Raw genomic sequence first — 56,111 nt, forward strand, 5'->3', positions numbered from 1 at the left:
AGTGAGATTATGCAGTGTTTCGCTTAACTCGTCAACTCCATCTTTTTCTTCAGCGCCAGCGGTGTTATCAAAACACCTAGCCCAACTACTTGATTTCGTTCAGCTTTTCCTGCGCTGCAGAAGCAGGACGCGCACTATAGCAAACGGCACCGGGGCGCGCAAGCCCGTTCGCGACACACCTCAAGTAAAAGCTTGAGCAGAGAACATTGCCCCGGACCACTCTACTGTATTGATGCTCATCAGCAGACAGCAAGATCCGCCGAACTTCCTCCGATTGCGCTCTTAAGCTGGGTTCGCAGCACTTTTTGACGGCGTCCATCCCGGCATCGATGCCTGCCGCCGGGCCAATCGACGAGACCCATTCGGAGGCAATATGAAATTCCTCGCGCATACCTGCGTGCCCGTTCTTGCGCTCTTGCTTTTCGGCGCAGCACCGAGCCAGGCGCAAGACAACAAGCAAGACAACAGGCAAGGCAGCAAGCTGGCCAACAATATGGTGAGCCTGACCAACCCGGACGCCAGGGCGATCGCTGCCTACTGGACGCCGGCGCGCCTCAAGGCGGCCCGTCCTCTTCCCCTGCCGCTGGCTTCATCCAAGGTCATCCGCAGGCAGGCGGAGCCGCGCACCGATGAGCAGGTCCAGGGCGCCGACGGCCGCGCCCCGGCCATGCAGACGCCGCCCTCCGTGATAAAACAGCTGTTCAAACCGGACACCACGCAGAAGCGCAACACGGGCGTAGTGTCCCCGGGAGCCGTCGGCATCTTCGGCGCGCATTACACCAGCAGCCGCGTATTCCCCATGTTCACCGGTGCGTCCGCCCCCTTCTCCGCGGACCGCGCCTATCCGTATATAACGGCGGGCACGCTCTTCTTCTCGATCGACGGCCAGCCCTACCTCTGCTCGGCGTCGGTGATCCAGCACCGCATCGTCGCCACGGCCGGCCATTGCGTGCACAGCGGGACCTCGAGCGGCTTCCATAGCAACTGGCTGTTCGTGCCGGCATTTCGCGACGGCACCGCTCCCCTGCTGACCTGGAACTGGAGCGTCGTGATCGTGACCGGTGACTGGGCCTTCGGCGGCGGCGAGGTGCCGAATGCCGCGGATTACGCGATGATCGTCTTCGACGACCAGCCGGTGGGCGGCCGCACGCGTGCCCTGGGCGACCTGACCGGATGGCTCGGCTGGCAGACCCTGAGCCTGGCGGACAACCACACCTCCAAGCTCGGCTATCCCTGCAATCTCGACGGCTGCGAGAAGATGCAGATCATCACCAGCGCGGCCTTCCAGGTCGTCGAGCCGAACAATGTCGAGTACGGCTCGGACGCCGAGGGCGGCTCCAGTGGCGGACCGTGGATCCAGAACTTCCAGCAGTTGCAGGACGGCGGTGCTAGCGGCAAGAACAATGGATCGAACCGGGTGGTCGGCGTGACGTCCTACGGCTACGTCCCGCGCGACCCCAAGGTCCAGGGCGCGTCGATTCCCGATGGCCGCTGGATCAATCTCCTCAGCGCCCTGTGCGGCTGGGCACCGGGGAATTGCCTCTGATGTAAACCAGAGGCAGGCAGGATCACAGGCCTTCGAAGTTCGGCTTGCGTTTCTCCAGGAAGGCCTTCATGCCCTCCTTCTGCGCCGGCGTACCGAAGCCGGCGTGGAAGTAGCGGCGCTCGTAGCGCACGCCTTCGGTCAAGGTGGTCTCGAAGGCGCGGTTGACCGAGTCCTTGATCTGCATGGCGACCGACACCGGCATCGCGGCGATGGTGTTCGCCACCGCCAGCGCTTCTTCCATCACGGTATCGGCCGGGAACACGCGCGACACCAGGCCGGTGCGCTCGGCTTCGGCGGCGTCGATCATGCGGCAGGTCAGCAGCATGTCCATGGCTTTCGACTTGCCGATGGCGCGCGGCAGGCGCTGGGTGCCGCCGGCGCCCGGAGTCACGCCGACCTTGATTTCCGGCTGGCCGAACTTGGCGCTGTCGCCGGCGATCAGGAAGTCGCACATCATCGCCAGCTCGCAGCCGCCGCCCAGCGCATAGCCGGAGACGACGCCGATCACCGGCTTGCGCACGTTCAGGATGTGCTCCCAGTTGCGGCCGATGTAGTTGCCGGGATAGGTGTCGGCATAGGTGTAGTCGGCCATGGCGGCGATGTCGGCGCCCGCCGCGAAGACTTTCTCGCTGCCGGTCAGGACGATGACGTTGATTGCCGGGTCGGCGTCGAACTTGGTCAGCGCGTCACCCAGCTCGTTCATCATATTGTCGTTCAGCGCATTCATCGCCTTCGGACGGTTCAGGCGGATCACGACAACCTTGCCGTGATTCTCGATCAGCAGGTCAGAATATTCCATGGGAGATCCTTTAATAAGATAACCCTTCGATTGTAGCGCCTTGGGTGGCATAAATGGCAAGGGCGCTTTGTTATCATTGCGCTGTGTCTCCAATTACTTTCCTCCGCAAACTGAACGGCGATCCGCAGCTGCGCAATCCCGATTTCCGCCGCTTCTGGTTCAGCAGCATCCTCAGCAATTTCGGCGCCCAGATCACGCTGCTGGCCCTGCCCATCTGCGCGGCCCTGCTGCTGCACGCCACCCCGGCCCAGATGGGCACCCTGGCGGCGCTCGGCTCCCTGCCCTTCCTGGTCTTCGGCCTGCCCGTCGGGGTCCTGCTCGACCGCAGCCGGCGCCTGCCCGTCATGCTGTGCAGCGACGCGATGGTGGCACTGAGCCTGGCCAGCGTGCCCTTCGCCTGGTGGCAGGGCTGGCTCAGCATCCACTGGATGTACGCGGTCGAGTTCGTCCTCGGCACCGGCCTGGTGGTAGGCGGCGGCGCCGAGCAGATCTTCATGACCTTCCTGGTCGGGCGCGACGGCCTGATCGATGCGCAATCGAAGTTCGCTGCCACCGAATCGGCCTCGCGCCTGCTGGGTCCCGGCCTGGCCGGCGTGCTGGTGCAGGCGCTGGGCGCGCCCTTCGCCATCCTCTTCAATGTGGCGGGCTTCACGGTCTCGATCTGGAACCTGCGGCGCGTCAAGGCGCGCGAGCCGCAGCCGGTGCCGCCGGAATCGCATGTTCTGCGCGACATACTGGACGGCCTCGCCTTCGTCTGGCGCCAGCCGGTGCTGCGCCTGCTGGCCTGGACCTCGGCCTGCTGGCACCTGCTGTTCTACGGCTACATGGCGCTCTACGTGCTGTTCGCCACCCGCGAGCTCGGGATGTCGCCGGGGATGATGGGCTCGGCCCAGATGCTGGGCGGAGTCGGCGTGCTGGCCAGTTCGGTGCTGCTGAAGCCCCTGACGGCGCGCTTCGGCGCCGGCGGCACGGTCGCGATCGGGCTGTGTGCATCAAGCATCGGCTTCGTGCTGATGCCGGTCATTCCACGCGACCTGTTCGGCAGCAGTACGGCCAGCGCGGCCGCCTATGCGCTGGTGGTGTTCTGGCTGGATTGCGGCGCCACCCTGTTCTTCCTGCCCTACCTGGCCCTGCGCCAGCGCGTGACGCCGGACGCCTTCCTGGGCCGGATGACCTCGACCATGCGCTTCATGACGGTGGCGATGGCGCCGGTGGGCGCGGCCGGCGCCGGGCTGCTGGCGGAAAGGATCGGCGTGCGCGCCGGCCTGGGCGTGGTGGCGGCCGGCGCCCTGCTGCTGACCCTGGGCACCCTGTTCGGCACCCGGCTGCACAAGATTCGCGCCTGAAAGCGCCTGCCTGAACGGCCGGGCAAGTAGCGTCAGCGTGAAGCCTGCACGGTCGCCGGCCGGGGCAGCAGCACCCACAGCTGGCCGCGCTGCTTCATGCGCCCGGCATTGTCGGCCGCCTGGTCGCCGAAGCCGAAGAAAAAGTCGGCGCGCACGGCGCCGCGGATGGCGCCGCCGGTATCCTGGCCCATCACCAGGCGCTGCACCGGCACCTCGCTGGCCGGTTCGGTGGTCGACAGGAAGATCGGCGCGCCCAGCGGCAGGAAGGACGGGTCGATCGCCACCGAGCGGCTCGGGCTCAAGGGCACGCCCAGCGCGCCTTTCGGGCCGACGCCGGGATCGGGCAGGCGCTCCTCGCGGAAGAAGATATAGCTCGGATTGACGTTGAGGAGTTCCTGGCGGCGCTCCGGATGGGCGGCGATCCAGGCCTTGATGCCCTGGGCCGAGGCCTGGCCGGCCGTCAGTTCGCCCTGTTCGACCAGCCAGCGCCCGATCGCCTTGTAGGGATGGCCGTTCTGGTCGGCATAGGCGATGCGCACAGTCTCGCCGGAATCGTCGAGCTCCACCCGTCCCGAACCCTGGACTTCGAGGAAGAAAGCTTCAACCGGATCGTCGACCCAGACCAGTTCCTTGCCCGGCAGCCGCGCGCGCTCGATCTCGGCGCGGGTGCCGTAGGGCACCACGGTCTTGCCGACCAGGCGGCCGCGCAGGCGCATGCCCTTCAGGCYCGGATAGACGCTGGCCAGGTCGACGGTGACGAGGTCGTCCGGCACCTTGTAGAGCGGCGTCTGGTAGGCGCCGCCGCGCTTGCGCGAGCCATGCAGCATCGGTTCGTAGTAGCCGGTAATCAGGCCGGTGTCCGCGCCATCCGCGGCGCGCACCAGGTTGGGCACGAAATACGTTTCGAAATACTGGCGGATCGCCACGCCGTCGCCGGTATCGACCAGCTTGGCGGCCGCGCAGGGCGTCTTCCAGTCCGCCTTGTTCCCCAGCGCGCGGCAGGACGACAGATAGGCCGGCCAGGCCTGGCGCAGGTCGTCCTCCTGCCAGCCCGGCAGCGCCTCGAAGCCGACGGGGGTGAACAGCGGCGCGGCGGGCGGCTGCTGCCCCGGTTCGGACGGCACCGGCGCCACCGGCGGCGGGATTTTAATGGGTGGCTGGGGTTGAGGCTTCGGCTGGGGCGAAGGCACAGGCCGGGGTTTCGGCGTGGGTTTCGGTGGCGCCGTGGTACAGGCGGCCAGCAAGGCGGCAATGGAAACCAACCCGGCGAGGCCGCGGGCGGGTACACTTCGGCGTGTCGAAAACATAAGGAACCGTTATGTGGATACTGGTATTGGAAGCGGGAGCGGCCCTGTGCCTGCTGATCTTCATCGTCTGGTGGACGATGTTCTCCGGGCGCAAGTAAGGCCCGGGGCGCGCAGGCTCAGTGCAGGGCGCGCGGCAGCGACAGCACGAATTCCGGGATCGTGACTTCGAAACGGTGGCCGTCTTCGGCCACGAAGAAGTATTCGCCGGTCATCGAGCCCTGGGCCGTTTCCAGCTGGGTGCCGCTGGTGTATTCGAATTCTTCGCCCGGCTTGAGCAGCGGCTGGTGGCCGACCACGCCCAGGCCGCGCACTTCCTGGGTCTTGCCGCTGGCATCGGTGATCACCCAGTGGCGCGAGATCAGCTGGGCCGGCACATCGCCRGTATTCTTGATCGTGATCGTGTAGGTGAACACATGCAGTGTCCGGTCCGGTTTGGATTGTTCCGGCAGGTACTGGGTCCTGACATTGATCGCGAAATCGTAGACGGCCATGGCTTTCCTTTTTTCTAAGGCGCCATCATACAACGGTGGCGGAAAGCGCGGCGTCGTACAATAGCGGTCTTTCTGAATTGCAGACTTCCAGACCGCCATGACCACCTACCGCATCGCTCCCAGCATCCTGTCCGCCGACTTTGCCCGCCTGGGCGAGGAAGTCAGGAATGTCGTTGCCGCCGGCGCCGACATCATCCACTTCGACGTGATGGACAACCACTATGTCCCGAACCTGACCATCGGCCCGATGGTGTGCCAGGCCATCCGTCCGCACGTGCAGGTGCCGATCGACGTCCACCTGATGGTCAAGCCGGTCGACCGCATCATCCCCGACTTCGCGAAAGCCGGCGCCGACATCATCACCTTCCACCCGGAAGCCTCCGAGCACGTCGACCGCACGCTGCAGCTGATCCGCGATAACGGCTGCAAGGCCGGCCTGGTGTTCAATCCGGGCACCCCGCTGCACCACCTCGACCACGTGATGGACAAGATCGACATCATCCTGATCATGTCGGTGAACCCCGGCTTCGGCGGCCAGTCCTTCATTCCGGAAGCGCTGAAAAAGGTCGCCCAGGCGCGCCGCCTGATCGACGAATCCGGCCGCGACATCATGCTGGAGGTCGACGGCGGCATCAAGGCCGACAACATCGCCGCCGTGGCTGCCGCCGGCGCCGACACCTTCGTGGCCGGTTCCGCCATCTTCGGCAAGCCCGACTACAAGGCCGTGATCGACGCCATGCGCGCCGAACTGGCTTCGGTAAAGGCGAAGTAATGAGGGCCGGCGCTGCGGCAATCCAGGCCGCCATCATCGACCTCGACGGCACCATGCTGCACACGGTGCCGGATTTCGAACTGGCGCTGAACGGCATGCGCGCGGAGTTCGGCCTTGCGCCGATCGACCAGGCCACCATCGAACCGATGGTCGGCAAGGGCTCGGAAAAGCTGATCCGCGACGTGCTGGCCCTGGACTACGACAGCGCCCGCATCGACGCCGTATTCGATGACGCCATGGCCGCCTACCAGCGGCACTACCTGGCGATCAACGGCGAACGCGCCACCCTGTTCCCGGACGTGATCGAGGGACTGAAGGCCCTGAAGGTGCAAGGCCTGCGCCTGGCCTGCGTGACCAACAAGCCTGTCGCTTTCACTTTACCCCTGCTGGAGCGGAAAGGCCTGGCGCCCTGGTTCGAGCTGGTCTACGGCGGCGACTCGCTGCCGAAAAAGAAGCCCGATCCCCTGCCCTTGCAGCAGGTCTGCCGCGACTTCGGCCTCCTGCCTTCAGCCGTGGTGGCGATCGGCGATTCGAGCAACGACGCCGAGGCGGCGCGGGCCGCCGGTTGCTTTGTGCTCACTGTGCCATATGGTTATAACCACGGAATGCCTGTGCAAACTATTAATTCCGATGGTATAGTTGATTCGCTGCTCGATGCAGCGAAGCTGATATCTGCTCACAACAGTACGTCAAACTAACTTATCTATACATGTTTTTCACCAAAAAACACACCGTCAACCAAACCGGCGCCCTCGAGGCCTGGCTGTGGCGACGCTGGCAATCCTGGGCTAACTAAACCCCGTTGATTGCTGCCGGTGCACGCCCTGCGTGTAAAACCAACCGGCAGGTTTTTTGAAGAAAACGCCGGCCGCTCTCCCTCCTCGCGGCCGGTCCGGAGAAAAGCATGACCGAACTCGAATTCAAATCGCTCGCCACGCAAGGCTATAACCGTATCCCCCTGATCGCGGAAGCCTTCGCCGATCTCGAAACCCCGCTCACGCTCTACCTGAAGCTGGCCCAGAGCCAGGACGCCGGCAAGAACACCTTCCTGCTCGAGTCCGTGGTCGGCGGCGAGCGCTTCGGGCGCTACTCCTTCATCGGCCTGCCGGCGAAGACCCTCCTGCGCACCAGCGGTGACGTGACCACGGTCGAACGGAACGGCGAAGTCATCGAGACGCACGAAGGCAATCCGCTCGACTTCATCGAGGCTTACCAGCAGCGCTTCAAGGTCGCCCTGCGTCCGGGACTGCCGCGCTTCTGCGGCGGCCTGGCCGGCTACTTCGGCTACGACACCGTACGCCACATCGAGAAGAAGCTGGCGGGCAAGGCGCCGCAGGACGAGCTGGGACTGCCGGACATCCAGCTGATGCAGACCGAAGAGCTGGCCGTGATCGACAACCTGTCGGGCAAGCTCTACCTGATCGTCTACGCCGATCCCGCCCAGCCGGAAGCCTATGCGCGGGCGCGCCAGCGCCTGAAGGACTTGCGCGTGATGCTGCGCCGTAGCGTCGATGCGCCTGTCACTTCGAGCTCGGTACGTACCGAAGCGGTGCGCGACTTCAGCAAGGAGGATTACCTGAAGGCGGTGGCGGTGGCCAAGGAATACGTGATGGCCGGCGACCTGATGCAGGTGCAGATCGGCCAGCGCATCCGCAAGCCTTACGTGGATTCGCCGCTGTCGCTGTACCGCGCGCTGCGTTCGCTGAACCCCTCGCCCTACATGTACTACTACAACTTCGGCGACATGCAGATCGTCGGCTCCTCGCCGGAGATCCTGGTCCGCAACGAGCAGCAGCCGGAGGGCGGCCGCAAGGTGACCCTGCGTCCGATCGCCGGCACCCGCCCGCGCGGCTCGACGCCGGAACGCGACACCGAGCTGGCCCACGAGCTGCTGAACGATCCGAAGGAGGTCGCCGAGCACGTGATGCTGATCGACCTGGCGCGCAACGACATCGGCCGCATCGCCAAGACCGGCACGGTGAAGGTGACGGACCAGATGGTCATCGAAAAATACTCGCACGTGCAGCACATCGTCTCCAACGTGGAAGGCGAACTCAAGGACGGCATGTCCAACCTGGACGTGCTGCGCGCCACCTTCCCGGCCGGCACCCTGACYGGCGCGCCGAAAGTACGGGCGATGGAAGTGATCGACGAGCTCGAGCCGGTCAAGCGCGGCATCTACGGCGGCGCCTGCGGTTATCTCTCCTTCGGCGGCGAGATGGACGTGGCGATCGCGATCCGCACCGGCGTGATCAAGGACGGCAACCTGTACGTGCAGGCGGCTGCGGGCATCGTGGCCGATTCCATCCCCGAGATGGAATGGCTGGAAACGGAAAACAAGGCACGCGCCGTGCTGCGCGCGGCCGAGCAAGTGCAAGACGGACTGGATGGGGAGATCTGACATGCTGCTCATGATCGACAACTACGACTCGTTCACCTACAACATCGTGCAGTACTTCGGTGAGCTGGGCGAGGATGTGCGCACGGTTCGCAACGACGAGATCACGCTCGAACAGATCGCGGACATGAACCCGGACCGCATCTGCATCTCGCCGGGCCCGAAAAGCCCGAAGGATGCCGGCGTCTCGGTCGACGTGCTGAAGGAATTCAAGGGCAGGAAGCCGATCCTGGGCGTGTGCCTCGGCCACCAGGCGATCGGCGAAGCTTTTGGGGGCAAGATCATCCGCGCCAAGCAGGTCATGCACGGCAAGACCTCGAAGATCGCCCACACGGGACTCGGCGTGTTCAAGGGCCTGCCGAGCCCCTTCACCGTGATCCGCTACCACTCGCTGGCGATCGAGCGCGCCTCGCTGCCGGCCTGCCTGGAAGTGACGGCATGGACCGACGACGGCGAAATCATGGGCGTGCGCCACAAGGAATTCGACATCGAGGGCGTGCAGTTCCATCCCGAATCCATCCTGTCCGAGCACGGACACGCCATGCTGAAGAACTTCCTGGAGCGCTGACATGATCACCCCGCAAGAAGCGCTCCTGCGCTGCATCGAACACCGCGAAATCTTCCACGACGAGATGCTGCACCTGTTCCGGCAGATCATGTCGGGCCAGATGTCGCCGACCATGGTCGCGGCCATCACCATGGGCCTGCGCGTGAAGAAGGAAACCATCGGCGAGATCACCGCCGCGGCCCAGGTCATGCGCGAGTTCTCGACCAAGGTGCCGATGGCCGACACCACCAGGCTGCTCGACATCGTCGGCACCGGCGGCGACGGCGCCCACACCTTCAATATCTCGACCGCCTCGATGTTCGTGGCGGCAGCCGCCGGCGCGCGCGTGGCCAAGCATGGCGGGCGCAGCGTGTCTTCGTCCAGCGGCAGCGCCGACCTGATCGAAGCCCTGGGCGCCGAGATCGACCTCAAGCCCGAGCAGATCGCGCAATCGATCGCCCAGACCGGCATCGGCTTCATGTTCGCGCCCAACCACCATGCGGCGATGAAGAATGTGGCGCCGGTACGCCGCGAACTCGGCGTGCGCAGCATCTTCAACATCCTGGGACCGCTGACCAATCCGGCCGGCGCACCGAACATCCTGATGGGCGTGTTCCACCCCGACCTGGTCGGCATCCAGGTGCGCGTGCTGCAGCGCCTCGGCGCCGAACACGCGGTGGTGGTGTGGGGCCGCGACAATATGGACGAAGTCTCGCTGGGCGCCGGCACCATGGTCGGTGAGCTCATCAACGGCGAAATCCGCGAATACGAGATCCACCCGGAAGACTTTGGCCTGGCCATGATCTCCAGCCGCAACCTGAAGGTCGCGAACGCCGCCGAATCGCAGACGCGCGTGCTGGAAGCCCTGCGCGGCGAACCGGGTCCGGYGCACGACATCGTGGCGCTGAATGCCGGCACCGCGCTGTACGCGGCCGGCGTCGCCGCCTCGATCGAAGAGGGTCTGCAGAAGGCGCGCGCGGCCATCGCCTCGGGCGCCGCGCTGGCCAAGCTCGACCAGTTCGTCAGCGTGACGCGCCAGCTCGGCGCCGCGAACTGAGCAGAAAGAAATCATGTCCGACATCCTGAACAAGATCCTGGCGGTGAAAGCCGACGAAGTCGCCGCCGCCAAAAAATACCGCGACCTGTACAGCCTGCGCGCCGAAGTCGAGGGCGACGGCGAACTGCGCGGCAATCTGCGCGGCTTCGAGGCCAGCCTGCGCCGCAACATCGCAGGCGGACGCGCCGGCGTGATCGCCGAAGTCAAAAAGGCCTCGCCGTCGAAGGGCGTGCTGCGCGCCGACTTCCAGCCGGCCGCCATCGCCGAGAGTTATGCCAGGGGCGGCGCCGCCTGCCTGTCGGTGCTAACCGACGCCCAGTTCTTCCAGGGGTCGAGCGAGTACCTGAAACAGGCGCGCGCCGCCTGCGAACTGCCGGTGATCCGCAAGGATTTCATGGTCGACCTGTACCAGGTCTACGAAGCGCGCGCGATGGGCGCCGATGCTATCCTCTTGATCGTGGCTGCCCTGGATCATGGCCTGATGGCGGAACTGGAAGCCTGTGCCCAGGAACTCGGCATGGATGTGCTGGTCGAAGTGCATGACGGCGACGAGTTGAACGCTGCGCTGCGCCTCAAGACGAGGCTGCTGGGCATCAACAACCGCAACCTGCGCACCTTCGAGGTCACGCTCGACACCACCATCGGCCTGCTGCCGAATATCCCGGCGGAGCGCCTGGTGGTGACCGAGTCCGGGATCCTGGCGCCGGCCGACGTCAAGCGCATGCGCGACGCCAGCGTGCATGCCTTCCTGGTGGGCGAGGCCTTCATGCGCGCGCCCGATCCCGGCACGGAGTTGCAACGTTTATTCGACTAGAAGTAATATTGAAGGGACGTTGCGAGCGGCAGCAGGTTTTGGGAGGTTCCGGTCATGAAGACGATCGTCCGTACTTGCCTGGCACTCATGTTCTTGATCGCTGGCTTGAGCGGATGCTCGAGCGTGATCACGGCCACGACGGCCGTCGCCTCCTCGGTCGGCCATGTCGCCAGCGCAGTCGTCCGCCCCTTCACCTCTTCGCCGGCCTCGAAGCCCGCTCCCGCGGGCCTGGACGACTACAAGATCCAGGTCGCCCAGCATGTCCTGCGGCACAATCCCGAGCGTCACTTCAACGGCAAGCTGCCGGACATGCTGCCGGCCATCGTGGTGCTGAAGATCACGGTCGACCGCGACGGCCGCCTGGCCGAGGTCGTGGTGCAGCGCTCGCGCGATCCGGACGCCTCGCAAATCGCCCTCGACTCGATGCGCCGCAGTACCCCGCTGCCGCCTCCGCAGCAGCTGGCGCAGGCGAGCGGCAAGCTGACCTTCTCGGAAACCTTCCTGTTCGCGGACGCAAACCGCTACCAGTTGCGCAGCCTGGCCGGGCCGCAGACGCCCTGAATGGCCGGCCTTATGCCGCCTGCGGGCAGCCGCCCTGCTTCACTACCCGCTCGGTAGATGCAGGATTGTTCGCGAGCTTTTCCAGCGGCCTTCTGGGGCGTGCGACCATCTCGCCCCCGCAGTTCGGACAGCTGTTTTTCAGGACCTTCGTGGCGCAATCCGTACAGAAGGTGCACTCGAAGGAACAGATCCTTGCCTCGGCCGATTCCGGTGGCAGGTCCTTGTCGCAGCATTCGCAGTTGGGACGCATCTGAAGCATAGGTTTCTCCTGTTTTGTAGACGCACTCAATCGATCCGCGGCGCCTTGATCTGCTCGCCGTTCTGGTGCAGGACCAGATAGCCGGCACGGTCCGGGTCACGCTCGTCGAACACCAGCTGCGCATCGACGGCCTTGAAAAAATAGCGGTTCGCAGCTTCCGGGTAGATTTGCAGCTGCCTTTGTCCGGACAGTTGGGCGAACAGCTGCCCATCCTTGCTGGTCACGCTGAACATCATGTCCGGCGCCAGCCGGTAGCGGCCGACGAGGCGGGAAAAGACAGCGGGATCGACCCTGGCCTCGCGATGCGCCGGCGGCAGCCCCAGCGCCAGGCGCGCGAGCTCGTCGGCGATCCGTCCGACCGTCGCCTGCTCGCCGTGATTGCCCAGCACGATCACGGTAAGCTGTTCAAAGGGATAATACGCGAGCAAGGATTCGTAGCCGTTCCAGGAGCCGCCATGCTCATGGACCGTGCGCGAAAGCCGGTTCTCGATGTACCAGCCCAGGCCGTAATGGTGTCCGCCATCGGTGAACACCGCGGCGCTACTGTCCGGACCGAGGACCTTGCCGTTCACCAGCATCTGCTGCCAGGCCAGCAGGTCGTCGACATTGCTGACCATGGCGCCGGCAGCGTAGGCATTGCTGATGTCGGCCGGTCCGGCCCGATTGATGCCGTCGGGGCCATCGGTATAGGGCTGGGCGATCCTCTCGAGTATCCTGCGCCCGTCGTCATAGCCGGAATGCCTCAAGCCCAGCGGCCCCAGCAGTTTCTGTTCGAGGTAGTCCCGGTAAGGCATGCCGCTGACCGCCTCGATGACGCACCCCAGCAGGATGTAGCCGGTATTGTCGTACTCGAACTTCGTTCCCGGCTCGAATTCGAGCGGCAGGTCTTTCACCAGATCGATGAGCTGGCGTGGCGTGTGCCTGATGCGGACGAGCCTATCGTCGAAGCCGTCGAGCATCGTGTAGCGGGGAATGCCCGAGGTATGCTGGAGCAACTGGCGTATGCTCACCTTCTGCCAGGCTGGCGGCAGATCGCGGACATGCTTGCCGACCGCATCGTCGAGCAGCAGCTTGTGCTCATCCACGAGGCGCATGATCGCGGCGGCCGTGAATTGCTTGCTCACCGATCCGATCCGGAACCGGGTGTCCGGCGTGTTCGCAATCCCCCATTCGCGGTTGGCGGCGCCGAAGCCCTTTCGAAACAGCGGCTTGCCGTCCCTGGCGACCAGCACGGCGCCGCTGAACAACTCATTGCGCACGTAATCCTGTACCAGGGCGTCCGCCTGGGCGGCATAGCCCGTTCGAGGCATGTCCGTGGCCGCGCCCGCGCCGGCAAACGGGAATGACAGGCCGGCCAGCAACAGGGCGGCGTGCGCCACCCATCCTTTCAAGGTCCAGTTCATTGCTTCCTTCCCCTATGCAAACAAACCACAGCGTAAGGGAAAGCAAGTTTGGCAACAATGACATTTACCCCAAGATTTATGCCAAACTGCCGGCGCTCCGGAAGCGGTCGCGGAATTCGCTCGGTGAGGTATGCAGGTGGCGCTGGAAGCCGATACGCATCGCCTCGGCCGAATGAAAGCCGCAGCGCGCCGCAACCTGCGCCACCGGCAGGTCGCCTTCCGTCAGCAGGCGGCGCGCCTCGTCGATGCGCAGCATCTGCACGTACTTGCCGGGCGTGACCCGCATGGCGGCGGTAAAGCGGCGCACGAAGTTCCGCGGGCTCATGGCAAGGCGCGCGGCCAGGGCCTCGATCGACAGGTCCTCGCTCACGTGCTCGGCCATCCAGTGCGCCAGCGCGTCGAAACGTTCGCGCTGGTCGCCCGTCGCGGCGTGCATCAGGCGGGTGCTGAACTGCGATTGCCCGCCCGGACGCTTCATGAAGACCACCAGCTCGCGCGCCACCGCGCGTGCCAGCTCGCTGCCGAGGTCATGCTCGACGAGCGACAGGGAAAAATCGATGCCGGCCGTGATGCCGGCCGAGGTATGGAATTTGCCGGCGCCGACGAACAGGGCGTCGCGGTCGATGTCCACCGCCGGGAAGCGTGCGGAAAACTCGTCGAAATGCGCCCAGTGCGTGGTGGCCCGGCGGCCGTCAAGCACGCCGGTCGCCGCCAGCGGAAATGCGCCGGTGCAGATGGAAGCGACCCGCTGCGCGCGCTCGCACAGGCCGGCCAGCGCCGCGACCAGGCGCGCATCCTCGGCAGCCACGCGGGCGCCGCGGCCGCCGGCGACGAGCACGGTGCCGGCGGCCAGCGCCGCATCGAAGATGCTGTATTCCGCCTGCAAGGCGATGCCGGAAGTGGTCGCGAGAATGCCGGCGTCCGGGCCGGCCAGGCCGACCTCGTAGGGGGCCGGGCGGCCCRCCGCCATGCTCAGCTCATTCGCAGCCGTGAACACATCCAGCGGGCCGGTGATGTCGAGCATCTGGGCCGGCGGCAGGCCGACGATCAGGATGCGATGAGGGCCGGCCGCCGGCAAGGGCAAGCCGCTCAGCTGGCGCTGGGCCGCGCGATCGTCGCCCGGCGCGTACCCGGCGCCACCCCGATGGTGATGGCCGGCGCCACGCAGCCCTGCAGCACCACGTCGAAGCTCATCAGCTCGTCGCGGCGGAAGGCGTGCACGGTGACGGTATCGCCGACGCGGTAGCGGGACAGCAGCTGGTCCAGGTTCGACGGATTGCCGTTCACGCGCAGGCCATCGACGGCGATCACGATGTCGCCTGCCGACAGTCCGGCCTGGTGGGCCGCGCCGCCTTCGTGTACCTGGCTCAGCTTGGTGCCCAGCGGGTCGCGGCCGGCGCCGATGTTCAGCGAAGGCTTGCTGCTCTTGCGCTCATCCGTCACCTTGATGCCGAAGGGCGCATACAGCTTGGTCAGCGGGATGTCCTCGGTGCCGCGCACATGGCGGTCGAAGAGGGATTTCAGGCGCAGGCCGCTGACTTCGTCGAACAGCGCTTCGACCTCCTTCTCCGTGACGCCACGGCCGGCGCCTGGTGCGCCGGCGTAGAAGTCGCGGCCATAGCGTTCCCACAGCGCACGCATCAGGTCGTCCAGCGATTTCGCGCCGCCGGTCTTGGCGCGGATGCTCAGGTCGAAGGCCAGGCCGACCAGCGAGCCCTTGGTGTAGTAGCTGATGATGGCGTTCGGCGCGTTCTCGTCCTGGCGGTAGTACTTGGTCCAGGCGTCGAAGCTGGATTCCGCGATGCTCTGCTTGGTGCGGCCGCTGCCGCGCCAGACGTTGCTGACGGTCTTGCCGAGCAACTTGAAATAAGTCGCCTCGCTGATGATGCCGCTGCGGACCAGCATCAGGTCGTCGTAATAGCTGGTGAAGCCTTCGAACAGCCACAGCAGCGGCGTGTAGTTCTCGACCTGCAGGTCGTAGGGCGCGAACACGGCCGGCTTGATGCGCTTGACGTTCCAGGTGTGGAAGTACTCATGGCTGCACAGGCCGAGGAAGGTCACGTAGCCCTCGCTGCGCTCGGCGGTCTTCGGCGCGGCGGTGGTCGGCAGGTCGGCGCGCGAGCAGATCAGGGCCGTCGAGGCGCGGTGTTCCAGGCCGCCGTAGCCGTCGCCGACCGCCATGGTCAGGAAGACGTAGCGGTCCATCGGCGCCTTCCTGGTCTTCGGCTCGAAGAAGGCGATCTGGGTTTCGCAGATGGCTTTCAGGTCCTGCTGCAGGCGCTCCATGTCCAGGTTGGGCACGCGGCCGGTGACCACGATGTCGTGCGGGATGCCGTGGGCCTTGAAGGAGGCGAGCGCGAAATCGCCCATCTCCACCGGATGGTCGATCAGGTCGTCGTAGTCGGCGGCGATATAGGTGCCGAAGCCGTAGCGCCTGGCGCCCAGCTCGGGCAGCGAAGTCGCCACGCGCCAGTCGGCGGCGGCCGGGTCGCTTGGGCGCTGGATGTCGACCTGGTGCGGCGCCGCTTCCTGCCCCTGCACGCGCAGGAACACGCTGGTGCCGTTGAAGAAACCGTGGGTCTGGTCCAGGTGGGCGGCGCGCACCGACAGGTCCCAGGCATAGACTTCGTAGTGCAGGGTCAGCGGACCGGCCACCGGCGCCGCGCGCCAGGTGTGCTTGTCGAGCTTGACCAGGTCGACCGGCTGGCCCCCCGATTCGGCGCGGATGCGCACGATATTGCGCGCGAATTCGCGGATCATGTAGCTGCCCGGGATCCAGGCCGGGAGCACGAACACCTGCCCTTGCGGGTCGGGCGTGGCGACGGTGACGGTGACGTTGAACAGGTGGCCCGCGAGGTCCTTCGGCACGATGGTGTACTGCACCCCGGCCGTCTTCTTCTGACTCGTTTTTTTCATGGTATTGAACAATCTCTCTCTTATCCGCCGTAGTGTAATCGGATTCTTCGGCCGAAGGGAGTTCAAACCGTACAGTATCTAGATGTCGGCGGGAGTGTCAATATCGCGGAAGATGCCGGGATCCGCGACCGCGATCTCGGTGACGGGAAAAGATTGCAGCATGCGGCGCGCGCCCTGGTCGCCCCGCAGCGCCAGCAATGCGTCGAGGTGGAAGCGGCCAAAGCCGACCGGATTGCCGCGCCGGCCATCCAGCACGGGGGCGGCGATCGGCGCCCCGGCAGCCAGCGCATCGGACAGCAGGCGCAGCGTGGCCGGCGCCACATGCGGCATGTCGCCCAGCGCCACCAGCCAGGATGCGGGTTCTCTTGGCAAGGAAGCACGAATCGCGTGCACCAGCGAGGCGCCCATGCCGGTATCGGCCTCGGGGCAGACGGTGACGTCGCAGCCGATCGAGGACAGGAGCGCGCCCACGCCGCCATCGTCGGGCGGCACCACGGCAATCACGCTGGAGACGACGGCCAGCAGCTTGCGCGCGCTGGCGACGACCACCGGCTCGCCGCCGGGGCCGGGCAGGATCTGGAGCAGCTTGTTACGCTGCCCCAGCGGATCGAAGCGGCGCCCCCTGCCCGCGGCCAGCAAAATGCCGACGACCGGGAGCGCGCTCATGGCCGGTTCAGCCTCGGCTCGATGCGAGGTCGAACGGCAGCTTGCGCAGCCGCTTGCCGGTCAGCCTGAACAGAGCGTTGGCGAAGGCCGGCGCCAGCGGCGGCAGGCCCGGTTCGCCCAGGCCGGTCGGCGGATCCTCGGACGGCACGATGTGCACGTCGACTTGCGGCATGTCGTTCATGCGCGCCACCGTGTAGTCGCCGAAGTTCTGCTGCTCGACCACGCCATCCTTCAGCGTGATGCGGGCGCCCGGCAGCGTGGTGCCCAGCGCCATCAGGGCGGCGCCCTCGACCTGGGCCGCGATCGACAGCGGATTCACCGCCAGGTTGCAGTGCACGCCGGCGACCGCCTTGTGCAGCTTCGGCGTGCCGTCCTTGCCGATCGACGCTTCGACCACGTAGGCGACCACGGTGTTGAAGGATTCGTGCACCGCCACGCCCCAGGCATGGCCTTTCGGCAGGGTCTTCCTGCCATAGCCGGACTTGGCCACCGCCAGGTCCAGCGCCGCATGGTGGCGCGCGTGCTTCTTGTCGATCAGCTTCTTGCGGTAGGCGACCGGATCTTCCTTGGCGGCGTGGGCTGCCTCGTCGATCAGGGTTTCCATCACGAAGGCGGTGTGGGTCGAGCCCACCGAACGCCACCACAGCACCGGCACGTTGGCCTTGGCAATGTGGGCCGACAGGTTCATCGGCACGTCATAGGGTTCGCCCATGCCCTCGACCATGGTGCTGTCCACGCCATTCTTGATCATGAAGTTCTCGAACGGGGTGCCGGCGGCGATCGACTGGCCGACGATGACGTGGTCCCAGGCGACGATCCTGCCCTGGGCGTCCAGCTTGAGTTCGGCGCGGTGCACGTGCGACGGACGGTAGTAGCCGCCGCGGATGTCGTCCTCGCGGCTACAGATCATCTTCACCGGGCCGCTGCGGCCGGCCGCCTTGTAGGCCTTGGCGATGTTGACCGCCTCGACCACGAAGTCCGAGGTCGGCACCGCGCGCCGGCCGAAGCCGCCGCCCGCCATCATCGTGTGCAGGGTCACCTGCTCCGGTTTCAGGCCGGCGGTTTTCGCCGCCGCGGCCTGGTCGCCGGTCTGGAATTGCGAGCCGACCCACAGGGTGCAGCTATCAATCTTCAGGTCGACCGTGCAGTTGAGCGGTTCCATCGGCGCGTGCGCCAGATAGGGGAATTCATACACCRCCGAGATGGTCCTGGCGGCGTTGCCGGCCGCGGTATCGGCCTTGCGGGCGACCGCGCCCTGGGTCTTCGACAGCTCGGTGAACTCGGCCAGCTGGGCGGCGGAATCGAGCTTGCCGACGGCGCCGGTATCCCATTCGATCTCGAGGGCGTCGCGGCCCTGCTTGGCCGGCCAGTAGCCTTCGGCGATCACGGCGACGCCGCGTCCGCCACGGTCGACCGGGATCTCCACCACTTCGAGCACGCCGCGGATCGCCCTGGCTTTCGCAGCGTCGAACTTCGCCACCCTGGCGCCGAAGACCGGCGGATGGGCGACCACGGCGACGGCCAGCTTGCCGCCTTCCGGCTTGAAGTCGAGGCCGAACTGCTGGCGGCCGCTGGATTTGGCGCGCGCGTCCAGGCGCTTGGTCGGCTTGCCGATGTAGCGGAACTGCTTCGCTTGCTTGAGGGTGACGGCGTCCGGCACCGGCTGCTTCATCGCGGCGTCCGCCAGGGAGCCGTAGGTGGCCTTCTGGCCCGCCGGGCCGTAGACCACGCCCTTGGCGGTGCGGCACTGGGCCGGCTGGACTTTCCACTGCTCGGCGGCGGCCGCCATCAGCATCGCGCGGGCGCGGGCGCCGACTTCGCGGTACTGGGTGAAGGAGTGGGCGATGGTGCCCGAGCCGCCGGTGATCTGCATGCCGAAGGCCGGGTCCTTGTACACGTCGGCGGCCGGCGCCAGCTCGGCGCGCACCTGCGCCCAGTCGGCATCGAGTTCGTCGGCGATCACCATCGGCAGCGAGGTGTGCACGCCCTGGCCGAATTCGAGGCGGTTGACGATCACGGTAACGGTATTGTCCGGCGCCACGCGCAGGAAGGCGTTCGGCGCATAGACGACGGGTTTCGCATCGGCGGCGCGCGCCAGCCGTCCGCCGGACGGCAGCATGAAGCCCAGCACCAGTCCGCCGGTAGCGACGGTTCCGGCCTTCAGGAAACCGCGGCGCGAGGTTTTGGCGAATGCGCTGCCCTGCGCGGCGCCCGGCAGGCCCGCGTTGTTGAACCATTGTGGTCGCATGTCGGCTCCTTACGCGATGGCGATGGTTTTAGCGGCATCCTTGATGGCCGCGCGGATCCGTTGATAGGTACCGCAGCGGCAGATATTGCCGCTCATGGCGTTGTCGATGTCGGCATCGCTCGGCGCCTTGTTCACGCGCAGCAGCGCGGTGGCGCTCATCACCTGGCCGCTCTGGCAGTAGCCGCACTGCGGCACGTCGTGCCTGACCCAGGCGTCCTGCACGGCCTTGCCGACCTTGTCCGTCTCCATCGCTTCGATGGTGGTGATCTTCTGGCCGGCGGCGGCGGAGATCGGCGTGACGCAGGAGCGGATCGCCTCGCCGTTCAGGTGCACGGTGCAGGCGCCGCACAGGGCAGCGCCGCAGCCGAACTTGGTGCCGGTCATGTTGAGGTTGTCGCGCAGCGCCCAGAGGATGGGCGTGGAGGGATCGGCGTCGACCTGCTGGTCGCGCCCGTTGATGTTCAGAGTGACCAAGTTCTACTCCTCGTTTTGGACGGTGTTGCTGTTTTTATCTACGAACGTCACAGGGGCCCCGGAAAACCGTAGCGAGCGGCTGCAGGTGTGGCCGAGGCCCCATCCCCTTACTGCTTGATCGATTCCAGTTTTTTCTCGAGCGTCGGCAGGTCGACCGCGCCCGGAATGCGCGAGCCGTCGGTGAAGAAGATCGCCGGCGTGCCCTGGATCTTCAGCTTCTGGCCCAGCGCCAGGATCTTGTCGTTCGGGGTCTCGCAGCTGGCCGGGGCCGCCGCGGCCGCCTTGCCGCCGATCATCCAGTCATCCCAGGCCTTGCCGCGGTCCGGCGCGCACCAGATGTTCTTCGACTTCACGAAGGAGTCGTCGGACAGGATGTTGTACATGAAGGTGTAGATGGTGACGTTGTTCAGGTCCTTCAGCGTGGTCTGGCGCAGGCGCTTGCAGTAGCCGCAGTTCGGGTCTTCGAACACGGCGATCACGCGCTTGCCGTCGCCATGGACCTGCTTGATGGCGTCGTTGAACGGCAGGTCCGAGAACTTGATCTTGTTGATGTCGTCGATGCGCTCGCGGGTCAGGTCGCGCGTGGTCTTGGCATCGTAGACGTGGCCGATGATCAGGTATTCACCCTTCTTGTCGGTGTACAGGATGTCGCCGGCGACGCGCAGTTCGTACAGGCCGCTGTAGGGCGTTTCCTTGATCGATTCGATTTTTGCCCCGCCCAGGCGCGGCTCGATATTCTTCTTGATGGTCGCCTCGACCGAGTTCTGCGCGCCGACGCAGGATGTGACGAGGCCGGCCGCCAGCAGGACGGCGAGTTTGGTCTTACCCATGAACTTATTCCTTAAAGATTATTTACCCACTTACTTACCAAGGGCGTGGGAGATCAGCCTGCGCTTTACCAAGGGCAACTTATCCAGCAAGTTTAATCCCAAATTGCGCACCATGCGCACTGGCTCGAGATTGGCGCCGAACAAGCGTTCGAGCCCATCGGTTGCCAGCTGCATGAGGAGGACGTCTTCCTTGCGTGCACGGGCATAGCGCGCCAGCACGCGTTCGTCGCCGATGCCGTGATGGGTTTCGCGCGCATTCACGATGCGCAGCAGGTCGACGATGTCGCCGAAGCCGAGGTTCATGCCATGGCCGGCCAGCGGATGCACGGCGTGGGCGGCGTCGCCGATCAGGGCCACGTGCGGCGCCGTGATCGCATGCGGGCGCACCAGGGCCAGCGGGATCGCCTTGACCGATTCCGGCTGCAGGGGCTTGAGCAGGCCGAGCTGCGTTTCCGAGTATTCGCCGAGGCGGATCGCCAGCTCGCCCAGCGACTCGTTCATGATGGTGTCGGCCAGGGTTTCCGGCGCCGACCACACCAGCGAGACCTTGTTGCCCGGCAGCGGCAGCAAGGCGATGATGCCGTCCTTGCAAGTGAACCACTGGTGGGCGACGTTGTGGTGCGGCTTTTCGCAGGAAAAATTGGCGACGATGGCGTGCTGGTGGTAGGAGCGGTAATCGATGCCGATGTCGCACTGGCCGCGCACCCAGGATTCGCGGCCGTCGGCACCCAGCAGCAGCTGGGCTTCGATCGGTGCGCCGTCTTCCAGTTCGACCTTGGCGCCGAGCGGGCTGCAGCTCAGCCGGCAGGCGCGGCCGGTGACGATGTCGACGTTCTGGGCGAAGCGCAGGGCGGCGTCCAGCGCGGTGTTCAGGTTGCTGTCCTCGACGATCCAGGCCAGGGTGCCGGTGTGGGCGCCGAAGGCGTCGAAGCCCAGGTGGCCGCCCTGCTCGCCGTCGCCCTTGATGTCCATGGCGTCGACCGGCGCAACGCGCGTCATGTCGAGAGCACCCCAGACCTTCAGCGAAGACAGCAGCTTCTGCGCCGTATGGTTGAGCGCGTAGACGCGCACGTCCCAGGGCTTCTCGCCGCCCGCGGAGGCGCCGGCCGTCTCTTCCGCGCCCGGACGCGCGGGCGGCACCAGCAGGGTAACGCTGTGCCCGGCCTGGGAAAAGCCCAGGGCGGCGGTCTTGGCGATCGCGCCGTTGCCGACGATGCAGACGTCGCTCTGGCGGCGGCCGTCGGCACGATATTGTGCGGAGGAAGAGGTCTGTGTAGTCATGCAGGCATTATAGCCCTTTGCCCTGAGGCGGCTTCGCCCGCCTGCCGCGGGGCGCTTCCGCGGGCCCGTGAAAAAATTGCCGCTCAGGACTTGCGACCTTGGAAGTCACTGGCTATAATCATGCCTCTCTTGGCCTGGTAGCTCAGTTGGTAGAGCAGAGGATTGAAAATCCTTGTGTCGGTGGTTCGATTCCGCCCCGGGCCACCAAGATTCAAAGAAAACGCCACCTCCGGGTGGCGTTTTCTTTTCCGCCTTGCCAAGCACCGATAATGCCCATGACGACCTTACCTCCCTGCCCCGCCTGCAGCTCCGTGCTCACCTATGAAGACGGCTCCGGCAACTACGTCTGCCCCGAATGCGCGCATGAATGGCCGATCGCGGCCGAAGCCGCCCCGGAAGAAGCGGCGCGCGTATGGCGCGACGCGGCCGGCAATGTATTGCAGGATGGCGACTCCGTCACCGTCATCAAGGACCTCAAGCTCAAGGGCGGTGGCGGCGTCATCAAGCAGGGCACCAAGGTCAAGAGCATCCGCCTGGTCGAGGGCGACCACGACATCGATTGCAAGATCGACGGTTTTGGCGCGATGAGCCTGAAGTCGGAGTTCGTCCGCAAGAACTGAAGCACGGCCGGCCCCGGCTATTGCTGCAGTATCCTCCCCGCTACCAGCGCCCCGCCGGCAACACCGGGGCGCGTGCCCTGGCTGTCGTAATCCACCACCTCCTTGTGCGTCACGGGATCGAGATGCCAGACCTTCAGGCTGAAACGGCCCCGCTCGCCCGGGCTTGCGGCCGCGCCCGTTATCGTGCTCAGGATAAATTTATAACCGCCTGAGCCATCGATCGTACCGCTGCCTTCGAACTGCGCCCCCGCTCCCTTCACCGCCACCGGCCGCAGGCTGGCGCTGCGGAAGCTCATGCCGGGAAGGTCGACCTGCAGTTGGGCCCCGGCGCCGGCCAGGAAGCTGAAGGACGCCCTGGCGGAACGGCCCGGCGCCTTCCTGAGCGCACCTTGCGGCGACACGAAGCTGCCGCTGCCCGCCACCACGCCGCCGGACGGCTCGTAGACGATGAGCTTGCGGCTGACCGCGGCGCTACGGCCGGCAGCGTCGACGATCGTGGCCCGCACCGAATAGATGCCCGGCGCGGCGTAACTGTGGCTGGCGCTGGCGCTGCCGGCGGCGCCGCTCACGCTCAACTTGCCGGCCTGGGCTGCACTGCCGTCACCCCATGACCAGGTGAGGCTGCGCATCCCGGCCAGGCTCTCTCCCCTGAAGMCGACCGATGCCTCCAGCGGAGCGCCCCGCTTCACCACATCTGCCGCCTCGAGCGGGCCGAGCGCGCAAGCCACCGGTTTGCCATCGTCCGGCTTCAGCAGCACCAGCCCGGCGTTCGAACTCGCCACGATCATTCCGCTGTCGTTGATCGCCAAGGCGTCGTCCAGCTTGAGACCGGCGGGGGCATCGCGCAGACGCATGTTCAGGTCGATCATGCCCTGGTTCGCGGCCCACAGGAAGGCCCGTGAATCGCCGCTCGCGTTGTCTGCCGAACCGACGATCTGTCCCTTGCCGTTGATGCCGATGGCGCGCGATTGCAGCCCGCCGAGCGTGCCGAGATCGACCATGCCACCGGCACGCGTCCACGACATCGCGTGCTGCCTGTCGGTGCCGAAATCGATGACGCCGGCCGCATGCAACTTGGGGTTCATTGCCAGCACAAACGATTCGGTGCCCCCGGCCGTACCGAGATCGAGCATGCCGCTGGCGCGGGTCCAGAAGAAGGCGTGGTAAAGATAAGCGTTGGCGGGTCCGATGAAAGCGCCGGCGACCTGGTCCTTGGGGCCGATCGCGTAGGGATAAGCGTCGCCGCTGCCAGGGGCCGAGATATCGATCATGCCGCTTTTACGCGTCCACACGAATCCATCGCGGCTCATGGCGGCCGTATCCGAATTCCCCGCAATCAGCCCCGCATCGTTGATCAACGTCGCGCTGGAAAAGCTGGTGTTCCCGGTCGTGAACGCGCCCAGGTCCTGCATTCCGTCGGTGGCGCTCCAGCGGAACGCATGCGGCGGCGTCGACGGCACACCTTCGGAAGTGCCCACCACGACACCGCGGTTGTTGATCGCCGACGCCGCCGAATTCGCCGCGCCCGGGAGGACGCCAAGATCGATCATGCCTCTGCCGCTGCGCCACACGAAGGCGTGCTCGAGGCCGGACGGAAGCGTGGAACGGCCGGTCACCTGTCCCGCGTCGTTCACGTCGACCGCATTGGTGCCCGGGCCGCCCAGGGTGCCGATATCGGTCGTTACCGTTCCGTCATAGAAGTATCCGCGGGAGCCGGCCCCCGACTGCATCGAGAACGACACCTGGCCTTTGCTGTTGACGACCGGTAGTTCGCTGAGGTCTCCGGTGCCCAGGTTGATCACGCGATAGCCGGTGGGCGCGGCCGCGGCCTGCGGTTCGGCCGGCCCGGCACCCTGTGCCGTCGCCAGGCCGGCGAGCAGGCACGGCAACAACCAGCGGGAGGCGCTTCCCGGTCCACCTGTTCCACGTATGGATCGCATTTTTATCCCCAGTTAAAAAGTGAGCTGGCACTTTGAGCTGTAAATATAGTACGAGTTTTGCCCGAGACTTTCGCCCATGAGGCCTGTCAACGCAAAGGAACGATGCGAAAGCGCCACATGCGGGCAGCGCCGTGACACGCTTACTTAAGCTAACGGGAAATTAAGAATAAATGTCTGGAAAGTTCTGACTGGTCCAGCGACCGTTCCGCGATCATCGCGGCCGGAAAGGCTGATCTGCCAAGCAAGTTCCCTCGCTGGGCAGGAAAACGCCAACCTCGTTGGGTTGGCGTTTTTTTCACGCTGATTAATGGAAGAACAGATAGATCAGCACAAGAACAATGGCCGGCACGCCCAGAATCCACGCCAGGAAATATTTGCCCATGATCGTGCTCCTTTATATTTGCGATGAGTACGGATCCATGGTGCCTTGAGAGGATGCCATTGTCCGTACGCTAATACACAAAGTGCGCGGCAGGCTTCCGCACAGGACTACAATGGCCCGGCAGTTCACAACCGATTCGCGATCCGAAGCATTCACAGGAGACTTCCATGAACATGAAATCAGTCAGCCTTGGTTCTGCAATCCTGCTTACCGTATTCTCCCTGTCCGCGCACGCGGCCGACCTGCCGGTCAAGAAGGTCAACGGCATGCTGGTCGATTCGAAGGGCATGACCGTCTACACCTTCGACAAGGACAGCGCCGGCAGCGGCAAGAGCACCTGCACCGGCGCCTGCGCGCAAAACTGGATGCCGGTGATGGCGGGCGACGCCACGCTTTCCTCGCCCTACTCCACCGTCATGCGCGACGACGGCAGCAAACAGCTCGCCTATCACGGCAAGCCGCTGTACACCTTCGTCAAGGACAAGAAGCCGGGCGACAAGGCCGGCGACAAGATGAAGGACATGTGGCATACCGTCACCGATTGAGCAAAGCGGGTGGCGGCGTCATACGCCGGTAACGATCACGCTTGTATGATGAACGAACTGCAGCAAGGGAAACCGGGCGCCAGGCACTCATGTACAAAAGCGACAAACGGCTGTTGATCCTCGACGCGGACGGCACGACCATCGACGCGTTTTCCGCCATCGAAGCGGCGTTTGCGCGGCATGGACTGGCGATCGGCGACGAGACCAGTTTCCGCAAGCGCCGCCACCTGCTGAAATACCTGGGAGGATTGAAGGAGTTCCCTTCGATCATCAAGAACAATCTGCGCAAGGGCAGCCGCGCGCGGCTGGTCGACAGCCTCACCGAGGTCTACCGGCAGGAAGCCAGGCTCTACGAGGGCATCCCCGAACTGGTCCGGACCCTGATCGCGGCGCCCGACATCGCCGTCGGCATGGTCACGCGCAATATCACCAACGAACCGCTGGAGACGCTGCGCCAGCTGTTCGCACGCTACGAGATCGACATCAGCGAGCTCGATTTCTTCGTCCACATCCCGCTCGGCGAAAAGAAGACCAGCCAGTTCCGCGCGATCCGCGAGCAGTTCGGCATCAACCCGGCGCGCGCCTATGTGTGCGGGGACGAGCACAAGGATTTCGCGGCCGCGATCGGCAGCGGCATGCATCCCTTCATGGTCTCCTACGGCTTCGAAGACTACGGCCGGCTGACGGAAAAATTCGACATTCCGCACGAGCTGATCTCGCGCACCTCGGCCGAGCTGTGCCTGCGGGTGCGGCACGCCCTCGGCCTCGGCCCCGGGTCCGCTCAATAGCTGACCGCGAACAGCAGGATGCAGGCGGCGCCGAAGATCCAGTAGTCGACCGGCGCGCCCCAGAGCCAGTGCTTGTGCCAGGGCACGTGCTCGCGCCGGAAACGGCGCCAGCCGAAGGCGGGGTTGACGACGAACCAGAGGAAATCCTCGGCCACCCAGAACAGCATCACGCAGGCCAGCACCCGGCCTTCCAGCCGCAGCGACCACTCGCCCATGAAGCACAGCGGGAAGTGGAAGATGATGCCGATGAAGGAAAACATCCAGGCGTGGTAGCCCGTCATCGGGCGGCCGCCCCAGAACAGGTCGAGCAGGCGATGGTTCTCGATCCGCCAGGTGGGCAGGTTGGCGGCCCAGCCGCCTTCTCCTTCGATCTCGACTTCGACGCGCGCGAGGAAATAGGCGGCGACCAGGACGCCGGCCAGCGTGAACTCAATGGTGTGCATCGTGGCTTTCGACTTGCTGCAGGAGCGCCGCCAGCACCTGCATGGCGGCGCGCGGACGCCCCAGTTCCCTGGCGCGGGCGCGCATCGCCTTCAGCCGGATCGGACAGGCCAGCAGCGAACGGACGCGGTATTCCAGGGCCGGCAGGTCGGCGGCCTTGAGCGCCACACCGTGCTCGAGCAGGAAGTTGGCGTTGCATTCCTCCTGCCCCGGGATCGCGGAATTGACGATCATGGGCAGGCCCATCGCCAGGCACTCGGCCGTGGTCGAGCCACCCGGCTTGGTGATCGCCATGTCGGCGCAGGCCATCAGGCGCTCGACCTTGCCGGTATAGCCCTGCGGCGCCAGCCGGCCGGGAAAGTCGGCCGCCAGTTGCCGCAGCGCGACCAGCTGCGCCGCATTCCTCCCCGCCAGGACGATCATCTGCAGGCCGCTGTCCGCCTCCAGCAGGCGCCGGGCCACGCCGCTCAAATCCCCGAGACCGGCCCCGCCGCCCATCAGCAGCACCGTGCTCACCCAGGGGTCGAGGCCGAGCGCATGCGCGCATTCGATGCGGCCGGGACGCTCCGCAAAGCCCGGCATGACGGGAATCCCGGTGACGTGGATCGCCTGTTCGGGCACGCCGTGGCGGCGCAGCTGGAAGGCCACTTCCTCGCTGGCGGCAAAGTAGCCGGCGACGTGGGGATGGACCCACATGCGGTGCAGGTCGAAGTCCGTGACCTGTACCCACACCCGGCAGCGCAGGCGGCCGCTGCCGGCTTCGCGCGCCAGGATCTCGGCCGGGAGGAAGTGGGTGCAGACGACGATGTCCGGATCGCGCCTGGCGACTTCCTCGACCAGGGGTCGGCTGTCGCGCGCTTCGATGCGGCGGCGCAGGCGGTCGATCCAGCCGTCCGCACGCTCGCGGTTGGTCCAGCGGTAGATGGCGCTCCACAGCCCCGGCATGCGCTTCACCAGGAACAGATAGAGGTCGGTGTAGACCCGGCGCAGGCGCCGCGTGGCGAAGGCGGTCGCGTCCAGGTGGCTGACGTCGGCCTGCATGCCGGACGCGCCGGCCCAGGCGTGGATGGCCTCGGCCACCCGCGTGTGCCCGGCGCCGGCGGGAACGCTGAGCAGCAGGATCTTCTTGCCGGCCATGGGCGCGTCGAAGCCGGTATCCCTCACGATGTGCATTCCCCTGGCATGCGGCCCCCGAAAGATGGTTGCCGCCTACTCTAGACCGGGATCGTGACAGGAACGTGACGCGCTAGCTGTTGTGTTCGTGGTCGCCGGAGGCGTGGCCGAGACCGAGGCCCATGCCCATTCCCATGCCGCCACCGCCGCCTTCTCCACCGCCTCCACCACCTTTAGCACCGCCACCGGCGCCGCCTTCTCCCTTGCCGCGCGCGCCGCCGCTGCCCTGGGTGCGGGTCGGTCCCTGCAGCGGGATCGCGACGTCCTCCGGCATCGGTCCCAGGTCCAGCGCCTCGCGGATGAAGTCGCGCAGCGAGACCACCAGCTCCGCCGTGTGGATCGGACGTCCGGCCGCCATGTCGCTGGCGGCCTGGCCGGCCAGCCGGCAGTGCTGCTCGGTACCGAGCAGCAGGATGTCGGCCAGCGCCGCCTCGACGGCATCGCGGATGCGCCGCGCGCGCTCGGAATTCACGCGCGCCGCCTCCGCCGCCGACGGCGCGGCGCCATCGGCCGATGGCGGCGCCGCGCGCAGCTCGCGCAGGTGGGTGGGATCGACGGTCAGCTCGCCGGTGAAGGAGCCGCCCAGCGTCCGGTAGGCCGCGATCAGGGTCCGCAGGCGCTCGTTGATCTGGCGGTTCATGCGCTCGCGGCGCTGCTGGATGGTCTGCATCATCAGCACCCGGATGCCGACGCCGATCAGGGTGACGATGGCAAGGCTCATCAGCGTGGTGAACACGCCCTGCCAGGAGCTGAGATCCATATAGCGCACAGGCCCCCCGCGCAGCGATTAACGCACCACCTGCAGCTTTACCTGCTTGCCGTCGCGGTAGGTGTAGAGCGTCAGCGCGGCATTGTGCAGGTCGCCGTTGGGGTCGAAGGCGATGTCGCCGGTGMCGCCGTGGTATCTGATCTTCGCCAGCGCCGGCAGGAACTTCGCCGGGTCGGTCGAACCGGCCTGCTGCATCGCCTGGGCGAACACCATGGTGGCGTCATAGGCGTAAGGCGCATAGGTCYGCAGCGGGATCTTGTAGCGCTGGCGGTAGCGTTCGGCGAAGGCGGCGGCGGCCTGTTCCTCTTCGGCGCTGCCGACGCCGCCGGCCACCACGCAGATCACCTTGCCGTTGCCGAGGGCGTCGCCGGCCAGCTGCGGCAGCTTTTCCGAGCACACGCCGTCGCCGGAGACGAGGGTCGCGCCGATGCCGAGCGCCTTCATCTGCTTGAGCATGGGACCGGCCACCGCATCCATGCCGCCGTAGAAGATCACGTCCGGCTTGTGCGCGCGGATCTGGGTCAGGATGGCGTTGAAATCGGTCGCCTTGTCGTTGGTGAACTGGCGGCTGACCAGCTGGGCGCCGCCCACCGCCTTCACGCCTTTCGTGAATTCGTCGGCCAGGCCCTGGCCGAAGGCGGTGCGGTCGTCGATCACCGCGATCTTTTTCGCCTTCAGGGTCTTGATCGAATACGCCGCCAGCGTGTGGCCCACCAGGCTGTCGCTGGCCACCACGCGGAAGGCGGTCTTGTAGCCTTGCCGGGTATAGAGCGGCGTGGTCGCCGCCGGAGAAATCTGCGGGATGCCGGCGCTGTTGTAGATCTTCGAGGCCGGCACCGTGGTGCCCGAATTCAGGTGGCCGACCACCGCCACCACGCCGTTGTCGACCAGCTTCTGCGCCGCCGCCGTGCCCATCTTCGGATCGGCGCCGTCGTCCTCGGCCTGCAGCACGAAGCGGACCTTCCTGCCGCCGATGACCGGGGCTTTCGCGTTCAGGTCGTCGATCGCCATGCGCGCGCCGTTCTCGATGTCCTTGCCCTGGTGGGCGCCGGTGCCGGACAGCGGCGACGCGCTGCCGATCCTGACGTCGAGCGGGGCCTGGGCCCGGGCAGACGATGCGGAAAGAAGCAGCAAGACGGGCAGGATGACGGCTGGACGCATGGGCTTTCCTTTCGATGGGATGTCCGATTGTACAATCGTCGGGCGAATAACCAGATCCCGGAGACGACATGCCCATCCGCCGCGCCCTGCCCCGCGCCCTTCTTTCCCTCCTGGGCGCCGCATCCCTGCAGGCCGCGGCCGCGCCGGCCACCACCATCCTCTTCGTCGGCAACAGCTTCACCTTCGGCGCGCCGGCGGGTGCGGCCCCGCTGGTACAGGGCTACCGGCCGGACAGCGTCACCGACCTGAACGGCACGCACATCGGCGGCGTCCCCGCCCTGTTCAAGGCCTTCGCCGTGCAGGCCGGCCTGGACTACGAAGTGAGCCTGGAAACCTCGCCCGGCAAGGGCGTCGACTGGCATTACGAGCACAAGCTCGCCACCATCGCCAGGCCCTTCGACAAGGTCGTACTGCAGAGCTACAGCACCCTGGATGCCGCCAGGCCGGGCGATCCGGCTACCCTGGTCAAGTATTCCGGCCTGCTGGCCCAGGCCTTCCATGAGCAGAATCCGAATGTCGACGTGCGCCTGGCCGCGACCTGGTCGCGCGCCGACCAGACCTACAAGCCGGGTGGCGCCTGGTACGGCCAGCCGGTGTACCAGATGGCGCTCGACGTGCGCGCCGGCTACGACAAGGCGGCCCGGGCGTCGAAGCTGATCGGCGGCGTGATCCCGGTCGGCCAGGCCTGGAACCGCGCGATCGCCAGCGGACTGGCGGACCCGGATCCCTACGACGGCAAGGACACGGGAATCAATCTGTGGGCGCCGGACGACTACCACGCCAGCGTCTACGGCTACTACCTGGAGGCGCTGACCATCTTCGGCAACGTCACCGGCCGCGATCCGCGCTCGCTGGGCGCCAACGAATACGTGGCGAAGGAACTCGGTATCGGCGCCGACACCGCGGCCGCGCTGCAGAAGGTGGCGGCGGAGTCACAGGTCGCCGAAATAGGCCATGTCCCGCTCGATGGCCGGCGGTAGTTCCCGCTTGAGCAGGTCGATCCAGGCGCGCGTCTTGGCATCCACGAAACGGCCGGAAGGCAGCAGCGCGAAGATCGCGATCTCGGGCGAGCGCCAGCCGGGCAGGACCTGCGCCAGCCGGCCGCTGCGCAGGTCGTCGACCACGCTGTAGGCCGGCAGCAGGGCGATGCCCAGGCCGCGCAGCGCGCCGTCGAGCAGCACTTCGGCGATATTGCCGATCAGGGGGCCTTGGGGATCCAGGGTCACGTGCTCGTCGCCGCGGTCGAGCTGCCAGCAGGAGCTGAACGAGGAGGTCACCAGCCGCAGGCAGGTGTGCCGGGCCAGGTCCTGGGGATGATGGGGCGTGCCGCGCTGCTTGAGGTAGTCCGGCGCCGCGCACAGCACCGAGAACATGCGTCCCAGTTTCATCGCCACCAGGGCGGAATCGGGCAGGTAGGGCGCCAGGTAGATGCTGACGTCGATGCCTTCGGCCAGCAGGTCGGGCGGGCTCTGCGAAGAGCTGTACTCGAGGGTCACGCGCGGGTTCGCCGCGCAGTAGGTGGACACCAGCGGCGTCACATAGCGGTTGCCGAAGGCCGTCATGCTCATCACGCGCAGGCGGCCGGAAGACTGGTGGGCGGCGCCGCCGACCTCGCCTTCGGCCTGGGCGACCATGTCGAGGATGGCCTTGCAGTGCTCGGCATAGCGCTCGCCGGCGCCGGTGGCGGAGATGCGCCGCGTGCTACGGTGCAGCAGCTTGGTCTGCAGGCGGTTTTCCAGCAGGCTCACGAGGCGCGAGACCTGCGCCTTGGACATGCCCAGGTGTTCGGCGGCGGCGGTGAAGCTGCCGCCGTCCATGACATGCACGAAGGCGTTCATCGCGTGCAGCAGTCCGTAATCGAGATCCTTGCGCATAGCCCGCCATCTTACCAGCGCGCGGCCTCCGGCACCGGTACCCGTCTACTTAGTTGCCCTGGTACAGCGGGTTGTCCGACACATAGGCCATGACACGGTGGTTCAGCAGACCCTGCGGCGCGATCAGCGCCAGGTCGAAGGGAACCACGTGGGCGCTGCCGTTCTGGAAGGTCCAGCTGAAGGAACGGTCGCCGACGACGAAGCGCACGGTCGAGCCGCCGGTGACGTTGACGTGGCGGGTGGCGTCGGTGACGACGATGACCTGGTCGACCGCGGCCTGGGCCGGCGCGGCATTGCCGCGGAGGTCGGCCTGTTGGACACCGGCGAAGGCGGCGGTGCTGGCGGCGGCCAGGGTCATGGCGGTGAGGACGGGGAGGATCAGCTTGGTTTTCATGTTCGTTTCCGTTTCTATGTGCGCAGCGCCGCCACGGCGCCGCGCGTTGTTCTGGTGTGCCACCTGGCGTCGGTGGCACGTCAGTCGCTTGTTGTAGCGTTTTTCTGACAGGCAAATGGTACTGGCCGGGAACGAAGCGAAAAATAGCGATGGAGGGGATTGTTCGTTACGTATGACGTAACAATCGAGCCGAAAAGACGGCGTGCTCGCTACCAAAAACGTCGTCCCCGCGAAGGCGAGGACCCAAGTTCTGCTTGCGCTAACGAAACGCTAACAAACTTGGATCCCCGCCTGCGCGGGGACGACGGATCAAACTGCAGTGATTACCAGAAAATGACGCGATCTTCCGGCGCCAGGTACATCTTGTCGCCCGGCTTGACGTCGAAGGTCTCGTAGAAGCCCGGGTGGTTGCGCAGGCTGCCGTTGACGCGGAATTCCGCCGGCGAGTGCGGGTCCGACTTGACCTGGGCGATCAGGGCCTGGTCGCGTGCCTTGCCGCGGCGGGCCTGGGCCATGCCCATGAAGATGCGCTGCTCGGCGGTGTAGCCGTCGATCACCGGCGCCGGCTTGCCCTTCAGCGAGATCCGGTAGGCGCGGCTGGCCATGATGGCGCCGGCGTTGTCGGCGATGTTCTCACCCAGGGTCAGCTCGCCGTTCAGGTGGTAGCCGTCGACCGGGCTGTAGCCGGCGTACTGGTTCACCAGCACCTTGGCCTTGGCGCGGAATTTCTCGCCGTCTTCCTTGGTCCACCAGTTGCGCAAGTTGCCGTCGCCGTCGTACTGCGAACCCGAGTCGTCGAAGGCGTGGCTCATCTCGTGGCCGATCGAGATGCCGACCGCGCCGTAGTTGATGGCCGGCTCGGCGTCCGCGTCGTACAGCGGGGCCTGCAGGCGCGCCGCCGGGAACACGATCTCGTTCATGGTCGGGCTGTAGTAGGCGTTGACGGTCTGCGGCGTCATGCCCCATTCGCTGCGGTCGACCGGCTTGCCCAGCTTGCTGACGTTGCGCTTGTGCTCGAACTCGCGGGTGCGCATCACGTTGCCGACCAGGTCGTCACGCTTGATGGTGAGCGAGGAGTAATCGCGCCACTTGTCCGGGTAGCCGACCTTCACCGAGATCTTCGCCAGCTTGGCCTGGGCGGCCTTCTTGGTCTCGTCGCTCATCCAGTCCAGGGTCTCGATGCGCTCCTTGTAGGCCAGCATGAAGTTGTGGACCATCTCTTCGACCTGCTTCTTGCGCTCGGCCGGGAAGTAGTGCTCGACATAGACCTTGCCGACCACTTCGCCGAGGTCGCGGTTGACCTGGGCGATCGCGCGCTTCTCCAGCGGACGGTTGACCTTGGTGCCGCTCAGCACCGCGCCGCGGAAGGCGAAGCTCTCGTCTTCGAAGTCCTGCGACAGGTAGTTCGCGTAGGCGCTGATCAGGCGGAAGCTGAAGTAGGACTGCCAGGTCTCGACCGGGGTCGCGGCGATGATTTTATCCAGGCCCTGCAGGTAGGACGGCTGGCTGACCACGACTTCGGTCGCCTTGCCGACGCCGGTATCCTTCAGGTAGGTGGCCCAGTCGAAGCCCGGCGCCAGGGTCTTCAGTTCGGCGACCTTCATCTTGTTGTAGCGCTTGACCGGATCGCGGTTCTCGACGGCGCTCCACTGCACCTTGGCGATCTCGGTTTCCAGCGCCACGATGGCCTTCGCCTCGGCGGCGGCATCCTTGTGGCCGGCCAGGCTCAGCATCTTCTCGACGTGGGCCAGGTACTTGGCGCGGGTATCAAGCAGGCGGGCTTCGTCCTGCAGATAGAAATCGCGGTTCGGCATGCCCAGGCCCGACTGCGAGATGCCGACGATGTAGCGGGTCGAATCGCGGCTGTCCTGGCGCACGCCCATGTTCACCGGCGAACCGGCGCCGATGCGCTCGAAGTGGGCGGCCAGTCCGGCCAGCGCCTTCTTGTCCTTCAGCGCGGCGACGCGCGCCAGCTCGCCCTTCAGCGGGGCCAGGCCGAGTTCGTTGCGGCGCTGCTGGTTCACGTAGCTGGTGTAGAAGTCGCCCATCTTCTGGGTGTCGGAACCGGCTTTCGCGTTCTTGTCCTGGGCGGCCTGCTCGATCAGGGTGCGGATCTGCTGCTCGACCTTGTCGGCGGCGATGTTGAAGGCGCCCCAGCTGGAACGGTCGTTGGGGATGTCGACGTCCTTCAGCCACTTGCCTTGCGAGTAGCGGAAGAAATCGTCCTGCGGGCGTACCGCGGCGTCCAGCGCGCCGGCGTCGACACCGGAACGGGAGCCGGCTGCCGCGCTCGAGGCTGCCGATGGTTCAGCCGCCGCGACCTTGGCGGGTGTGCCGGCGTGGGCAAGGCTGGCGAACAGGCCCGCGATCAGGGCGCTGCACAGGGTACGCTTCATTGTGATGTCTCCATAAGAATCAAGTGTTTGATCGTAATTTAAACTTTGCCTCGTGCCAAGGTTCATTGGATGCATATGTCAGCCCATACAGTGGCCGGCTCCGCTTGATTTGGCGGCCGCCGGCCCCATCTCGAAACTTCTTCCCATCGCTTTCCATGCCTGCATTGCCCAGCCTGTCCAGCGCCAGGGCCGCGCCCGCTGCGCGCCTGTCCGTCGCCCTTCTCTCATGCGCGGCGCTCCTGTCCACGCCCCGCGCCGGCGCGCGCGAGGGCGAGGAACTCGCGGGCCTGATCAACGCCTACCGCGCCGCACCCGCTACCTGCGCGGGCCGCCCCGCCGCAGCCGCCGCGCCCTTGACGCCCGAGGCGGCGCTGTCCTCGTTGCGCATCGGCGTCGGCACCTTTCTCGAATCCGCGCTCAGGAAGGCGGGCTATGCCGCCGCCCAGGCCGAGGCGATCTCGGTGACGGGGCCGGAAGACRCCGAGGCGGCCATGACGGTGTTGCGCGAGCGCTACTGCGGCAAGCTGCTGAGCGGCGAGTTCTCGGCCATCGGCACGGCGCGCCACGGCAAGGAGTGGCAGGTGGTGCTGGCGCGGCCCCTGGTCTTCCCCGCCCTGCCCGATGCGGCCCGGTTGAGTCAGGAGCTGCTGAGCCTGGTGAACCAGGCGCGCGCCCGGCCGCGCAGCTGCGGCGCGCAGGGCTTCGGCGCGGCCCCGCCCCTGGCCTGGAGCGACACCCTGGCCACCGCCGCCCTCGGCCACAGCAAGGACATGGCCGAGAAACACTATTTCAACCACAAGGAGCCGGGCGGCAGCGACCCGGCCACGCGCGCCACGCGGGCCGGCTACCGCTGGACCAGGATCAGCGAGAACATCGCCTCCGGCCAGCGCACGGTGGAGGAAGCGGTGGCGGCCTGGCTGGACAGCCCCGGCCACTGCGCCAACATCATGAATCCGGCGATGACGGAGATGGGCGCGGCCTATGCGGTCAATCCGGCCAGCGAGAACCACACGACCTACTGGACGCAGATGTTCGGCAAACCAGCAGGCCGGTAAGGGACCTGCCATGTTTCTCGGCTATCGTTTCGATAGCGACAATTAAATAGCGCGCTATTTAATTTCGCGCTATGATTCATCCCACTCAACCACGAAAGGGTAAAGCGATGACCACCAAGCTCGACAAAGTCCTGTACACCGCAAAAGCACACACCACCGGCGGCCGCGAAGGCCGTTCCGTCTCCAGCGACAATCTGCTCGACGTGCGCCTGGCGCCGCCGACGGAAATGGGCGGCAAGGGTGACGCCACCAATCCGGAACAGCTGTTCGCCGCCGGCTACTCGGCATGCTTCATGGGCGCAATGAAATTCGTCGCCGGCCAGAAGAAGATCGCGGTACCGGCCGATGCGGCCATCGACGCCAGCGTCTCGATCGGCCCGATCCCGGCCGGTTTCGGCCTGGCCGTGGAACTGGCGGTGAGCCTGCCGGGCATGGACCGCGCACAAGCACAGGAACTGGTCGAAGCCGCCCACGGCGTCTGCCCGTACTCGAACGCGACCCGCGGCAATATCGACGTGACCCTGACCGTCGTATAAGGTCCGGCCTCAGGCCGCTTCCGGGAACGGCACCCGCTCCACCGCCCGCACCAGGGCGTCGTAGCAGGCCGGATCGAGCGCCGTTCCCACGGTCTTCTGCATCATCTCCAGTGCCTGCGGTATCGGGATCGCGCCTCGGTAAGGCCGCGAGGCCGTGATCGCGTCGAAGATGTCGGCGGTGGTGATGATGCGCGTCTCGATGCGGATCTCCTCCGCCGCCAGTCCGCGCGGATAGCCGCTGCCGTCCAGGCGTTCGTGATGGGCGCCGGCGATGGCTGCCAGTTCGCGGAAGGCATCTATCCTCCCCAGGATCGTTTCCGTGAACTCGGCATGCAGCTTGACGGCGTCCCACTCGACGCGGTCGAGCGCACCCGCCTTGTCCAGCACGCTGTTGCTGACACCGAGCTTGCCGACGTCGTGCAGCAGCGCGCCGCGCTTGAGCCAGCGCCGGCGTTCCATCGACAGTCCCAGCGCCTCTCCGATCATGTCCGTGTACAGGGCCACCCGCGCGCTGTGGCCGCTGGTGTATGGGCTCTTGGCATCGACCACCTGGCCGAAGGCGCTGGCGATGTCGTCCAGGTAATCGTCGTCCAACGCATGCTGGTGTCCTGCCCCGGCCGGCTGCAGGGCAGCGACCGCGCCGTCAATCGTTTCCGAGGCCAGCGTCGCCCAGAAGGCGTCCGACTGCGCGACCTGTTCGAAAGCCTGTACCAGTCCCGGGTCGAACCACTGTCCCGCGCGCGCGCGTGCTTCCTTCAGCGCGCCCTCGCGCCCGCTTTCGGTGTGAAACACGTCGATCACCTGCGCCAGCAAGGCAATGCGCGAATACAAGGGGATCGCCTCGCCCGCCAGCCGCGCCGGCTTGCCGTTGCCGTTGAAATGCTCGTCCAGCGAATAAATGCCCTGGGCCACGCCTTCCGGAAAGCGCAGCAGGCGCGCGATGTCGGCGCCGCGCTGGCAGCGGGTAGCAACCAGCTCGCGCGCGATCTCCGGACCGTCGCGCAGGATCGTCATCACGCTGCGGAAGCGCTCGGCCAACCCGGCCTTCAGTCCCGTGTGCTTGAGCACGAAGCCCAGCACCTGCGGCAGGCTGTCGCCGACCGTCTTGTAGTCGCGCTTGAAATTCAGGTCGTCCGTCAGGTAGAGCTCGCAGATGCGCGCGGCATTGCTGCTGCAGCCCAGGTCCTTCAGCAGGAGCGTGTAGTAGAGCTCCCACAACTGGCCGGCGGGCATGCCGGCCTGGCGGCCGATGTGCATGCCGATCCAGCAGGCGCGCACGCAATGCCCGGGCGGCTGGCCTTCGGTGATGTCGAGCGCATAGCTCAGCGATGCAATCAATTCCGATAATTTGAGTTCGCCGGAGGACATAAGCACGTGGAAATATTTGATGATTCAGAGCAATAGGGTACTGCTAATGTACGCGTCTCATAGCATTAATTTTTACTATAGACCACATAGAAATAGATAGTTTGCACGTATAAGGCTCGCGCTCTACCATGAACATTAATAAACGATATCTATCGAATTAAATACATCGATAGCCATTAACCCTAACAGCGAGCTGACATGACCGATCTCACCACCGCCTCCGGCATTCCCGTCACCGACAACCAGAACTCGATCACCGCCGGGCCGCGCGGTCCGGTCCTGCTGCAGGATTTCCACCTGATCGAAAAGCTCCAGCATTTCAACCGCGAGCGCATTCCCGAGCGCGTGGTCCACGCCAAAGGCTCGGGCGCCTACGGCACGTTCACCGTCACCCATGACGTCAGCAAGTACACCAAAGCGAAGCTGTTCGGCGAGATCGGCAAACAGACCGGGACCTTCCTGCGTTTCTCGACGGTCGGCGGCGAAAAAGGCTCGGCCGACACCGAACGCGATCCGCGCGGTTTCGCCCTGCGCTTCTATACCGAGGAAGGCAACTGGGACCTGGTCGGCAACAACACCCCGACCTTCTTCCTGAAGGACGGCATCAAGTTCCCGGACTTCATCCACACCCAGAAGCGCGATCCGCAGACCAACCTGAAATCGGCCCAGCATGTCTGGGACTTCTGGAGCCGCGCGCCGGAAAGCCTGCACCAGGTGACGATCCTGTTTTCAAGCCGCGGCACCCCGGACGGCTACCGCCACATGGACGGCTTCGGCAGCCACACCTACAGCCTGATCAACGAGGAAGGCCGGCGCGTGTGGGTCAAGTGGCACTTCAAGACCCTGCAGGGCATCAAGAACCTGTCGGCAGCCGAGGCGGTGCGCCTGGCCGGCCTTGACCCGGACTACGCCCAGCGCGACCTGTACAACGCGATTGCGAAAGGCGACTATCCGCGCTGGAGCGTCGAGATCCAGGTGATGGACGATGAACAGCGCGCCGCCTGGGAAGCGAAAACCGGCTGGGATGCGTTCGACTTGACGAAAGTGTGGCCGCAGGGCGACTTCCCGCGCATCCCGGTCGGCATCCTGGAACTGAACCGCAATCCGGACAACTATCACGCCGACGTCGAGCAGGCCGCGCTGTCGCCGTCGAACATCGTGCCGGGCCTGGGCTACAGCCCGGACAAGATGCTGCAGGCGCGCCTGTTCGCCTACCACGACGCCCAGCTCTACCGCGTCGGCACCAACCACCAGCACCTGCCGGTGAACCGCCCGCGCTGCCCCGTCCACAACCAGCAGCGCGACGGCGCGATGGCGATCGCCAACGGCGGAGCAAGCGCCAACTACGATCCGGTGGCCGGCACGCCGGCGGCCGGCGGCTTCGGCCACGGCGACGCCGGCTGGCAGCTCGAGGGGACGGCAGGCCGCTACGACACCCGCGCCCTTGATGATCACTTCACCCAGGCCGGCAATCTGTTCCGCCTGCTGAGCGAGGAAGAAAAGCGCAAGCTGATCGAAAACATCGCCGGCGCCCTCGCCCAGGCCGATGCCGCGATCCAGGACCGCCAGATCGGGCATTTCCTGAAAGCCGATCCGGCCTATGGCCAGGGCGTGGCGGAGGCGATCCGGGCGCGCGCGAACAAGGCCTGAGCACGGACTGCGGTCAGCCGCCGTGGCGCTCCAGCCAGGGCACGATGACCGCGGCGAGGCGCTCCGGCGCCTCGATCGGGATCATGTGCCCGCTATCCTCGATCACCTCGAGCGTGGCGCCCGGGATCCCGGCCTGCAGCTCGCGCGCCTCCTCCAGGCTGCGCAGCTGGTCCTGGGCGGCCGCCACCACCAGGGTCGGGCAGCGGATCTCATGCAGGCGATCGAGGTCGCCAGGGCGCTCCAGCATCGACTGGCGCCGGAACACCTCGCCTCCCAGCCGTACTCCCATCGCCCGCACCCGCTCGATCAGCGCCTCGTTGTCGCGCTCCTTCGGATGCAGCGACGATGCCACCGCGATGCGGCTCAGGCCACTGAAGGCAAGCGACGGCGCCGCCTTGCCGATCGCGCCCTTGCGCTGCCTCAGCGCCGGGCTGTCGGGACGGGTCGAGGTGGCGATCAGCACCAGCGCCTGCACGCGCTCCGGCGCCAGGCGGGCGATGTCGCGCGCGACGTAGCCGCCCATCGAAAAGCCGACCAGCAGGAAGGACGGTGGCGCCGTCTCGAGCGCCCGGCGCGCCATCGCCTCGATCGAGCCGTCGTGGCGCAGGTCGGCGTAGTGGATCGGCGCGAAGCGCGCCAGCGGTGCCTCGAGGTCGCGCCACAGGGTGTCGTCGGCCATGAAGCCGGGGACGAGCAGAAGAGCCATCGGATGATCCTTTTTGGGTAAGGTAGCAAATTTTAGGGGTTCTGAGCCTGCGGTTGCCTCACCGGGGTTTCCATGTCAGCATGCGGTGTCAGGTATCAAGTACCAGGAAATACGCAAGGAGCAAGAATGAGTCTTCCCAACCATCAGCTGAGCATGACGGTGCTGATGACCCCGGATACCGCCAATTTTTCCGGCAACGTCCACGGCGGCCATATCCTCAAGCTGCTCGACCAGGTSGCCTACGCCTGCGCCAGCCGCTATGCCGGCGCCTATGTGGTGACGATGAGCGTCGACCAGGTCACCTTCCGCCAGCCCATCCACGTGGGCGAGCTGGTGACCTTCCTGGCGGCCGTCAACTATACCGGCCGCAGCTCGATGGAAATCGGCATCAAGGTGCTGGCCGAGAGCATCCGCACCCAGGAAGTACGCCACGTGAACAGCTGTTTCTTCACCATGGTGGCCGTCGGCGACGACAAGAAACCGGTGACGGTGCCACAGCTAGCGCCGTCCACGCCGGACGAAGCCCGCCGTTTCGAAGAAGCGAAAGGCCGCAAGGAATTACGCCTGGCGCTCGACCGCCAGCACGCCGAACGCGCCAAAGCGCGCGCCTGAGCATCCCCTCCTCCTGACCGCAAACAGGCGCCGCCCGGCGCCTGTTTGCGTTTACCGCCGCTGCGCCGGCGCGACCGTTGTCGGTAATCTTTACACCTGTTTTGACGCGATTCAACCTTTCCCCGGCGTCTTCCAGGTCCCGCCTCGTCATCCGTACTGACATCGACCTTCACAGGCGAATTGTTAATTTTGCGTGAAATTTCCTTGCGTTATTTATGAGCATACAATTTCATTTAATTCAATATAACAACAATGATTTCTTGCAAAAAAGTACTTTTCCGTCGAAAAATCTTACATTTTGATGACATTTTTGCTCATTTTAAAATTTTCCTATACGAAATCAATTGCTTACAGTCCTGGCATGTAACGTGCAATACATACGCCGTTGGCTACCGCCAATCCGGGGGCGCGCAGCAAGGCCCACCCATCGTTCATACACAGGAGCGCAATACAAATGATCAAGAAAGCGTTAGCCGTAATGGCACTTGCAGGAACGGCGATGTCGGCACAGGCCGGTGTCGTACTCAGCGAGGGATTCGAGAACGTGGCAGGCCTGGCCGCCAAGGGATGGGTATTCACCAACAACAGTACCCCGGGCGGCCTCACTCCAGGCTGGTTCCAGGGCGACCAGAACATCTTCGGCGCCCAGGCGGGCAGCCCCTACTCGTACGCGGCAGCGAATTACAACGGCGCGCCCGCCGGCGGCACTCTCAATGCCTGGATGCTGACCCCGGTCTTCGACGCCAGCCATGGCGCCACCGTCTCCTTCTACCTGCGTGCCGACCACCTCGACGGGTATTTCGACCAGATCAACTTCGGCTTCGTGAATGCCAACGGCACCCTGACCGGCCTGGGCCTGACCTCGGTCAGCCCGGTCCCGGACAGCGACTGGGTCAAGTACACCGCTTCGGTCGGCACCAGCACGCTGGGCTCCGTCCGCTTCGCCTTCCAGTACACCGGCGCCGCCGACAACGCCAACTATGCCGGCGTGGACAGCCTGCTCGTCGACCTGCCGGAACCGGCCAGCATGGCGCTGATCGTCGGCGGCCTGCTGGGCCTGGGCGCGGCACGCCGCCGTTCGCGCGCCTGATCATTCCCGTCAAGATTTCTGGAGACTCTCATGTCGAAACTGAATTCCATCCAGCGCCTGCTGGGCACCGGCGTCGCCGGACTGGCCCTGTGCGCCTTCGCCCTGCCCGCCGGCGCCCAACAGGCGCAGCAGGAAGCCGTGCAATCCACCGATTCGCAAACCGTCACCCGTGACGCCGACACCGGCAAGCTGCGCCCGGCCACCGCCGCCGAGCAGGCCACCCTGCAATCGCTCAAGGCCAATCTGGCGCGCGAAGCGCCCAAGCCGACCCTGCAGAAATTCCACCGCAACGGCGCCACCGGCGTACGCCTGACCGACGAGTTCCTGACCGCTTCGACGGTCGTGCGCACTGCGGACGGCAAGCTCGACATGGTCTGCACCGACGCGCATGGCAGCCAACCGGCCGCTGCCCATGTCCATTCCGCCGCCAACACCCCAGTTACGGAGTAATCCATGCTCACCCCCGTCATTTCGCGTTCGCTGATCGCCGCCGCCTGCGCCCTGACCTGCCTGGCCACCCAGGCCGCCACGATCAACATCACCAGCCGCGACCCGGCCGGCAAGGGCTTCAACGACCCGACCCCGGTGGCACCGGTGGGCGGCAACACGGGCACCACCCTGGGCGAGCAGCGCTGGAACGTCTACCGCTACGTGGCCGGCATCTGGGAAAAGAACCTGCAGAGCAACGTCACCATCAACGTCAGCGCGGGCTGGGAAGCCCTGACCTGCACCGCCACCTCGGCCACCCTCGGCAGCGCCGGCGCGTGGAACATCTGGCGCGACTTCCCGAACGCCAAGGCCGGCACCTGGTATCCGCAAGCCCTGGCCAACAAGCTGGCCGGGGTCGACCTGAGCGCCGGCCAGCCGGACGACGGCAGCGGCTACGGCAACGTCGACATCAAGACCCAGTTCAACATCAACCTCGGCAACCCGGGCTGCCTGGATGGTTCGCCGTTCTATCTCGGCCTGGACGGCAATGCCGGCTCCAAGGTCAACTTCGTCGAGACCCTGCTGCACGAACTGGGCCACGGCCTGGGCTTCTCGGTGCTGACCGTGTCGACCGGCACCGGCAACCGCCTGAACGCCTCGGGCTCCGCCTATGTCTCGACCGGCGGCCTGCCAAGCATCTGGGAACAGTACATGTATGACAACACAGCCAAGAAGACCTGGCTGAACATGACGTCCGCGGAGCGCAAGGCCTCGGCCATCAACCCGCTGCAACTGGCCTGGATCGGCCCGAACGTGAAGGCAGGCGCAGGCATGCTCAAGCGCATCCCGATCATCCAGACCGCTTCGCCGGCGCCGGGCGGCAGCATGAACATCGACTTCAACACGGCCAGCTTCGGCCCGCTGCCCCCAAGCAGCGGCAACCTGGGCACCCTGGCCAACATCGCTGCCCAGGCCGGCGAAGCGGGTCCGGGCTGCAGCCCCTTCGACGCCGCCAACACGGCTGCGGTGAAGGGCAAGGTGGCGATCATCAGCCGCGGCAGCTGCCCCTTCGTCGACAAGGTCAGGAACGCGCAAAACGCCGGCGCGGTCGCCGTGATCCTGGCGAACAACGCAGCCGGCGCCCTGATCCCGGGCGGCAGCGACGGCAGCATCGTCATTCCGGCGGTCGGCGTCACCCAGGCCGACGGCGATGCGCTGAAGGCCGCCGTCAACACCGCCCTCGCCTACGGCAGCCGCAGCAAGCCGGGCACCGTCACCGCCGCCCTGACCGCCGATCCGGTGCGCATCGCCGGTGCGGACGCCAACGGCAACCCGCTGCTGTACACGCCGAACCCGCTGGTGTCGGGCTCGTCGGTATCGCACTGGGACGTGACCGCCTTCCCGAATCTGCTGATGGAGCCGAACATCAACCCCGACCTGACGACCGTCGTGGTGCCGCCGTACGACCTGACGCTGCCGCTGCTGAAGGATCTGGGCTGGTAATCGGCTGAGGTTCGCGGAACGTGGCGCCTTGTGCACGAAATTATGGATTTATCGTAACTTCGTGCTACAATGCGCCGCCTTGGCCTGGTAGCTCAGTTGGTAGAGCAGAGGATTGAAAATCCTTGTGTCGGTGGTTCGATTCCGCCCCGGGCCACCAAGAATTCAGAAAACGCCACCTTCGGGTGGCGTTTTCGTTTACTCCGTTAGAAGTGCTAGCCTCCGGTCCATTTTCGGTAGGGCAAGCTCAGGCAAGCAAGGCCTCGACGAGTTCGGCAACTTGCCGGGCTTCCGACACCGTGGCCAACCCCGTATCGACTTGCTCCCTGAACGCTCTGGCAAATGCGTCCAATGTGTAAGGAGTAGGGTCGACGGAGGCTATTGGCGGCACTCCGGTCGCTTCCAGTCGATACCAGTCATGCAGTCTCGCCTTGCCACGGGTTCCACGCCACTCGAAACAATTGCTGTCCTCTATCGTGCCGTCGACTGCGGCGTCAATGCCCACTATCCCACAGCCATGCCGCAGTTGCACCTTCAATGCGGTTTCAGTTTTTCCGTGCTCACGGTCGAGCCGGTAATTGGACAATTCCAGAGGACCAAACAAGCGTAATGCCAAGAACAGGAAATGCGATAACACCTCCCGAGTGAAACCTCCTTGGTCCGGCATGCCCAGCCAGTCGGCGGCGCCACGTTGCCAGGCGCGTGGCCAGTGTGCGAACCGCAAAGTGACGTCTGCCCCAGAGAACTCACCCATGGCGCCGCTGCTCACCATTGCCTGCAACTGGCGCACGGCTGGTACACATGCGAATGGGAAATTTACAGCGCACCTGGGCAGGACGAGCCGATCGATTGCCGCCACATCGCCAAGATTCGCAGCCAGCGGCTTTTCACACAGCACAGCCACCCTGGCATCCTGCGCCAGTCGCAGGTGCTCCAAATGCCAAGCCGGTGGCGAGGCGACATACAAAGCATCCAACCCAGGCTGGACGCTTAACTTGGCAGCGCTGGCAAAAATCGGCAACGCCGGGTCCAACGCGCGCACTCGTGCCTGAGCGCCTGCGTCTGGATCGTATACACCGACCACCGAAAATGCCGGGTGCGCTCTCAGTGCCTGCAGCACGCGCAAACCCATGATGCCGGCGCCAATGACGCCAATCCGGATACCTTCCATTTGGATCCTCCTGGTGATGGAACGGCGCCAGCGACGGCAGCACCGCAAGAAACGATCAGGCCAGCACAATGCGCAGAGCACACAGCAATAACAGAGATCCCGCTGCCAACTGCAGGACACCGCGCCTCCCGGGTTCGAGGTTGCGGCGCGCAAGCCAAGCGTAGGCACAAAGCACCGGGTATTCGAGCAGTACCGCAATCGCTCCCAGTAGCGTCATTTGCACCATCGGTGGCCAGCCGCCCTCATGCACAAACTGAGGCAGCATCGCGCCAAAAAACAGCACCGCCTTCGGGTTCGCCAACTGCAGCGTCAGCGCGTCGGTGAATAGCCGTGCAGCAGAGGCCGGGGGCGCCGGCTCGAGATTTCCTTCGCGTTCGGCATGGCGCCACGAACGAAGCGACTGAATGCCAAGCCAGCCGATGTAGGCGGCTCCCACCCAGCGCAGAACGGTCAGGCTGCCTGGAGCCGCGGCAAAAACGGCACCCAAGCCCAGCAAGGCCATCAAGATATAAATGCAGTTACCCAGAAGAATCCCGCCGATGCTGGCCTGCGCTGGCCTCCAACCTGATGTCAACGCTGCGCCCATCACATTCGCGACTGCTGGACCGGGCGTAATACTCAACAGAAAGTTCATGCTCCAGAAAGAAATTGCTAGCGCGATGTCCATGATGTTTAACCTCAAACGAAATTAACTAGACTTGAGTCTAATTAATTAAATTGTACAATGCAAGCCCTTTCTCAACGTCGCAAAGAGGCATACCAATGGCCCGGCCTCCCGGCAAAAACGCCAAGATTCGTCAACAGATCCTCGACGCGGCGTCCCGCTTGTTTGAGGAGCACGGAGTAGCAGGGGTCAGCATGGACGACATCGTGCGCGATTCCGGCGTGGTGCGTGCCACGGTGTACAGTCATTTCGGCAGCAAGGCTGCGCTGGTCGCCGCCAGTGCGCGTAGTTATCTGACGGGGCTGATCAATGTTGCGCCCCTACAGGCGGAACCAGGCCAGCTGCACGCTGCCCTCGACCATTTCGCACAGCAGACCCAAACCTGGCTACAGGCCCATGCCGCGCAGGCGGAACTATTCTTCAGCCACGTCCAGCAGACCGCCGATTCCGGCGAGGTGCGGGACGATGGCCCTTCCCTGCGCAAGTCACTTCGTTCGCTATTTACGCGCGCGCGGGAGAGCGGCGACCTGCCGCCGCAGGCCGACGTTGAGTTCCTTGCCGACGGCTATGCTTATCTGTGGTTCATGCTGTGCGCGCAATGGTTGGCGCGGCGCGACGATGCACGGTTCGCGTCGCGGCTCGCGCAGCTCACGGCCATGTACGCGCCGAGCGCCCCAGGGATTTGCCGCAATGTCTAGCTACAACACTGTCCTTGAACCTGGACTCGCTCCAGTTCCCTAGACAAATCCTGACCTCACGTTGAGGCGCGCTCGAAGGCCTCTGGGCTGACGTGGCCTTACCAGCACTCGCACTGCCTCACGCCACTGAGAGAGTGGACGAATCGGCCTTCCTGCCCGGACGCCACGTCATTGCACTTACCGGCGTGGCCCAACTGGATTCCGCTCGGGCCATTGGCATCGTGGAGCACGCCAACCCGGTCTATATCGAAGATCGTCACAAGCAAGCCGAGCGCGCCCTCGTTGGCGCGGCGCCAAGACCGCCCGCCAATCAAACCTTCCGGGTGCATAAGAGGACCCCGGGTTACTCCGGGCCGTCGCGATAACGAATGCCTTGCCATGACACGTCAGACACATATGCCCGTGCTCAGCATTGCCTGCATTTGAACCGCGTCGACCGGCTTGCTGAAGAAGTAGCCCTGGCCTTCATTGCATCCGTGCGCGTTGAGAAACGCAAACTGCCCCTCATCTTCGACGCCTTCGGCGATGACACGCTGGTGCAGATTCTTGCCCATGCCGATGACCGCGCTGACGATGACCCCATTGCTTTCAAGTCCGGCATTGATTGCCTTTACAAACGACTGGTCGATCTTGAGCACATCGATCGGAAATTGGTTCAAGTAGCTCAGGCTGGAATAACCGGTGCCAAAGTCGTCCACGGCGATCTGTACGCCCATTGTCTTGAATTTGGCCAGTAAGCAGGCACTGGTCGCCACATCGCGCATCAGCACGCTCTCGGTCAGTTCGAGCTGCAGGCAGGCAGGGTCCACGCCAGTGGTCTCCAGGACGGTAAGCGCGTGATCGAAAAAATCCCGATGACGAAATTCCAGAGCCGACACGTTGATCGCGATTGACCCCGGGGAAATGCCTTGGTTACGCCAACGCACCGCCTGCTCGCAGGCTTCATTCAATACCCACCGCCCGATTGGAATGATGAGGCCGCATTCCTCGGCAATCACGATGAAACGCTCCGGCAACACCAGTCCCCATTCTGGATGCTCCCAGCGCAGCAGGGCTTCGACCCCGGTGATGCAATTGGTTTTCAGGTCAACCTTGGGCTGGTAATGCAGCGTGAATTCCTTGCGTTCGAGCGCCTGGCGTAGATTACTTTCGATCAGCTGCCGCTCCACGGCCCGCGTATTCATGTCATGGCGGAAGAACTGATAGTTGTTGCGCCCGCGCTCCTTGGCATGATACATCGCGGTGTCCGCATTCTTGATCAAGGCGACGGCATCCGTACCGTCGAGCGGAAAAACGCTGATGCCAATACTGGTTGACGTATGCAACTGCTGCCCATCGATGAGGAAAGGCGTCGACAACGCGAGCAGTATTTTTTCAGCCGCCAGCGCCGCATCGTGCGGCCGCCGTTCGTCTGCGAGCAGGATCACGAATTCATCGCCACCGTGGCGGCTGACCGTGTCGGAAGTGCGCACGCAGTGCACCAGGCGTTCCGAGACGGCTTGCAACAACTGATCGCCGACAGCGTGCCCCAAGGAGTCGTTGATATGCTTGAACTTGTCCAGATCAAGGAACAATAATACCGGGTTTGTGTTGCTGCGCTTGGCCGAAGCAATAGCCTGAGTAATGCGGTCATTCAAAAGGACTCGGTTGGGCAGGTTGGTAAGGAAATCATGCTGCGCGAGGTGTCGCATTTTCGATGTCAATGCGACGGTGCTAGAGATGTCCCGGAACACCATCACGGCACCCACAAGCTGTCCATTCCAATCGTGAATTGGCGCGGCAGAATCTTCGATCGGAATAAGCTTGCCATGACGGTCGACAAGGACGACTTCGCCAGTCAAACCCGAGGAGTAATCGCTTTGCAGGACGTATTCAACCGGATTGATGATCGGGCGCCCCGTCACGGCGTCGATAAGGTTAAGCACTTGCGCTACAGGCATCCCACTCGCGTCCTCCCGCAGCCACCCGGTGATCAGTTCGGCCGCGGTATTCAAATAATCAACGCGGCCGGCCGTGTCGGTAGAGATGACGGCATCGCCGATCGAGTTAAGCGTAATTTCTGCACGCGCCGTGGCGACATACAGACGTTGCTCCACTTTCATGCGTTCGATAATGTTACGCAAGGACTGCGGCACTAGGCTGTTGTCGAAGTACCCCTTTGATAGCCAGCCTTGGGCGCCGCGCTGGACGGCCTCCTTGGCATCGTCTTCATTGTCGAGGTCGCACAGCGTCAGGATCGGTATGTGGCGCGCCACTTCGTATAGTTGATCGAAGCAAGCCAAGCCCGTGCCGTCTGGCAGCATCAAATCCGCCAGGATTACATCGATCCCTTCCTGGCGAATGCGCTCTATGCCTTCTGCCAAAGTAGCCGCGCATTCCACATCGAAGGGACCATCGAAGGCCTCACCTAAGGCATTCTTCAGGGCGAGGATGTCGTCCGCGATGGGGGAAATGATGAGGACTCGATTTGCCACGTTTTCTCCGTTGTCACCGATTCTAATGACGTGGCTCGGCTTAGCGTGCTGGCGCCGCATGACCACGCCGCCAACGGATGCATTTCGGCAGACGTCGCTGCCACCTGCACGATTTATGAGGAGCGAAGGAAGCCTGCGCACCAAATCCCAGATGCTAGCTTCGCGCAGGCTTTTAGCGCAGAGACTAAACGAGTATAGGCTGTTTCGTGACAGCGTCAACTTGTTGGGTTGCGGGAACCTGTGATGCAGGCGAGCGATGATGCCTGTATGAATCGCTACGACGATTGCAGCGGCGGTCAAGCAGGTGGCCGAGCGTGGCCACCGGCAAGCGACGTAGCCGCGCGCCTGGGGGAGTATCCACAGCCTGTACAACTGGACGAAGCGCTACGGCGTGCCTGAAGAGGAGCGCAAGGCTGTGGATTCGCAGGCCGATGAAATGCGGCGGCTGGAGGCCGAGTTGAAGCGCGTCACGGATGAGCGCAGCATCTTGAACTGGTCGCGGTGTAGTTTGCCAAGACGTCCGGGTAAGGTACACCTTCATTGTTGAATTACAGGACCAATTCCCGGTGCGGCGGTAGGTGCACTGATTGGGCATCCGTGGCATCGGATCGGTGTACTACCTGATGTTCGCCGTGCATCACGGGGTATCCGGCAGTCTCGGCCGAGAGATGGTGAGCTTCGTGTTAGTGACTGTCACGACATTCATCCTGGCGCAATGGTATGTCGATGCGCCCCTTGATGAAAGCTTATGCGCGACGCATTGCGGACCCGTGTTGAGCATCTAGGCGAAATAGAGCACACGGGACGCCGATTAGGCGTATGCTTTTATCATTCAAGCGCCGTACTGCATGAAGTGACCCACACTGCTTGGTCGCGGTAATTCAACGGCAATGCACGGAACACGGCCGTTAGTGACGGCCACTCCCGGCACGACGCAAGTAGTACGGGGGAGCATGCGAGGTCTCTACCTGCCCGCCCCCCCTGATTGCAACGGTCACATCGGGAGTACGTCATGCGTCACACATTGAAAGCCGTCTTCGCTCACCGAAGCGATGCCCAGCACGTCCTGGACGAATTGCTGGCCTCTGGATATTCGCCCGCCGATACGGCCCTGTCGAACGAGCTCCCAACTACGCAAGACGACGACGTCGGATTGGACGGCGAGGACGCAAAAGCCAACGGCCCGGTCAAACGACTCGCCGCGAGGCTGTTCCACACCGGACAGCGCGAGCATAGCGCAGCATATGCCGATGCATTCCTGCGCGGACGCCACATCGTGACGCTCACGGCCGATTCCGAGCCGGATATCGCGCGCGCCGCCGCCATCATCGAGCGCTTCGGTCCGCTCGGCATCGAAACGCACGATGCGGTGTGGGACCATGGCAGCGTCGGCGCCGGGCAAGATGCCGGCCGGATGGCTCGCGCCTACCCGCCCGGTACCGAGCCAGGCGCCCTGCAGGGCCGCGCCCATGAAGACAGTCGCTACTTCGGCATCCAGCGTGCCGATTCACCGCCGACCGGCAACACCTTCCAGGAAACGATGGGCGCGGACTCCCAATGGGTCCATCCTGACGAAGACAGACTGCATGTCCGCACCCCGGCCACCTTCGCGGATTCGCACGGCACCGTACACGGCGATGACATGGCGGCCTACCGCTATGGCAAGGAGATGCGTATCAGCGACAAGTACCGCAACCGTTCCTGGGACGAGGTCGAGCCCGCCCTGAAGAGCGCCTGGGAAGCGGGCGCGAGCGGCGCTGCTGCCTGGGACGAGAGCAGGAACGCCATACGCCGCGGCTGGAACAGCGCGTCGCCCGACATCGACGACGACAGTTATTACCGTACCCACTGGAACGCAATATACGCGCACGATGCCGGCGATAGCGAGGAGAAGAACGACGCCCCGGCCTCCCTGTCAGGCAGCGAAGCAGAGCGCAGCGAGAACTATCGCAGCCGCGATTGGCGGAGCTCCCCATCCGATGTCGAGGACGCCTGGAACGCGCGCCACGCGGGGCAACTATCGTCATGGGGAAATTTCAAGAATGCCGTGACCCATGGCTGGAACAGGATCCGGCTGGACACGGATACAAAGGAGCCTGCCGGCCATTCATACGAAACAAGGCCCGACACTGAAACGACGCGCATGGCCACGCCGGAAGTGCCTGGGGAAACCGAACATGCCGGCAGCGCTGCGCCGGCCTGGAACAAAGTGAAGGCGGCGGTACGCCATGGCTGGGAGCGCGTAAGGTCTTGATGGGCCGCTGACACCAAGCGCATCGGCACCTGTCGCTCCAGAAGTCGTCTGGAACAAGGCTGCCGCCTGATTGAACGAGCAAGCGAAAAGAGGCAGGTCATGCGCCACGATCTCACAGCAGTCTTCAACAACCCGGTCGACGCCCAGCATGTACTGGACGAATTGCTCCGCTCGGGGTTTCCGCGCTCCGGAACCTCACTCGTCAGCCCGCCCGAGCCTGACGACGCCAAGCGCCTATCCGACGCGGGCCCCCGGGGGACACTCAAGCAAATACTCATGCGGCTATTCGGGCCCTGGCACCACGCACCTGAGAGAATGGACGAATCGGCCTTCCTGCCCGGACGCCACGTCATCACCCTTACCGGAGCGCTCGAACTCGATTCCGTACGGGCCATTGGCATCATGGAGCGCTCCAACCCCGTCTATATCGAAGACCGGCATAAGCAGGTCGCGCATGCCCCTGTCGGCGCAGTGCCGAAGCCGCCCGCCAAACGAAGCTTCCGCGTGCATAAGAGGCCATCGCGTTGACGAGCGCCTTGCCGTGACGCGGTCAGATTGACATCCCGCACCACGAGGGAAGCCGCAAACGGCGCTCGACTCAGGGCTTCGCCGCCGCCAGCGCCTGCGCGATCCAGCCATCGAACAGCTGCTGGTGGTATTTGATCCAGCCTGCCGTATGGCGCGCGATGTCGGCCTGGGTGTTTTCGCCGGTCCGCATGCGCTCGTTTTGCGCATTGATGTCGGCGATCGGCAGGCGCATGACGTCGAACAGCTTCACGGCCGCCGGGTTCCTGTCGGCCCAGGCGCGGTTCACGACGATCCGCGTCGTGTTCACGGCAAATCCATAGTCGCTGCCGTCGTCGAGACGGGTATTCGCGTTCTGCGGATTCGACGAGAACGGCACCTGCAGCCAGACCACGTCCTTGCCCGGCACCAGCACCCCGCTCACCCAGTAGGGTGTCCAGGTGTAGTACAGAATGGGTTCGCCACGCTGGTAGCGGCCGATGGTATCGGCGATCAGGGCCGAATAGCTGCCCTGCACATGCTTGACCGTGGCGCGCAGCTTGTAGGCGTCCATGTGGTTTTCGATCATCGCCTCGCAGCCCCAGCCCGGATTGCAGCCGGTCAGGTCGGCCTTGCCGTCGCCGTCATGGTCGAATAGTTTCGCCAGCGCCGGGTCGCGCAGCTGGCCGATATTCGTGATGTGGTACTTGTCGGCCGTCGCCTTGTCGATCAGGTAGCCTTGCGCGGCCGGACCGGCGTATTGGCCCACGCGCAGCAGCCTGGCGTCGCCGCCGGCATTGTTGTAGTAGTCCTGGTGCAAAGGGTCCCAATGCACGGCGAGGAAGGTCGCGTCGCCGTTGGCAATCGCGATATGCGCGGTCGGATAGTCGACTTCCTTGATCGGCTGCGTCTCGTAGCCCAGCTTTTCCAGGGCACGTTCGACCAGCATGGTCTGGAAGGTTTCCTCGGCGATCGGGCTTTGCAGCGCCTGCACCTTGATGCCCTTGCCGGGCAGCCCGGCATCGGGCGTTTGCGCCATCGCCAGGGAGGTGGTCAGGGCAAGCGCGGCAAGCGCCAGGGCCGAGAACCACTGGAACCTGCGCTGCGCTTTATATGTGGCCTTGAAGTGTTCGATTCGTTGCATGATGTCCTTTCTTGTTATTGTGCGCTTATCGTGCGATTAGGAGACCTGGCGGGCGCGGCCGCTTCGCCGCGCGCCGGTCCGCCGCGTACCAGGCGGAGGATGAAACCGGCCGGGCCCGTCTGGTACCAGTGACGCACGCCGCGGCGCGGTTTCCCCATCGCCTGCGTCAGGCGGTCCAGGGTGATGGCCAGCAGCACGATGCCAAGGCCCCCCACGGTGGCCAGGCCCATGTCCAGGCGGCCAATCCCGCGCAGCACCATCTGGCCCAGGCCGCCGACCGCGATCATCGAGGCGATCACCACCATCGACAGCGACAGCATCAGCGACTGGTTGATGCCGGCCATGATCGACGGCATGGCCAGCGGGAACTGCACGCGGGTCAGCAGCTGCCAGGGCGAAGCGCCATAGGCGCGCGCCGCTTCGACCAGGTCGGGACGGACCTGGCGAATGCCCAGGTTCGTCAGGCGCACCAGCGGCGGCAGGGCGAAGATGATGGTCACGATCACGCCGGGCGCATTGCCGATACCAAACAGCATGACCACCGGCACCAGGTACACGAAGGCGGGCGTGGTCTGCATGGCGTCCAGCAGCGGGCGCAGGACATTCTGCGCGCGTTCGCTGCTGGCCAGGAATATTCCCAGGGGCAAACCGATCGCCAGGCAGAAAGCCAGCGAGGTCAGCACCAGCGACAGGGTGATCATCGCTTCCGGCCAGACGCCCAGCATCGACAGGACCAGCAGCGCCAGCACGGTGCCGGCGGCCAGCGCGCGGCTGGTGAATTGCCAGGCCAGCAGGCCGATGATGGCGATCACCACCATCGACGGCGCGGCCAGCAGCAGCTCGCCCATGCCGCCCAGTGTCGCGTCGATCGGCGCGCGCACCGCCTGGAAAAACGGCCGGCAATGCGCGACCACCCAGCCCAGGCCCTGGTTGATCCAGGATTCCAGCGGCAGCGAACCATCGAAGAGTTGCGTCAGCTGAAAGCCGCCGGCGTGGTCGGGCGTGACGGCCGGCGCCGCGTCGAGCCAGGAAGTATCGGTCGACGGCGTCGGCAGCCAAGGGTTGGTCTGGGCAGTGGCGGTACTGGGATTCATGCTTGTCCTTTCTGTGTTTGTGGCTCGGCAATGGYGGGCGTATCGCGGTCGAGGAATTTCAGCAGGGTGGTCTTGCTGATGGCGCCGCGGAAGCCGCCGTCGCTGGCCACCACCGGCACCGCATACGGCAGTTGCGCCACTTGCCCGAACAGGCCGGAAACGGGCTCGTCCGCATTAATGGTCTGCACCTCCGGCAGGTAGGCGTGCGACAGGCCCAGCGGACCGGTATGGCCTTCGAGCGCGCTACGCAGCGAATCGGCCGACACCACCCCGAGGAACTGGCGCCGCGGATTGACGACATAGGCGTAGGCCCGGTCCTGCTCTTCCAGCATCGTCAACGCCGCACGCGAACCGCGGCTCGGCGATTCCGACACCACGATCTGGCTCTTGCGGGCGATGTCGCCGGCCTTGAAGACGGCCGCCGCATCGACGCCGCGCACGAAGTTGCGCACGTAATCGTTGGCGGGCTTGCGCAGGATTTCCTCGGGCGTGCCCACTTGCACCACATGCCCGTCCTTCATGATGGCGACCCGGTCGCCGATACGCATGGCTTCATCGAGGTCGTGCGAAATGAAGACGATGGTGCGGCGCTTGATCTGCTGCAGGCGCAGCAGCTCCGATTGCATTTCCGTGCGCATGATGGGATCGAGCGCGGAAAATGCCTCGTCCATCAGCAGGATCGAGGGATCGCAAGCCAGGGCGCGCGCCAGTCCCACGCGTTGCTGCATACCGCCGGACAATTCGTCGGGATAGCTGGCGTCATAGGCCGCGAGGCCCACCTGCTCCAGCGCCTGCCGGGCCAGCGCATGGCGCTCGGCCTTGGGAATGCCGGCCAGTTCCATGCCGAAGGCCGTGTTGTCCAGCACGGACACATGCGGCAGCAGTGCGAAGGACTGAAACACCATGCTGATGTCCTTGCGGCGCAGGGCGCGCAGCTGCGTCTCCGGCAGCGTATTGATGTCTTCGCCGTCGATCAGGATGCGGCCGGCGGTCGGCTCGACCAGGCGGTTCAGCATGCGCACCAGGGTCGACTTGCCCGAACCGGACAGGCCCATGATGACGAAGATCTCTCCCGCCTCGATGGTGAAACTGGCGTCGAACACGCCGATCGTGCATTCGGTCCTGGCCAGGATTTCCTGCTTGCCGGCTCCCTGGCGGACCAGTTCCAATGCCTGTTCTGGCTGGTCGCCGTAGACCTTGAAGACATGGTCGATGATGATTTGTTTTGCCACGTGGTGGTTCTCCTTCGATTTTGCAAAGGCAATGAAACCCTGGGCCGTTGGCGATGCAACGGCGCATTGGCGTGCGCAAGCGACGAATAGGACGAGGCACGCTTTTCCGGCGTGCGTTCGTGCCGGTGCCAAGGTGTCATAGGCGTGTCAAAAGAGGCTGGGTTTCAGGACTTTTGACGACGCAGGTATTTGACGAACAATGCGTCAAACGATTACGGATACGGGCGCTGGGCCCAAGAATGATTTCCCGCTCGTTGAGAGGAAATACGGTGCTGCGGAGATACTTTTGAACAAATATATTGCACTAATGATAGCGCAAACAGACGCAAAAGTCCAGTAGCCTTCCAAATTGGAATGTGCTAGCGATGTTCTGCCAAGGCGGAAACCCGGCTGCTTATGGGCTGCTTATGGGCTGTTTGCCGTGCCAACGGCCGCTTCGATCGCCTGCGCATACTGCGCCGCGCCGGCCCTGGCACCGCAGGCCTGCATATCGTCGTACAGCCACATGAAACCGCCGGTAATGCCGGCCGTCGCCTTCCACGTGCTCATCCTGGTCCACACGACGGCCGGCGAATCGCCCTGCAGGCAAGCCTTGCCGTGCAGCGACCACAGGCCCGGGTTCACGCTCATGCCTATCGCGGACGACCAGGCTGCGGGATTGTTGCGCGCGCCGCCGTCGTAGACCTGCAGGTAGATGGTGTCGACCTTGCCGCCGAGCGCATCCTTCAGGCTGCGCCAATAGGCCTGCTTCGTATAAGGCACCAGCGCGAGCTTGTAGCCCAGGGCCGACAGCATATTGCCGAAGCGGGCCGACGAATCCAGGTCGTAGGTGCTTTCGTCGTGGAAGTTGGCGGCATCGGCGCCGGTCGCGGCTCTCAAGGCCTGGAAATTCCGGTACAGGATGCTGCTTGGGCCGCTGCCTTGCGCGGCGATGAGGTCGCGAATGGCCGCGAAATCATTGGTGCCGCCCGAACCGATCGACACCTCGATGCGCCTGACCCCGGTGGGCTGCCGCTTGAGCGTGGCAAGCCGGGACGGCCAGTCCGGATCGCCCACATAGCGGCCGTCGGCCACGAGCAGCTTGTCGTTGAGGATGAGGTTTCCGCTTTTGGCGTCGACGTGGATGCTCCACAGGATCACCGTGTCGAAGCCGGATGCGCGCAGATCGTCCATTACCGCCTGGCCGCCGCTGTAGAAGGGGCCGCCGCCGAAGACCGCGGAATGGTTGGGATTACCCGGTGCCGGGGTGGCGGCGAAGCTTGTGGACGCGGCCAGGGCGCCGGCCAGCAGCGACAGCCGAAGACGAGCGAACATGCATGACTCCGATATGAAGGATAGGCGATCGTTCCGGATATTACAAAGGAAGCGTCGGCCGTTCAGCAAATCCCTTCACATCGGGCTGCAATTTAGTGCTGTTTCCTAAACACGCGGAGGATTAGTGCAGCCTGGCCAGCGCAATCAGCGTCAGCGTGACGGTGATCGCGCCGCCGATCCGGGTGGCGATCTGCGCGAAGGGCATCAGCTGCATGCGGTTGGCGGCGGTCAGGATGGCGACGTCGCCGGTGCCGCCCTGGCCGCTGTGGCAGGCGTTGACGATCGCCGCCTCGATCGGATACATGTTCATCTTGCGGCCCACCACGAAGCCGGTGGCCATCAGGGTCACGACCGTCGACACGATGATGACCAGGTTCGTCACGTTGAAGGCGGCGACCAGCTTGTCCCAGGGCGTCAT

52 protein-coding genes, 2 tRNA genes and 2 pseudogenes (1 of these 56 running past the window's edge) are annotated in these 56,111 nt (G+C 64.9%); 26 read left to right on the top strand and 30 right to left on the bottom strand.

The annotated features are described in order from the left end of the window. Positions 1 to 373: 373 nt before the first annotated feature. Positions 374 to 1,546: a trypsin-like serine peptidase gene (locus tag AC1DIX_RS11275; RefSeq protein ID WP_441935118.1), complete on the top strand. Its 1,173-nt coding sequence runs from the start codon at positions 374 to 376 to the stop codon at positions 1,544 to 1,546. 22 nt (positions 1,547 to 1,568) lie between these two features. Here AC1DIX_RS11275 and AC1DIX_RS11280 read toward each other — a convergent pair whose 3' ends face one another. Then, positions 1,569 to 2,345, bottom strand: a complete 777-nt coding sequence (locus tag AC1DIX_RS11280; RefSeq protein WP_441935117.1) for an enoyl-CoA hydratase — start codon at positions 2,343 to 2,345, stop codon at positions 1,569 to 1,571. Between the two features lie 83 nt (positions 2,346 to 2,428). Here AC1DIX_RS11280 and AC1DIX_RS11285 point away from each other — a divergent pair, with 83 nt between their 5' ends. Beyond that, positions 2,429 to 3,691 carry an MFS transporter gene (locus tag AC1DIX_RS11285; RefSeq protein WP_441935116.1) on the top strand — a complete coding sequence of 421 codons (1,263 nt, stop codon included), beginning with the start codon at positions 2,429 to 2,431 and terminating at the stop codon, positions 3,689 to 3,691. Between the two features lie 32 nt (positions 3,692 to 3,723). Here AC1DIX_RS11285 and mltA read toward each other — a convergent pair whose 3' ends face one another. Beyond that, positions 3,724 to 4,998, bottom strand: coding sequence for a murein transglycosylase A (gene mltA / locus AC1DIX_RS11290; protein ID WP_477324333.1), 1,275 nt, complete (start codon positions 4,996 to 4,998; stop codon positions 3,724 to 3,726). Between the two features lie 116 nt (positions 4,999 to 5,114). Next, positions 5,115 to 5,489 (bottom strand): Co2+/Mg2+ efflux protein ApaG, encoded by a 375-nt coding sequence (gene apaG, locus AC1DIX_RS11295; RefSeq protein WP_441935114.1) that lies wholly within the window; start codon positions 5,487 to 5,489, stop codon positions 5,115 to 5,117. 97 nt (positions 5,490 to 5,586) lie between these two features. On the opposite strand from apaG, the gene rpe reads away from it, so the two are divergent. The 7 genes from rpe to AC1DIX_RS11330 all read left to right on the top strand — a co-directional run bounded on the left by rpe (position 5,587) and on the right by AC1DIX_RS11330 (position 11,638). Then, a complete protein-coding gene (gene rpe, locus AC1DIX_RS11300) occupies positions 5,587 to 6,261 on the top strand; it encodes a ribulose-phosphate 3-epimerase (RefSeq protein WP_441935113.1) in 675 nt (224 codons plus the stop codon). Next, positions 6,261 to 6,959, top strand: a complete 699-nt coding sequence (locus AC1DIX_RS11305; protein WP_477324335.1) for a phosphoglycolate phosphatase — start codon at positions 6,261 to 6,263, stop codon at positions 6,957 to 6,959. The genes rpe and AC1DIX_RS11305 overlap by 1 nt, the downstream gene beginning before the upstream one ends. A 206-nt stretch (positions 6,960 to 7,165) precedes the next feature. Then, a complete protein-coding gene (gene trpE / locus AC1DIX_RS11310; protein ID WP_477324337.1) occupies positions 7,166 to 8,662 on the top strand; it encodes an anthranilate synthase component I in 1,497 nt (498 codons plus the stop codon). Between the two features lies 1 nt (position 8,663). Then, complete coding sequence (locus tag AC1DIX_RS11315; protein ID WP_477252873.1) at positions 8,664 to 9,227, top strand: anthranilate synthase component II; 564 nt, start codon at positions 8,664 to 8,666, stop codon at positions 9,225 to 9,227. A 1-nt stretch (position 9,228) separates the two neighbouring features. Further along, positions 9,229 to 10,263 (top strand): anthranilate phosphoribosyltransferase, encoded by a 1,035-nt coding sequence (gene trpD, locus AC1DIX_RS11320; RefSeq protein ID WP_477324339.1) that lies wholly within the window; start codon positions 9,229 to 9,231, stop codon positions 10,261 to 10,263. 13 nt (positions 10,264 to 10,276) lie between these two features. Further along, positions 10,277 to 11,077, top strand: a complete 801-nt coding sequence (trpC, locus tag AC1DIX_RS11325; protein WP_441935108.1) for an indole-3-glycerol phosphate synthase TrpC — start codon at positions 10,277 to 10,279, stop codon at positions 11,075 to 11,077. 54 nt (positions 11,078 to 11,131) lie between these two features. After that, entirely contained in the window at positions 11,132 to 11,638 is a 507-nt protein-coding gene (locus AC1DIX_RS11330) for an energy transducer TonB (protein WP_477324341.1), read from the top strand. A 10-nt stretch (positions 11,639 to 11,648) separates the two neighbouring features. On the opposite strand, the gene AC1DIX_RS11335 is transcribed toward AC1DIX_RS11330, so the two are convergent. The 9 genes from AC1DIX_RS11335 to AC1DIX_RS11375 all read right to left on the bottom strand — a co-directional run bounded on the left by AC1DIX_RS11335 (position 11,649) and on the right by AC1DIX_RS11375 (position 21,715). After that, positions 11,649 to 11,897, bottom strand: coding sequence for a DUF1272 domain-containing protein (locus tag AC1DIX_RS11335; RefSeq protein ID WP_441935106.1), 249 nt, complete (start codon positions 11,895 to 11,897; stop codon positions 11,649 to 11,651). Between the two features lie 26 nt (positions 11,898 to 11,923). After that, a complete protein-coding gene (locus AC1DIX_RS11340; protein WP_477324343.1) occupies positions 11,924 to 13,276 on the bottom strand; it encodes a serine hydrolase domain-containing protein in 1,353 nt (450 codons plus the stop codon). A gap of 100 nt (positions 13,277 to 13,376) precedes the next feature. Next, complete coding sequence (locus AC1DIX_RS11345; RefSeq protein ID WP_477324624.1) at positions 13,377 to 14,378, bottom strand: GlxA family transcriptional regulator; 1,002 nt, start codon at positions 14,376 to 14,378, stop codon at positions 13,377 to 13,379. Positions 14,379 to 14,389: 11 nt separating this feature from the next. Continuing rightward, complete coding sequence (locus AC1DIX_RS11350; RefSeq protein ID WP_477324345.1) at positions 14,390 to 16,216, bottom strand: M61 family metallopeptidase; 1,827 nt, start codon at positions 16,214 to 16,216, stop codon at positions 14,390 to 14,392. A gap of 78 nt (positions 16,217 to 16,294) precedes the next feature. Beyond that, complete coding sequence (locus tag AC1DIX_RS11355) at positions 16,295 to 16,882, bottom strand: nucleotidyltransferase family protein (protein WP_477324347.1); 588 nt, start codon at positions 16,880 to 16,882, stop codon at positions 16,295 to 16,297. Between the two features lie 7 nt (positions 16,883 to 16,889). Then, the gene (locus AC1DIX_RS11360; RefSeq protein ID WP_477324349.1) at positions 16,890 to 19,130 is read right to left on the bottom strand and encodes a xanthine dehydrogenase family protein molybdopterin-binding subunit; all 2,241 of its coding nucleotides are present in this window, start codon (positions 19,128 to 19,130) and stop codon (positions 16,890 to 16,892) included. Between the two features lie 9 nt (positions 19,131 to 19,139). Next, positions 19,140 to 19,604: a (2Fe-2S)-binding protein gene (locus AC1DIX_RS11365; RefSeq protein ID WP_441935101.1), complete on the bottom strand. Its 465-nt coding sequence runs from the start codon at positions 19,602 to 19,604 to the stop codon at positions 19,140 to 19,142. A gap of 107 nt (positions 19,605 to 19,711) precedes the next feature. Continuing rightward, a complete protein-coding gene (locus AC1DIX_RS11370) occupies positions 19,712 to 20,434 on the bottom strand; it encodes a DsbC family protein (RefSeq protein ID WP_441935100.1) in 723 nt (240 codons plus the stop codon). Between the two features lie 30 nt (positions 20,435 to 20,464). Further along, complete coding sequence (locus tag AC1DIX_RS11375) at positions 20,465 to 21,715, bottom strand: FAD-dependent monooxygenase (RefSeq protein ID WP_477324351.1); 1,251 nt, start codon at positions 21,713 to 21,715, stop codon at positions 20,465 to 20,467. Between the two features lie 131 nt (positions 21,716 to 21,846). Here AC1DIX_RS11375 and AC1DIX_RS11380 point away from each other — a divergent pair. Next, positions 21,847 to 21,922: transfer RNA gene (locus tag AC1DIX_RS11380), tRNA-Phe, on the top strand. A gap of 68 nt (positions 21,923 to 21,990) precedes the next feature. Continuing rightward, positions 21,991 to 22,335 (top strand): zinc ribbon domain-containing protein YjdM, encoded by a 345-nt coding sequence (locus tag AC1DIX_RS11385; RefSeq protein WP_441935098.1) that lies wholly within the window; start codon positions 21,991 to 21,993, stop codon positions 22,333 to 22,335. 17 nt (positions 22,336 to 22,352) lie between these two features. Here AC1DIX_RS11385 and AC1DIX_RS11390 read toward each other — a convergent pair whose 3' ends face one another. Continuing rightward, entirely contained in the window at positions 22,353 to 24,275 is a 1,923-nt protein-coding gene (locus AC1DIX_RS11390) for a PKD domain-containing protein (protein ID WP_477324353.1), read from the bottom strand. Positions 24,276 to 24,824: 549 nt separating this feature from the next. On the opposite strand from AC1DIX_RS11390, the gene AC1DIX_RS11395 reads away from it, so the two are divergent. Both AC1DIX_RS11395 and AC1DIX_RS11400 read left to right on the top strand, forming a co-directional pair. Next, positions 24,825 to 25,202, top strand: coding sequence for a COG4315 family predicted lipoprotein (locus tag AC1DIX_RS11395; RefSeq protein ID WP_441935096.1), 378 nt, complete (start codon positions 24,825 to 24,827; stop codon positions 25,200 to 25,202). Positions 25,203 to 25,291: 89 nt separating this feature from the next. Then, positions 25,292 to 25,990, top strand: a complete 699-nt coding sequence (locus tag AC1DIX_RS11400) for an HAD family hydrolase (protein ID WP_441935095.1) — start codon at positions 25,292 to 25,294, stop codon at positions 25,988 to 25,990. Here AC1DIX_RS11400 and AC1DIX_RS11405 read toward each other — a convergent pair. The 4 genes from AC1DIX_RS11405 to AC1DIX_RS11420 all read right to left on the bottom strand — a co-directional run bounded on the left by AC1DIX_RS11405 (position 25,984) and on the right by AC1DIX_RS11420 (position 29,534). After that, positions 25,984 to 26,433, bottom strand: coding sequence for a hypothetical protein (locus AC1DIX_RS11405; RefSeq protein ID WP_441935094.1), 450 nt, complete (start codon positions 26,431 to 26,433; stop codon positions 25,984 to 25,986). The two genes, AC1DIX_RS11400 and AC1DIX_RS11405, sit on opposite strands and share 7 nt — an antisense overlap. Continuing rightward, on the bottom strand, positions 26,420 to 27,568 hold the full coding sequence (locus tag AC1DIX_RS11410; RefSeq protein ID WP_477324626.1) for an MGDG synthase family glycosyltransferase: 1,149 nt from the start codon (positions 27,566 to 27,568) through the stop codon (positions 26,420 to 26,422). Before AC1DIX_RS11410 ends, AC1DIX_RS11405 begins: the two co-directional genes overlap by 14 nt. 109 nt (positions 27,569 to 27,677) lie before the next feature. Then, positions 27,678 to 28,364, bottom strand: coding sequence for a hypothetical protein (locus AC1DIX_RS11415; protein WP_477324355.1), 687 nt, complete (start codon positions 28,362 to 28,364; stop codon positions 27,678 to 27,680). Positions 28,365 to 28,391: 27 nt separating this feature from the next. Further along, positions 28,392 to 29,534 (bottom strand): branched-chain amino acid ABC transporter substrate-binding protein, encoded by a 1,143-nt coding sequence (locus AC1DIX_RS11420; RefSeq protein WP_477324357.1) that lies wholly within the window; start codon positions 29,532 to 29,534, stop codon positions 28,392 to 28,394. A gap of 68 nt (positions 29,535 to 29,602) precedes the next feature. On the opposite strand from AC1DIX_RS11420, the gene AC1DIX_RS11425 reads away from it, so the two are divergent. Beyond that, positions 29,603 to 30,514 (top strand): PEP-CTERM sorting domain-containing protein, encoded by a 912-nt coding sequence (locus AC1DIX_RS11425; RefSeq protein ID WP_477324359.1) that lies wholly within the window; start codon positions 29,603 to 29,605, stop codon positions 30,512 to 30,514. Here the strand turns inward: AC1DIX_RS11425 and AC1DIX_RS11430 are convergent. The 3 genes from AC1DIX_RS11430 to AC1DIX_RS11440 form a co-directional block, all read right to left on the bottom strand. Then, complete coding sequence (locus tag AC1DIX_RS11430) at positions 30,467 to 31,408, bottom strand: LysR family transcriptional regulator (protein ID WP_477324361.1); 942 nt, start codon at positions 31,406 to 31,408, stop codon at positions 30,467 to 30,469. The genes AC1DIX_RS11425 and AC1DIX_RS11430 overlap by 48 nt on opposite strands. 49 nt (positions 31,409 to 31,457) lie before the next feature. Further along, the gene (locus tag AC1DIX_RS11435; RefSeq protein WP_477324363.1) at positions 31,458 to 31,802 is read right to left on the bottom strand and encodes a CzcE family metal-binding protein; all 345 of its coding nucleotides are present in this window, start codon (positions 31,800 to 31,802) and stop codon (positions 31,458 to 31,460) included. 323 nt (positions 31,803 to 32,125) lie between these two features. Further along, positions 32,126 to 34,198: a M13 family metallopeptidase gene (locus AC1DIX_RS11440; protein ID WP_441935088.1), complete on the bottom strand. Its 2,073-nt coding sequence runs from the start codon at positions 34,196 to 34,198 to the stop codon at positions 32,126 to 32,128. Between the two features lie 155 nt (positions 34,199 to 34,353). Between AC1DIX_RS11440 and AC1DIX_RS11445 the strand changes: the two genes are divergently transcribed. Next, positions 34,354 to 35,253 (top strand): CAP domain-containing protein, encoded by a 900-nt coding sequence (locus tag AC1DIX_RS11445; RefSeq protein ID WP_477324365.1) that lies wholly within the window; start codon positions 34,354 to 34,356, stop codon positions 35,251 to 35,253. A 107-nt stretch (positions 35,254 to 35,360) separates the two neighbouring features. After that, positions 35,361 to 35,789: an organic hydroperoxide resistance protein gene (locus tag AC1DIX_RS11450; RefSeq protein ID WP_441935086.1), complete on the top strand. Its 429-nt coding sequence runs from the start codon at positions 35,361 to 35,363 to the stop codon at positions 35,787 to 35,789. 9 nt (positions 35,790 to 35,798) lie between these two features. On the opposite strand, the gene AC1DIX_RS11455 is transcribed toward AC1DIX_RS11450, so the two are convergent. Then, a complete protein-coding gene (locus tag AC1DIX_RS11455) occupies positions 35,799 to 37,157 on the bottom strand; it encodes an HD-GYP domain-containing protein (protein WP_477324628.1) in 1,359 nt (452 codons plus the stop codon). A gap of 198 nt (positions 37,158 to 37,355) precedes the next feature. Between AC1DIX_RS11455 and AC1DIX_RS11460 the strand changes: the two genes are divergently transcribed. Continuing rightward, a complete protein-coding gene (locus AC1DIX_RS11460; protein WP_477324367.1) occupies positions 37,356 to 38,807 on the top strand; it encodes a catalase in 1,452 nt (483 codons plus the stop codon). A gap of 13 nt (positions 38,808 to 38,820) precedes the next feature. Here AC1DIX_RS11460 and AC1DIX_RS11465 read toward each other — a convergent pair whose 3' ends face one another. Beyond that, a complete protein-coding gene (locus AC1DIX_RS11465) occupies positions 38,821 to 39,513 on the bottom strand; it encodes an alpha/beta fold hydrolase (protein WP_477324369.1) in 693 nt (230 codons plus the stop codon). A gap of 126 nt (positions 39,514 to 39,639) precedes the next feature. On the opposite strand from AC1DIX_RS11465, the gene AC1DIX_RS11470 reads away from it, so the two are divergent. The 5 genes from AC1DIX_RS11470 (at position 39,640) to AC1DIX_RS11490 (ending at position 43,304) form a co-directional block, all read left to right on the top strand. Beyond that, positions 39,640 to 40,125, top strand: a complete 486-nt coding sequence (locus AC1DIX_RS11470; RefSeq protein ID WP_441935082.1) for an acyl-CoA thioesterase — start codon at positions 39,640 to 39,642, stop codon at positions 40,123 to 40,125. Between the two features lie 499 nt (positions 40,126 to 40,624). Beyond that, positions 40,625 to 41,215, top strand: coding sequence for a choice-of-anchor J domain-containing protein (locus tag AC1DIX_RS11475; protein WP_441935081.1), 591 nt, complete (start codon positions 40,625 to 40,627; stop codon positions 41,213 to 41,215). Positions 41,216 to 41,245: 30 nt separating this feature from the next. After that, entirely contained in the window at positions 41,246 to 41,665 is a 420-nt protein-coding gene (locus AC1DIX_RS11480) for a post-PEP-CTERM-1 domain-containing protein (RefSeq protein WP_441935080.1), read from the top strand. Between the two features lie 3 nt (positions 41,666 to 41,668). Continuing rightward, complete coding sequence (locus AC1DIX_RS11485; RefSeq protein ID WP_441935079.1) at positions 41,669 to 43,147, top strand: PA domain-containing protein; 1,479 nt, start codon at positions 41,669 to 41,671, stop codon at positions 43,145 to 43,147. A gap of 81 nt (positions 43,148 to 43,228) precedes the next feature. Continuing rightward, positions 43,229 to 43,304: transfer RNA gene (locus AC1DIX_RS11490), tRNA-Phe, on the top strand. A 696-nt stretch (positions 43,305 to 44,000) separates the two neighbouring features. Here AC1DIX_RS11490 and AC1DIX_RS11495 read toward each other — a convergent pair. Both AC1DIX_RS11495 and AC1DIX_RS11500 read right to left on the bottom strand, forming a co-directional pair. Beyond that, a pseudogene (locus tag AC1DIX_RS11495) lies at positions 44,001 to 44,315 on the bottom strand (Gfo/Idh/MocA family protein); the annotation flags it as partial. 55 nt (positions 44,316 to 44,370) lie between these two features. Next, positions 44,371 to 44,982, bottom strand: coding sequence for a LysE family translocator (locus tag AC1DIX_RS11500; protein ID WP_441935078.1), 612 nt, complete (start codon positions 44,980 to 44,982; stop codon positions 44,371 to 44,373). A 95-nt stretch (positions 44,983 to 45,077) separates the two neighbouring features. Here AC1DIX_RS11500 and AC1DIX_RS11505 point away from each other — a divergent pair, with 95 nt between their 5' ends. Then, positions 45,078 to 45,677 (top strand): TetR/AcrR family transcriptional regulator, encoded by a 600-nt coding sequence (locus tag AC1DIX_RS11505; RefSeq protein WP_441935077.1) that lies wholly within the window; start codon positions 45,078 to 45,080, stop codon positions 45,675 to 45,677. A 386-nt stretch (positions 45,678 to 46,063) separates the two neighbouring features. Here the strand turns inward: AC1DIX_RS11505 and AC1DIX_RS11510 are convergent, their stop codons facing one another. Beyond that, a complete protein-coding gene (locus tag AC1DIX_RS11510; protein ID WP_477324371.1) occupies positions 46,064 to 48,451 on the bottom strand; it encodes a putative bifunctional diguanylate cyclase/phosphodiesterase in 2,388 nt (795 codons plus the stop codon). Here AC1DIX_RS11510 and AC1DIX_RS11515 point away from each other — a divergent pair. The 3 genes and pseudogenes from AC1DIX_RS11515 to AC1DIX_RS11525 all read left to right on the top strand — a co-directional run. Continuing rightward, a pseudogene (locus AC1DIX_RS11515) lies at positions 48,423 to 48,726 on the top strand (transposase); the annotation flags it as partial. The gene AC1DIX_RS11510 and the pseudogene AC1DIX_RS11515 sit on opposite strands and share 29 nt — an antisense overlap. A 437-nt stretch (positions 48,727 to 49,163) precedes the next feature. Next, positions 49,164 to 50,405 carry a hypothetical protein gene (locus AC1DIX_RS11520; protein WP_477324373.1) on the top strand — a complete coding sequence of 414 codons (1,242 nt, stop codon included), beginning with the start codon at positions 49,164 to 49,166 and terminating at the stop codon, positions 50,403 to 50,405. 99 nt (positions 50,406 to 50,504) lie between these two features. Further along, a complete protein-coding gene (locus tag AC1DIX_RS11525) occupies positions 50,505 to 50,933 on the top strand; it encodes a hypothetical protein (protein ID WP_477324375.1) in 429 nt (142 codons plus the stop codon). Between the two features lie 70 nt (positions 50,934 to 51,003). On the opposite strand, the gene proX is transcribed toward AC1DIX_RS11525, so the two are convergent. From proX to AC1DIX_RS11550, 5 genes are all read right to left on the bottom strand, one after another. Next, positions 51,004 to 52,053, bottom strand: a complete 1,050-nt coding sequence (gene proX / locus AC1DIX_RS11530) for a glycine betaine/L-proline ABC transporter substrate-binding protein ProX (protein WP_477324377.1) — start codon at positions 52,051 to 52,053, stop codon at positions 51,004 to 51,006. A gap of 14 nt (positions 52,054 to 52,067) precedes the next feature. Then, on the bottom strand, positions 52,068 to 53,147 hold the full coding sequence (gene proW, locus AC1DIX_RS11535; RefSeq protein ID WP_477324379.1) for a glycine betaine/L-proline ABC transporter permease ProW: 1,080 nt from the start codon (positions 53,145 to 53,147) through the stop codon (positions 52,068 to 52,070). Beyond that, positions 53,144 to 54,379 carry a glycine betaine/L-proline ABC transporter ATP-binding protein ProV gene (gene proV / locus AC1DIX_RS11540; RefSeq protein ID WP_477324381.1) on the bottom strand — a complete coding sequence of 412 codons (1,236 nt, stop codon included), beginning with the start codon at positions 54,377 to 54,379 and terminating at the stop codon, positions 53,144 to 53,146. The genes proW and proV overlap by 4 nt, the downstream gene beginning before the upstream one ends. 405 nt (positions 54,380 to 54,784) lie before the next feature. Continuing rightward, positions 54,785 to 55,693: a hypothetical protein gene (locus AC1DIX_RS11545; RefSeq protein ID WP_477324383.1), complete on the bottom strand. Its 909-nt coding sequence runs from the start codon at positions 55,691 to 55,693 to the stop codon at positions 54,785 to 54,787. Between the two features lie 121 nt (positions 55,694 to 55,814). Beyond that, on the bottom strand, positions 55,815 to 56,111 hold the final stretch of the coding sequence (locus tag AC1DIX_RS11550; RefSeq protein WP_441935069.1) for a 2-hydroxycarboxylate transporter family protein. 1,071 nt of this gene lie beyond the right edge of the window; 297 of the gene's 1,368 nt are visible here — the last part of the coding sequence; the start codon falls outside the window, past its right edge; it ends in the stop codon at positions 55,815 to 55,817.

This window comes from Massilia sp. 05N420 (assembly GCF_056397205.1).

What these genes read in the sequence shown, in the direction of transcription:
- AC1DIX_RS11275 (WP_441935118.1), top strand. Translation starts at nt 374, where the DNA reads ATGAAATTCCTCGCGCATACCTGCGTGCCCGTTCTTGCGCTCTTGCTT.
- AC1DIX_RS11280 (WP_441935117.1), bottom strand. Translation starts at nt 2,345, where the DNA reads ATGGAATATTCTGACCTGCTGATCGAGAATCACGGCAAGGTTGTCGTG.
- rpe (WP_441935113.1), top strand. Translation starts at nt 5,587, where the DNA reads ATGACCACCTACCGCATCGCTCCCAGCATCCTGTCCGCCGACTTTGCC.
- AC1DIX_RS11305 (WP_477324335.1), top strand. Translation starts at nt 6,261, where the DNA reads ATGAGGGCCGGCGCTGCGGCAATCCAGGCCGCCATCATCGACCTCGAC.
- AC1DIX_RS11315 (WP_477252873.1), top strand. Translation starts at nt 8,664, where the DNA reads ATGCTGCTCATGATCGACAACTACGACTCGTTCACCTACAACATCGTG.
- trpC (WP_441935108.1), top strand. Translation starts at nt 10,277, where the DNA reads ATGTCCGACATCCTGAACAAGATCCTGGCGGTGAAAGCCGACGAAGTC.
- AC1DIX_RS11330 (WP_477324341.1), top strand. Translation starts at nt 11,132, where the DNA reads ATGAAGACGATCGTCCGTACTTGCCTGGCACTCATGTTCTTGATCGCT.
- AC1DIX_RS11335 (WP_441935106.1), bottom strand. Translation starts at nt 11,897, where the DNA reads ATGCTTCAGATGCGTCCCAACTGCGAATGCTGCGACAAGGACCTGCCA.
- AC1DIX_RS11350 (WP_477324345.1), bottom strand. Translation starts at nt 16,216, where the DNA reads ATGAAAAAAACGAGTCAGAAGAAGACGGCCGGGGTGCAGTACACCATC.
- AC1DIX_RS11355 (WP_477324347.1), bottom strand. Translation starts at nt 16,882, where the DNA reads ATGAGCGCGCTCCCGGTCGTCGGCATTTTGCTGGCCGCGGGCAGGGGG.
- AC1DIX_RS11370 (WP_441935100.1), bottom strand. Translation starts at nt 20,434, where the DNA reads ATGGGTAAGACCAAACTCGCCGTCCTGCTGGCGGCCGGCCTCGTCACA.
- AC1DIX_RS11375 (WP_477324351.1), bottom strand. Translation starts at nt 21,715, where the DNA reads ATGACTACACAGACCTCTTCCTCCGCACAATATCGTGCCGACGGCCGC.
- AC1DIX_RS11385 (WP_441935098.1), top strand. Translation starts at nt 21,991, where the DNA reads ATGACGACCTTACCTCCCTGCCCCGCCTGCAGCTCCGTGCTCACCTAT.
- AC1DIX_RS11395 (WP_441935096.1), top strand. Translation starts at nt 24,825, where the DNA reads ATGAACATGAAATCAGTCAGCCTTGGTTCTGCAATCCTGCTTACCGTA.
- AC1DIX_RS11400 (WP_441935095.1), top strand. Translation starts at nt 25,292, where the DNA reads ATGTACAAAAGCGACAAACGGCTGTTGATCCTCGACGCGGACGGCACG.
- AC1DIX_RS11405 (WP_441935094.1), bottom strand. Translation starts at nt 26,433, where the DNA reads ATGCACACCATTGAGTTCACGCTGGCCGGCGTCCTGGTCGCCGCCTAT.
- AC1DIX_RS11410 (WP_477324626.1), bottom strand. Translation starts at nt 27,568, where the DNA reads ATGGCCGGCAAGAAGATCCTGCTGCTCAGCGTTCCCGCCGGCGCCGGG.
- AC1DIX_RS11415 (WP_477324355.1), bottom strand. Translation starts at nt 28,364, where the DNA reads ATGGATCTCAGCTCCTGGCAGGGCGTGTTCACCACGCTGATGAGCCTT.
- AC1DIX_RS11425 (WP_477324359.1), top strand. Translation starts at nt 29,603, where the DNA reads ATGCCCATCCGCCGCGCCCTGCCCCGCGCCCTTCTTTCCCTCCTGGGC.
- AC1DIX_RS11430 (WP_477324361.1), bottom strand. Translation starts at nt 31,408, where the DNA reads ATGCGCAAGGATCTCGATTACGGACTGCTGCACGCGATGAACGCCTTC.
- AC1DIX_RS11435 (WP_477324363.1), bottom strand. Translation starts at nt 31,802, where the DNA reads ATGAAAACCAAGCTGATCCTCCCCGTCCTCACCGCCATGACCCTGGCC.
- AC1DIX_RS11440 (WP_441935088.1), bottom strand. Translation starts at nt 34,198, where the DNA reads ATGAAGCGTACCCTGTGCAGCGCCCTGATCGCGGGCCTGTTCGCCAGC.
- AC1DIX_RS11450 (WP_441935086.1), top strand. Translation starts at nt 35,361, where the DNA reads ATGACCACCAAGCTCGACAAAGTCCTGTACACCGCAAAAGCACACACC.
- AC1DIX_RS11455 (WP_477324628.1), bottom strand. Translation starts at nt 37,157, where the DNA reads ATGTCCTCCGGCGAACTCAAATTATCGGAATTGATTGCATCGCTGAGC.
- AC1DIX_RS11460 (WP_477324367.1), top strand. Translation starts at nt 37,356, where the DNA reads ATGACCGATCTCACCACCGCCTCCGGCATTCCCGTCACCGACAACCAG.
- AC1DIX_RS11465 (WP_477324369.1), bottom strand. Translation starts at nt 39,513, where the DNA reads ATGGCTCTTCTGCTCGTCCCCGGCTTCATGGCCGACGACACCCTGTGG.
- AC1DIX_RS11475 (WP_441935081.1), top strand. Translation starts at nt 40,625, where the DNA reads ATGTCGGCACAGGCCGGTGTCGTACTCAGCGAGGGATTCGAGAACGTG.
- AC1DIX_RS11480 (WP_441935080.1), top strand. Translation starts at nt 41,246, where the DNA reads ATGTCGAAACTGAATTCCATCCAGCGCCTGCTGGGCACCGGCGTCGCC.
- AC1DIX_RS11485 (WP_441935079.1), top strand. Translation starts at nt 41,669, where the DNA reads ATGCTCACCCCCGTCATTTCGCGTTCGCTGATCGCCGCCGCCTGCGCC.
- AC1DIX_RS11500 (WP_441935078.1), bottom strand. Translation starts at nt 44,982, where the DNA reads ATGGACATCGCGCTAGCAATTTCTTTCTGGAGCATGAACTTTCTGTTG.
- AC1DIX_RS11505 (WP_441935077.1), top strand. Translation starts at nt 45,078, where the DNA reads ATGGCCCGGCCTCCCGGCAAAAACGCCAAGATTCGTCAACAGATCCTC.
- AC1DIX_RS11520 (WP_477324373.1), top strand. Translation starts at nt 49,164, where the DNA reads ATGCGTCACACATTGAAAGCCGTCTTCGCTCACCGAAGCGATGCCCAG.
- AC1DIX_RS11525 (WP_477324375.1), top strand. Translation starts at nt 50,505, where the DNA reads ATGCGCCACGATCTCACAGCAGTCTTCAACAACCCGGTCGACGCCCAG.
- proX (WP_477324377.1), bottom strand. Translation starts at nt 52,053, where the DNA reads ATGCAACGAATCGAACACTTCAAGGCCACATATAAAGCGCAGCGCAGG.
- proW (WP_477324379.1), bottom strand. Translation starts at nt 53,147, where the DNA reads ATGAATCCCAGTACCGCCACTGCCCAGACCAACCCTTGGCTGCCGACG.
- AC1DIX_RS11545 (WP_477324383.1), bottom strand. Translation starts at nt 55,693, where the DNA reads ATGTTCGCTCGTCTTCGGCTGTCGCTGCTGGCCGGCGCCCTGGCCGCG.